The following is a 42,978-nucleotide window of genomic DNA, read 5'->3' on the forward strand; positions in this document are numbered from 1 at the left end:
ACCACCTGATCCCATCCCGAACTCAGCAGTGAAACGATGCATCGCCGATGGTAGTGTGGGGTTTCCCCATGTGAGAGTAGGTCATCGTCAAGATTGAATTCCCAGAACCCCTGTCTGCTGATGCAGACAGGGGTTTTGTCGTTTTGGGCCGGTAATCGGATCGCCCCTCATGATTGCTATAGACACACGGCAAACCCTGTGGCCATTGCTATGCTGTGATAGTCGGGGCATCTGAAAAATGGCCCGCGACGTCACTGGTCATGGGGATTCCAATAATGAAAAACCCTTATGCTCCTGGCTTCTGGTGCGCCCTGGCAGCGTTGGTGTTGCTCTCGGCCACTTATTTCTATGGCGTCATGCTGACTCACCAGATCGACAAAGCACTGATCTTCCTCGATAGCGCGGCTGCGCTGATCGGTGTGATATCCATCGCAATCGTGGCCTGGGCATCGCTCCAAGGTCAACGCATCAAAAAAAAGCATCTTGAGCAGGGCAAGACTCTGGTGCTGATCTGGGATACCAAGGTTGCGTTACGCCGGGTCGAAACGGTCTTTGATCGTTACTTCTGGGGCAGTTACTGGCAGCCTGGCCGCACATTCCAGGAAGTCATGGGTGAGCTCACCGGTACTCCATTGGAAAAAAGTCTCGAGGCCTTGAAGACCCAATGTGCGGCATTGGACAAACAGGTCGCCGAAGACGACTGGCACTGGCTGAACAACGCTCGTGAGCTCTGCGACGTCGCTAACGCTATGGCCCGGGAGCGCTATCAACTGGACTTCTGCGATCCTCGCGCGGACTCATCGGGCGCGACGGTGATCAATCGCGATTTCGAAGTGTTGGTGTACACCTGGACGGCACGGCTGAAGACGTTCGACCATCAACTCGACGAGATTGAAGTTCAATATTCGTAGACCCTCTCTCAAGAAAACCCTTCCCCCCTTTAAACATTGGGCCCGATGGCATGCCTGATGGTAATCTCCCTCCACTTCGCGGCGTCGAGCCACACCCTTAGCGGTGTCAGGGAAGACGACGGCTTTTTCAACCATGGATATTGATCGGATCACTCATGAATAAATCAGCAAGCGTACTTCTGGGAATCGTTGTGGTCGTCGGTGCAATCAGCGCGGGTGGCGCCTGGTACACCGGAACGAAACTCGAAGGAGTGCTGCAAACCGCCATTGCCGACAGCAACAAGCAAATGCAAACGGCCCTGGCCGGGTCAAATGGCACGGCTTCGATCGAGCTGGTTTCATTGGACCGTGGGACTTTCAGCAGCACCGCCCATTACCGCCTCAAGGGCGAAGGCGAGATGTTTGGTGATGAACCGGTTGAATTGCTGTTCGTCGACAACATCGAACATGGCCCGCTGCCGTTCTCGCGCCTGATGACGCTCAAATGGGTGCCGGTCATGGCCACCAGCCACACCGAACTTGAGCGCACGCCGCTGACCGAGAAATGGTTCGTCGCTGCCAAGGACAAGTCGCCGCTCAAAGGGGTAGTTAACCTGGGCTACGACCAGTCGACCCACGGGACGTTCGAGTTGCTGCCCCTGGACACCAAGCTGGATGAACAATCCCAGCTCAGTTTCTCCGGTCTGAAGATCGACCTGGCCTCCAGCGCCCAGGCAGAGAAGATCAAGGCTGACGGTTATATGGACAGCTTCAAGCTGACCACCGTCGCTGAGGACCAGACACCGGTGCAAGTCGAGCTTAACGGCCTGACGCTCGCCAGTAACCTGAGCAAGAGCACCTATGGGTATTACATGGGTGATAACGTTCTGATGCTGAGCAACAGCAAGACTACTTTTGGCGAGCAGAAGTCGGTCCTGGGCCTGAAGAATTTCGAGATGAAGAACAACAGTACCGAAAATGGCACCAGCGCTTCGGGGCGTGCTGATTACAAGATCGGAGAGTTGTCCTTCAACGATAAGGCCATCGGTTCTGCGCAGATGGCGGTCAGCCTGAAGAACCTGGACATCCCGGCCACCATGTCGCTCATGCAGGTTTATCAAACCAAGCTGCAACCCTACGAACAAGCGGCGGCTGAAGCGGCGGCAGCCGGCGAGCCAGCGCCAGAGTTGGTTCTGACCGAGGCTGAGGAAGCGCAGGTCAAGGCTGACCTGGAAAAACTCCTGGCCGGCGGTCCGCAAGTGGCACTGGAAAACCTGTCGTTCAATACGGCCAATGGTGAAAGCCGCGCAACGCTGGTGATCGACCTTGCCAAGCCGCAGTCCATGGACCTGCCACCCGATCAACTGGGTCGTCAGTTGCTCGCCTTACTGGATTTCAATTTGAAAGTGTCCAAGCCGATGCTGGTGGACCTTTTGACCGTGCAGGCGCAAATGGAAGGCCAGACCGACGCCAAGTTGATCGCCGATCAGGCCACTGCCACCAGCGATATGTTCAGCGCGATGGCGGTGGGCACACAGCTGGCAACGCTTGAAGGCAACGATGTGGTCACCAAGCTGCACTACGCCAACAATCAGGTTGATTTCAACGGTCAGAAGATGACAGTCGAACAATTCACCGCGTTTGTGATGAACAAGTTGGGTGGCGGCGTCACCATCCAGTAATCGGCTGGAGCAACATCCAAAGCCCGGCCCGTGCATTGCGCACGGGCCGGTTTTTTTTTGCCCGCGAAAATCTGCATCGATTCTGAAGAATTATGGCGTTTTGGAAGACGACCCGCCCGAGAGTGCAAAACTAGGCCCATTAGAGCTTGGCTGGATTCCTTTGATCCGGCTTCCTGTTTGATGGGCAAGGGGGCACTGCGACCCGGCTGGCCATGTAAGGATGCTGACGAATGCCGCGTACTGTGGGTCCCTTTATTCAATGTGGTTTGCGCCCGTTGTTTCGCCTCGCGCTGTGCAGCCAATTGTGCTGGCCGGTGCTGGCGTTTGCCGATACCGCCTATGACCAGATGGTGCATGATGCTCGCGCCGGCCATTACACGCCTGCGTTGACCGCCTTGCGCCAGGTCCCGGTCGATCAGGCGAGCACCGCGCAAATCAGTGACCATCTGCAGATCGCCAGCTGGGCCGGTTTCGATGCCGAGGTGGTGAAAGTCTATGAGGCCCAAGGCCGCTATCGCGACCTGCCAGTTGCGGCGTTGACTGCAACGGCCCGCGCCTATCGCAATCTCAAGCGTTGGGACTCGGCTACCGCGCTCTATCGCCAGGCTTTGATAGTCGAACCTCAGAATCCCGATCTGCAACTGGGTCTGGCCTTGACCCAGGCCGACGCCGGTAAACCCGACGAAGCAGTCAGTCGTGCCAGGACCATGGTCGCAGCCAAACCTGAGGACCCGACGCGTCGGCTGGCCTTGGGTTATGCCCTGACCCGTGCCAACAGTCCACACGAGGCGCTGTTCGAATACGACCAGGCTTTTACCCGCGCCGGCAACAATCTCGAGGTTGCCCGCGAATACATCATTGCGCTGCAACGTGCCCGCTTGCCTGAGCCGGCCTTGCGTCTGGCTCGACTGCAACCCGGGTTGATCGATCAGGGCGTGCAGCGGCGGCTGGAGGGCGATGTTGCGGCTGAACGGGTGCGTCTGGCGGACATGGCCAGCCGCAGCGAGAAGGATCGCTTCGTTATCGCAGACCGCGCCCTGGCCGATTACGACAAGCTGCTCGCCACCTGGACTCCGGTGGCCGAGGCTCATGACGATGTACTGCGCTGGCGCATCGACCGCATCGGCGCCCTGAACGCCCGTGCTCGACGAGCTGAAGTGATTGCCGAATACCAAAAGCTGCTCGCCGAAGGGGTTGTCATTCCCACTTATGCCTTGCGCTGGGTGGCGTCCTCCTATCTGGAGCAACGTGAACCGGAGATTGCCGTTGATCTGTACCGCCGGGTACTGACGGCACCTGACGCCGATCCGGCGGACCGCTTCGAAGACAGCACCGCGCTCTACTACGCACTGCTGGAAAGTGAAAAATCCGAAGAGGCCCGTGCCTTGGCCGAAGACCTGGCCAAGTCCCAGCAACCACGCGTCGAGCTCAAGGGACTGCCCATCGGCAACCCCAATGACCAGTGGATGGACGCTCAACAACTTGCCGCTCAGGCCGGCACTTATGGCGCCGACCTGCCCACCGCCGAGACGCGCCTGGCGACCCTGGTCAATCACGGGCCCGGCAATATCGGGTTGCGTCTGGCCCAGGCTGATCTGTACCAGGCTCGGCAATGGCCGCGACGTTCTGAAAGCCTGCTCAAGGAAGTCGAGACCACGACCCCGCGTAACCGTGAGCTGGAAGTCGCCCAGGCCCGCGCCGCCATGGATTTGCAGGAGTGGCGGCAGATGGATGCGCTGACCGACGACGTGGTCGCTCGTTACCCGGAGAACGCCCATGTCAAACGCCTGCAACGCCAGCGCGAAGTGCACGACATGGCTGAACTGCGTATCGAAGCCTACACCGGCAAGAGTTATGGCGGCGGCAACGGCGATGCCGGTGCAGTCACCGGCAGTCGCGACTTCGGCATTGAAACGCTGCTCTACAGCCCTCCCATCAATGAAGACTGGCGGCTATTCGGTGGCGTCGGTTACGCCACCGGTGATTTCGAAGAAGGCACCGGCCACCATCGCTGGCAGCGTCTGGGTGTGGAGCGCCGCACCCGTGACATGACGCTGGAAGCGGAAGTCTCCAACCACTCGTACGGCTCCGGTGACAAGCAGGGGGCACGCGTGGCCGTGGCCCGGGACATCAACGACCACTGGCAGTACGGTGGCAGCCTCGATTACCTCTCGGCCGCGACCCCGCTGCGGGCGCTCAACAGCGGTATCCGCGCCAACGGTGGCAGTGGTTTCGTTCGCTGGCGTGCCCACGAAAGCCGAGAGTGGCAACTGGCGGTCAGCCCATCGCATTTCAGTGACGGTAACAACCGTCTCGAAACCTTGCTCACCGGTCGCGAAGGCATTTACAGCGCTCCGCGGCTGCAAGTGGAGCTGGGGCTGGAAGTGGGTGCCAGTCGCAACAGCGGCTCTGACGAAGTCCCCTACTTCAACCCCAAGTCAGATCTGAGCGTCATGCCGACCGTCAGTGCCAATCATGTGTTGTACCGCCGCTACGAAACGACGTGGAGCCAGCAATTCCAGGCCGGCGCCGGTACCTACAGCCAGCGCGACCACAGCACCGGTGCCATGGGTCTGCTCAGCTACGGCCAGCGTTTTATCTGGAACGACGTGCTTGAGGCCGGCGCCGCACTGAGCTGGCTCAACCGCCCCTATGACGGCGACCGCGAAAGCGATCTGCGCCTGCTTGTCGACCTCACCTACCGCTTCTAGAAGAGTTTGAAGATGCCTGTCATTTCGCGATTCATCCTTCTGCTGGGGGTCTTGCTGATCAGCGCTTGTGCCCAGCAAGCCCCGGCGTTCACACCGCCTTCGCAGCGCCCGCTGGCGGCCAACGACGCCCCGTGGCCGAAAAACCATGTGCTCGGCATCGCCTATCACGACGTGGAAGACCGCGACCCCGACCAGGCGCTCGTGGCCGTGCGGACCGAACGCCTGATCGAGCAATTGGCTTGGTTGCGGGAAAACAACTACCAGCCGGTCACCGTGGACCAGATCATCACCGCTCGCAACGGTGGCCCGGAACTGCCGCCGCGGGCGGTGCTGTTGAGTTTTGACGACGGTTATTCAAGCTTCTACACCCGCGTCATGCCCATTCTCCGCGCTTACAACTGGCCGGCATTATTGGCCCCGGTTGGCAGCTGGATCGACACGCCGCTGAACCAGTCGGTGGACTTCGCTGGGGTACCGCGCAAGCGTTCCGAGTTTTTGACCTGGGAGCAAATTCGCGAGGTCTCGAAATCGGGCCTGGTGGAAATCGCCGCCCACACCGACGCCAATCACAAAGGGGTACTGGCCAACCCGCAAGGCAACCTGCAACCGGCGGCGACGACCCGGCGCTACGATCCCGCCACCGGTCGCTATGAAAGCGAAGCTGATTTCCAGGCTCGCCAGCGCAAGGACGTGGTGGCCATTTCCGAGAAAATCCGCAAGGTCACCGGCTACAGTCCGCGCGTGTGGGTCTGGCCCTACGGTGCCGCCGATGGCACCGCCTTGCAGGTGATCGGCAGCGAAGGCTACCAAATGGCCCTGACTCTGGAAGATGGTCTGGACAGCCTCAACAACCTGATGAGTGGCCCACGTTTTCTGGTGGCCTCCGATCCGGATGGTGCCCACTTCGCCGAGAGTATCGTCGGCGTGCAGACGATGGATCCGTTGCGGGTGGTCCATGTCGATCTGGATTACGTCTACGACCCTGACCCTGTGCAGCAGGAAGCCAATGTCGGCAAGCTGATCCAGCGCATCTACGACCTGGGTGCCAACACCGTTTTCCTGCAAGCCTTTGCCGATCCGAAAGGCGATGGCCTGGTGCATTCGCTGTACTTTCCCAACCGTCATCTGCCGGTACGGGCCGATCTGTTCGATCGGGTCGCGTGGCAACTGAAAACCCGTGCCAACGCCAAGGTATTCGCCTGGATGCCAGTGCTCAGTTTCGGCCTGGATCCGAAGCTGCCCCGTGTACAACGTTGGAACCCGGAAACCGGCCGTACGGGTGTGGACCCGGATCAGTACGTACGTTTGTCGCCCTTCGATCCGAGCGTGCGGCGGGTCATCGGTGAAATCTACGAAGACCTGGCGCGGATGAGTTCGGTGGACGGCGTTCTCTACCATGACGACGCCGTGTTCTCCGACTTCGAGGATGCCGGCCCCGCTGCCCTGAAAGTCTATGCCGCCAACGGTTTGCCGACGTCTATCGCTGCCTTGCGGGACGACCCGGCGGCGATGCAGCGCTGGACCCGTTTCAAGAGCCGCTACCTGATCGACTTCACCCACGAGCTCACTGCCAAGGTCCGCGCGATTCGTGGCCCGCAAGTGCAAACAGCGCGCAATATTTTCGCCGAGCCGATGCTCAATCCCGAAAGCGAAGCCTGGTTCGCCCAGAACCTGGACGACTTCCTTGGCGCCTACAACTGGACGGCCCCGATGGCCATGCCGTTGATGGAAAAGCAGACCCGCGAGCAATCCGGCCCCTGGCTTGAGCGTCTGGTGGAGACCGTCAAGGCCCGCCCCGGTGCGCTCAAGCGCACGGTATTCGAATTGCAGGCCCGTGACTGGCACAGCAAACCGGTCAGCGACATCGACGGCGAACAATTGGCCGAATGGATGGGCCGCCTCAAGCGTTCAGGCGTGACCAGTTTCGGCTACTACCCGGACAACTTCATCGAAGACCAGCCCGCTGTGAAAACCGTGCGGCCGGCGCTCTCCAACAAGTGGAATCCTTGACATGCTCGACAGACTGCTCGCCCTGCTGGTGCTGGCGATCGTCCTTGGGGTGCCCCTGGGCCTGATTTTCCTGGTCACCGGGCAATTCCTGATGGACTTCGTGTTCTTTTACCCGCTATTCATGTCCGGGCTGTGGATCGCCGGCGGCCTGTATTTCTGGCTGCACTGGGAGCGTCACTGGCCGTGGAAGGACGACACCCTGCCGCCGCCGCTGGCCGGGGAACCGCTGATCAGCATTCTGATTCCGTGCTTCAACGAGGGCGACAACGTCGCCGATACCATTCACGCCGCGTTGGGCCAGCATTACCCGAACATCGAGGTCATCGCCATCAACGACGGCTCGAAAGACAACACCGCCCAATTGCTCGACCAACTGGCGGCTGATGATCCGCGCCTGCGCGTGCTGCATCTGGCGGAAAACCAGGGCAAGGCCGTGGCCCTGCGCATGGGCGCCATCGCGGCGCGCAGTGAATACCTGGTGTGCATCGACGGTGATGCGCTGTTGGCGCCCAACACTTGCGCCTACCTGGTGGCACCGATGCTGGACAATGCCCGCCTCGGCGCGGTGACCGGCAACCCGCGTATCCGTACTCGTTCTACCTTGATCGGTCGGGTGCAGGTTGGCGAGTTCTCCTCGATCATTGGCTTGATCAAGCGTACCCAGCGAGTCTTCGGGCGGATCTTCACCGTCTCCGGCGTGATCGTCGCCTTCCGTCGCACGGCCCTGCACCGGGTCGGCTACTGGAGCCCGGACATGATCACCGAAGACATCGACATCAGCTGGAAGCTGCAACTGGACCACTGGAGCATCTTCTACGAGCCCCGTGCCCTGTGCTGGATCCTCATGCCCGAAACCCTGCGCGGCCTGTGGCGGCAGCGCCTGCGCTGGGCCCAGGGCGGAGCCGAAGTGCTGTTCAAGAACATCCGCGGCATCTGGCAATACCGCCACCGCTACCTGTGGCCGCTGCTGTTCGAATATTGCCTGTCCACCGGTTGGGCGTTCACGTTCCTGCTGTCGGTGATCTTCTGGGGCGCCGGTAAATTCGTCGAAATGCCAGCGGCCATCGCAGTCGATCACCTCATGCCGCCGGCCTTCACCGGGTTGCTGTTGGCGGTGGTGTGCCTGATGCAGTTCGCGGTGAGCATCCTGATCGATCGCCGCTACGAAAAAGGCTTGTGGCACATCATGTTCTGGGTGGTGTGGTACCCGCTGGTGTTCTGGCTGATCAGCCTGTTCACCACCCTGGTGAGTTTTCCGAAAGTGCTGTTCGGGCAGCATCAGAAGCGTGCGCGCTGGGTCAGCCCGGATCGCGGCATCAAACCGTTCGATGATGAAGAAGAGGAAGTGATCCGATGAAAATTATCAGGACCCGACAAAGACCTTTTCTGGTGGTCATCGATGCGCTCTTTACCGTGCTGGCGTGGCTGGGGCTGTTGTATCTGCTGGTCAACGGGCTCTGGCCGATGTTTGACAGCCAGGCAGGCCCGCGCCTCGGTGGTTCGCTAATGGACACTCTCGGGACGTTGCAGGTATATGGCTGGATCGCCTTGGTCAACGCGGTGATCTTGATTACCTGGGCGCGCTATCAGCAGCGCAAAAGCCGCAGCTTCGCCCAGCGGCGGCTGCCCGCGCCGGTGGTGGACGATCAAGGCTTGAGCGAAAGCTTCAAATTGACCGACGCGCGTCTGGACACGTTGCGCCGGCCCGGCTCCAAGATTATTCACAACAACCAGGACGGTGATATCAGCCATGTCGTGGCGCACTTCCATCTGCTGAGCCCGGAACTGCAACCGCCGCCACTGGCACCGTTGGAGCGACCCCGGGTGATTCACCTGCCGGTCGATCATTCGGTGTAAGCGCTGCCGCAGGCTGTGATTGTTGATCTTGTTGCTTTCCAGCTCCTCGGAGATTTCCTTCAAAACGCCGCGCTCGCTCCCACAGAGAGATTGGGTTGTCGCGGATATTACGGTCAGCACAAATCAAAATGTGGGAGCGAGCCTGCTCGCGATAGCGGTATTTCAGTCAACATGGATGCCAACTGAACTATCGCCATCGCGAGCAGGCTCGCTCCCACAGGGGGACGGGGGTGTTGCTAATCACGGTCAACGCAGATGAAATGTGGCGGATTCGAAGTTCATCGTAATTGTCACTGAAACCCGGCGGGCGCTGCGGCTATAGTTCGCAGGCCGTCCATGGCCTGATCTGCATAAGGTGCCCGGTATGACTCGATCGACTTCCCTGACTCCCTGGCTGGCGGCCATCGCCCTCGTGCTGTGCGCACAAGGGGCGGCCCAGGCCCAGCAACGTTTCACCCTCAGCATTCCAGGTGTGTCGGATAACAGGCTGTTCACCGCGGCCGCCGCCAGTGACGCCAACAACTGCGGAGGCAAGAACATTTCCCCGGCCTTGAGCTGGACAGCGGGCCCGCCTGGCACCCTTAGCTACGCCATTGTCATGCACGACCCGGACGGCCAGAAAGGCCAGGGCGTCGACCACTGGGTTCATTACGGCATCAAGGCCAGCACGCGGCAGATCCCGACGGGTATGGGCACCCAGTCCGCCCTTGAAGGCATAAGCGGCACCAACAGTAAAAACACCCGCGGCTACATTGGCCCTTGTCCGCCCATCGGCGACAGCGCTCATCATTACCTGATCCAGATATACGCCCTCGACCTGCCCCCGCACGCCCTGCCAGCCGGCCTCACACGCCCTCAATTGATGGAAAGAATCAACGGTCACGTCTTGCGCAACAGCAGTGTAGTGCGTCGCTACCACCGCTAACCCAAGCAACAGATTCCTGTGGCCAGGGAGCTTGCTCCCGCTGGGTTGCGCAGCAACCTCCAACCACAAAATTGGCATCACGCGCCAAAAGCGAGCACTATCGAGCCCCTGTTCATTCATACCGGAGGATGGCGATGACGCAGAAACCCGACGGCATCGCCCGCCTCAAGAACTGCCCCACCAAAGGCGACGAAATACGCCGGGCCATCGCCCAGAGCCGCAAGGATTTCTTGCCTGCTGAAGAGGCCGAAGACGCTGAGCCAGACCAACCACCGGCACAGCCCATGGACGACGGCCAAGACGCCTGAACCGTCCTTCTCAAAAACTTTTCTTGTTTAAATCTGCCCATGACTGCCACCACTCATCTGCCAGACGCCCGATTCAGCCGATCCGACTACAAAACCTTGGGCCTCGCCGCCCTGGGTGGTGCGCTGGAAATCTACGACTTCATCATTTTCGTCTTCTTCGCCCTGACCCTCAGCCAGCTGTTCTTTCCCCCGGAAATGCCCGAGTGGCTGCGCTTGCTGCAAAGCTTCGGGATTTTCGCCACTGGCTACCTGGCACGGCCCCTGGGCGGCATCCTCATGGCGCACTTCGCCGATCGCCTGGGGCGCAAGCGAGTGTTCAGCCTGAGCATCCTGATGATGGCCTTGCCCTGCCTGCTCATCGGCGTGATGCCGACTTACGCGCAAATCGGCTATTTCGCCCCGTTGTTGCTGCTGGCGCTGCGCATCCTGCAAGGCGCGGCGGTGGGCGGCGAAGTGCCGAGCGCCTGGGTGTTCGTGGCCGAACATGCACCGCTGCAGCATCGCGGCTACGCGCTGGGTTTCCTCCAGGCCGGTCTGACCTTCGGCTACTTGCTGGGCGCCCTGACCGCCACGGCGCTGGCGCAGATATTCACTGCAGCAGAAATTCTCGATTACGCCTGGCGCTTGCCGTTCCTGCTGGGTGGGGTCTTCGGTGTAATCGGCGTCTGGCTGCGCCGCTGGCTGAGCGAAACGCCGATCTTCATGGCCCTGCAAGCCAAGCGTGAAGGCGCGACGGAACTGCCGCTGCGCACCGTCCTGCGGGACCATCGCCATGCCTTGTTGCCCGCCGCCATCCTCACCTGCGTACTGACGTCCGCCGTGGTGGTGTTCGTGGTCATCACCCCGACCGTGATGCAAAAAAGCTTCGGCATGACCCCCAGTCACACGTTCGCCCTGAGCAGCCTGGGCATCGTCTTCCTGAACATCGGCTGCGTCCTGGCCGGCCTCATCGTCGACCGCATCGGCGCCTGGCGCACTGTCATGCTCTACAGCCTGCTGTTGCCGATGGGCATCGCCGTGCTCTACGCCAGCCTGATCAGCGGCAGCGCCTGGCTGGGCCTGGCCTACGCTGTGGCGGGCCTGGGTTGCGGCGTGGTTGGTGCGGTGCCATCGGTGATGGTCAGCCTGTTTCCGCCGAAAATCCGCGTGTCCGGCATCTCGTTCACCTACAACATTGCCTATGCCTTGTGGGCCAGCGTGACGCCGTTGGTGCTGATCGCACTGGTGCCGTGGAGCCCATGGGTGTGCGTGGGGTATTGCGTGGTGATGGGCGCGGTGGGTGTGGGCGCGGCGGCGTATTTTCCCGCCCGACACTCGAAGACCGCGCAGCCCTCGTTGGCTTGTGAATCGTAGGGACTCAGCCCCAGGTGCACGACTACACTCATGAATGACCCCGTTTCCAACTCGAGGAGGACGGCCATCATGAAGGCGCACAAGCACGACCTGCTGGAACAAGTCCTGATTGCCCACGGCGGTCTCGAGCGCTGGAACACTTTCAACACTGTCCAGGTCACTCTTGTGACCGGCGGCTCGTTGTGGGCCATGAAGGGCTTAACGCAAGACAGTGCTCCACGGCAGATGACCGTCTGGCTGCATGAGCAGCGCGCCTCGGTCATGCCGTTCGGTGCACTGAACCAGCGTACCGCGTTCACGCCGGATCGCATCGCCATCGAAACCATCGAGGGCAAAGTGATCGCTGAGCGTTCGGACCCTAGGGCTTCGTTCTTCAAGCACGAGCCAACCACTCCCTGGGATCCGCTTCACCGTGCCTACTTCAATGGCTATGCGCTCTGGTCCTACCTGACCATGCCGTTCCTGTTTACTTTTCCGGGCGTCACCACCCAGGAACTGGAACCGTGGAAGGAAGGCGGACAGGTCTGGCGCCGCTTGCGGGTGAGCTTCCCGGACACCCTCGCCACTCACTGCCCGGTCCAGGACTTCTACTTTGGCGACGACTATCTGCTGCGCCGGCATGATTACACCGTGGACGTGAGCGGTGGCCTGCCGGCGGCCCAGTATGTGGAGGACTACATCAAGGCCGATGGGCTGCTCGTACCCAGCAAGCGCCGGGCGTATCGGCGCGATGCCGATGATCAGGCGGTGGAGGGGGAGTTGCTGGTGGCGATTGATATCAGTCAGGTTCGTTACGCCTGACCGGCAGCTCTAAGGCGCTCGCGCAGAAAATCCACAAAGGCGCGAGTTCTTGCCGAGCGGCGTCGGTCTTGGCTGAACACGGCGCTGATGGGCAGCGCTACGGGTTGATAAGCATCCAGCAGGCTGGACACGGTTCCCTGGCGAACATCCGCGGCGAATAACCACTGCGGTGAAAGCGAAATGCCCAGCCCGCTAAGAACCATCTCGCGGATTGCCTCGCTGCTGTTGCTGGTGACATTGCCCTTGATCGTCACGCGGTGCTGCTTGTCCTGCTGGTCGAAACGCCAAACGTCGTAGTGCTCCAGCAGCGTGAAGCCCAAGCAATTGTGGCGGGCAAGATCCGCCGGCTCCAGCGGTGTGCCGTGTTGTTGCAGGTAGGCGGGTGCGGCGTACACCCGGCGCGGGCTAGCGCCGAGGGAAACCGCGACCAGCCCTTCGTTTTTCACCACGCCGATACGAATGGCGACGTCGATGTTTTCTTTCAGCACATCTTCATTTTGGTCGTTCAGTTTCAGGTCGATTTGAACCTGAGGATGGCGCGCCAAAAACTCCCCGATCAAGGGCGCAATGCACAGCCGCCCGAAACTCACCGGTGCGGCCACACGCAAAGGACCGGCGATCTGCTCCTGGCCATGGGTGAAGCTGAGCCGTGCCGTGTCGAGGCTGGCGAGTATTTCCTTGCTGTGGCTATAGAAACGCTGTCCTTGGTCGGTCAGCGCAAGATGGCGAGTGCTGCGGGCAAACAACGCACCGCCAAGGTGTTGTTCCAGCCCGCGGATCTGCTTGCTGACTGCTGGTTGGCCCAGGTTCATCTCCCGGGCGACCGCCGAGAACGAACCGCGCTCTACCACTCGCACGAACATCTGCATCGCGTCGAATAGATCCATCGGGATTTGGCCTCTGGTTGGAATAAATCCTATCCATAGTTGCTTACTTATCGGAATGCGTCGACGGCCGCAACATGTACTCACCCACTCATTGGAGGTTTACTGTCATGAACAACACCATGTTCGCCGCCATTGCCCAAACCGCTCAGGCTCCGCTGGTCGTTCGCCACATCCCCCGGCCTATTCCCGGCAAAGGACAGGTATTGATCAAGGTTCACGCCGCAGGGATCAATCCTCTGGATACCAAGATCGCGGCAGGTGGTGGCGCTCATGCCCGCCAGCCGCTGCCCGCCGTACTGGGCATCGATTTGGCCGGAACAGTCGTTGAGCTGGGAGAGGGCGTGCACGATTTCGCACCCGGCGATGACGTGTTCGGCATGGCCGGCGGGATCGGTGGCGCCCAAGGTGCGCTGGCCGAATACATTGCCGTCGATGCTCACCTGATTGCGCTCAAGCCCGGTTCATTGAGCATGCGCGAAGCGGCAGCCTTGCCATTGGTCTTCATCACCGCCTGGGAAGGGTTGGTAGACCGGGCCAATGTTCGGGCCGGCCAACAAGTGCTGATCCACGGCGGCGCGGGCGGCGTCGGTCAAATGGCCGTGCAAATTGCCAAGGCCCGCGGCGCCGAGGTCTATGCCACCGGCTCGGCCACCAGCCTGGACTTCATCCGCGAATTGGGCGCGACGCCCATCGACTACCGGACGCAGGACACCGACAGTTACGTGGGCCTGCACACGGATGGCGAAGGTTTCGACATCGTCTACGACACCGTCGGCGGCTCGACGTTGGATGCGTCCTTCAACGCAGTGAAAACCTATACCGGCCACGTACTCAGCTGTCTCGGCTGGGGACAACACAGCCTGGCACCGTTGTCGTTCAAGGGGGCGAGTTACTCCGGGGTGTTTACCTTAATGCCGCTGCTGACCGGCAAGGGGCGCGAGCATCATGGGCGGATATTGCGCGAAGCGGCGGCTTTGGTTGAGGCCGGGGTGCTGCGGATCAAGGTAGACCCGCATCGGTTTGGCCTGGGAGACGTGAATGAGGCGTTTGCGCAAGTAGCCCAGGCGCGTGGGCAAGGGAAGACGGTGGTAGAGATGGCGGGGGAGTGACGCTGGTCTGTAACTGTTATCCGCAAGCCGCCCCCATAAAATCGCCCCGGTCTGTAACGGCCGGGGTTTTGTCGCCATCCGCTGCCGCCAAAACTTGAGAAGCCGTCCAAACGCCGTAGAATGCTGCTGCCACTATGCCGCTACCTTTCAAGGACGAATTCAGACATGCGAATTTTTGCCCTATTCCTGGCCCTCTGCCTTATGGCGGGCTGTGCCTCCAAACCCGATTACTACGTTTCCGCCACTCCGGTAACGATCCCCAAAACCGCCACCTTCTGGATCGACACCTTCGACGTTGAAGTCGTAGGCAAGAACGATCGCTTTTTGCCTGATGAAAAGGTCCGTGAGCAATTGCACACCGACCTGATCGGCCGCCTGCTCGAGGACAATCGTTATGCCTCCAGCAAGGAAGCCGCCGACTATCTTCTGGACGTCAACAGCGTCTACGCGCGACGTATTCAAGACACCCAAGGTGGCTTCATGAGCAAAATCGTTGCCGATGGCACGTTCCTCGCCAGTGTCGATTTCAGCTATCAGGTCAAGGTGAAGAAGGCCGGTGCCGAGGTATTGCACTTTGCCCAGGCTCGCGAGGGGCTGATGCCGGGCGGCGCGGTCGGGCAATTTCAGAACATGAGAAGCATGATGGGTGCTCTGACCAACAGCGGTAACTCCGCTGTCGAAGGCTTTTACACCGGCCACTTGAGCAGCTTTATTGCCGACGACCTGCGGGCCATTCCGTCCCGCTAGTCCTGCCCGCGTATTAAAAAATCTCGTGGTCGTTAACCCGAACCACGAGTGCCTCGCGTCTGACCCTGTGAACGGATCATTCATTCACGAGGTTCAGCCCATGTCCCGTCCTCCTTCATTCCTACGTCCTTCTGCCCAGGGCTTTGCCGTGACCTTGCTGGTGGCATTGGCCGGTTGTGGGTTGTCTTCGTCCCGGGAGGCTGCCAAGCCGGCCGAACCGCCGTCTGCGTCCCCGTCCCCGGTGCGGCAAAGCGAAGTCGCTTACGTGCACGAGCCTTTGGTCAAGCGCATGGCCGCCCCGGCTTCGATGCCTTCGCCAAGGGTGCGCAACGATGCTATCGCGGGGGATTACCGCGCCGAGCCCCGCGAGCAGTATGAAAAACTGCCGGACAACCCCATTCATAGCGTTGCCCAAACGCCGGTATCGACCTTCAGCGTCGATGTCGATACCGGCAGCTACGCCAATGTGCGACGTTTGCTCAATCAAGGTAGCCTGCCGCCCGAAGGCGCTGTGCGACTGGAGGAAATGGTCAACTATTTCCCTTACGACTATGCCTTGCCCACCGACGGTTCTCCCTTCGGCGTGACCACTGAAGTGGCCCCGTCGCCGTGGAACCCTCACACCCGCCTGTTGCGCATTGGCATCAAGGCGAGCGATCGCGCCGTGGCGGATCTGGCGCCGGCCAACCTGGTATTTCTGGTGGACGTTTCCGGTTCCATGGACCGGCGCGAAGGCCTGCCATTGGTCAAAAGCACCCTGAAACTGCTGGTGGATCAATTGCGCGAGCAGGATCGGGTGTCTCTGGTGGTGTACGCCGGCGAATCCCGGGTGGTGCTCAAACCGACCTCGGGCCGCGACAAGGTCAAGATCCGCAACGCCATCGATCAGTTGGACGCCGGCGGTTCCACCGCCGGTGCGTCGGGTATCGAGCTGGCCTATCAGATGGCTCAGGAAAGCTTTATCGACAAAGGCATCAATCGCATCCTGCTGGCCACCGATGGCGACTTCAACGTGGGTATCAGTGACTTCGAAAGTCTCAAGCAAATGGCGGTGGACCGGCGTAAAAGCGGCGTATCCCTGACCACGCTGGGCTTCGGTGTGGATAACTACAACGAACACCTGATGGAGCAACTGGCCGACGCCGGTGACGGCAACTACGCCTACATCGACAACTTGCTTGAAGCGCGCAAGGTCTTGGTGGACCAGCTCAGTTCAACCCTGGCAGTGGTGGCGCGGGATGTGAAACTGCAGGTGGAATTCAACCCCGCCCAGGTCAGTGAGTATCGGCTGTTGGGTTATGAGAACCGCGCGCTCAAGCGTGAAGATTTCAACAACGACAAGGTGGATGCGGGCGAAATCGGTGCGGGGCACACGGTGACCGCCTTGTATGAAATTGTTCCAAAGGGCGAGCAGGGCTGGTTGGAACCGTTGCGTTATGCGAGCACACCCAAGCTGGACGGCAAGACAGGGGAGTTGGCGATGCTGCGCGTGCGCTATAAGCCCGTTGAAGGCGGGAGCAGCCGTTTGATCGAGCATCCTATTGCCAGCACGCAAAAAAATGACAAGGCCAGCGATGACTTGCGCTTCTCGGCCGCTGTGGCCGCCTTCGCCCAACAGCTCAAGGAGGATGGCCGCTACACTGGGACCATGAGCTTGAAGGACACCGCGCAATTGGCCCGTTCCGCCCGGGGTGATGATCCGTTTGGGCTGCGCGCCGAATTTGTCCAGTTGGTGGAGCTTGCGCAGAGCCTTGAACGCTGATCCTGACCTCGACGAGGATCAAATGTGGGAGCGGGCCTGCTCGCGATAGCGGTGGAACGATCACCATCATCATTGATTGATCCGCCGCCATCGCGAGCAGGCTCGTTCCCACAGTATTCTCTTGTCGGCTGCCAGAACTGTGTTGACCGCAAAGGAGTTCGCCACCCACATGCCCGCGCCGCTTGATTGCCCCAGCGACGAATCGCTGCTGGCCCGCTACCGCGATGGCGACGGGGCTTGTTTCGAAGCCCTGTACGCCCGCCATCGTCAAGGGCTTTACCGTTTTCTCGTGTCCTTGAGCAATAAAACTGAACTGGCCGAGGAAATTTTTCAGGACACCTGGCTCAGCCTGATCCGCAGCACTACCCAGCCACAAGGGCGGGCGAGTTTTCGTACCTGGTTGTTTCAGATTGCCCGCAACCGCTTGATCGATCACTGGCGCAAACACGGTGTCCGCAACCCGCTGCACGACAGTTACGACGAACAGGTTCATGTCCAACCCGACGACACCAGCAACCCCGAACAGCAGTTGAGTCTGAGTCGCGATCAGGCCCGCCTGGACGCCGCGTTGCAAGCCTTGCCCGAAGACCAGCGGGAAGTCTTCCTGCTGCGCCTGCACGGTGATTTGGAGCTGCCGCAGATCGCCGCCCTGACCGGCGCCCCGCTGGAAACGGTTAAAAGCCGCTTGCGTTACGCCCAGCAGAAACTGCATCGACTGCTGGCCGAGGAGGTACCCGCATGATTGATTCCAAACAGACCCCGGATTCCGACGAGGAAATGCTCCTCGAGCATTTTCGCCAACACGCCAGCGGCGAGCCGCCCGCCTCCCTGGACGCCTTCATCCTGGCCGCCGCCCGTCGCGAAGCCCCGACGCCCGCGCCGAGTTTGTGGAAACGCTGGCTGCAGGCCTGCCAACGGCCACGCTGGCAGATGGCATTCGCCACGGTCGCCGGTGTCGCGTTGATGATCGGTCTGGTGGTGCGTTCGCCAGTGCCCCAGAGCGATCTGACCTCACCGGCCTCAATGGAGTTTTCCGCCAATCGGCAGGAGCCCGCCGTCGCCGCTGCACCGCCGCCCTCCATGTCTGCTCCCGCGCCGATAGCCCGGATGGCGCCCCAGGGCGAAAGGGCCCGAGCCGAGGCAAACACTGACCAGGTCCTTGCCGATAAGCCCGCGGCGAGAATGAGCAAAAGCGCGCCCGTTGCCCTGCCGTCGCTGGAGCAGGAACTGCTGGAAATCCTGCGCTTGCGTCAGACCGGTGAGAGCAAGGCGGCTGATGAGAAGCTGCTTGCGCTGCATAAGCGCTTTCCCGAGGAGGATTTGCCGGCGCGGTTAGAGGTGTTGCAAAAGCGTTGAGTAAAAAACCAGATTCGCCCCTTCGATGTTTGACCACTCGCCTGGACGGTGTCTGGAAAATCGGGGCGATTCACAACCGCCTTAACCACACCTGCGCCCTGCAAGCATTCGATAACACCCGCCACGGCAGTCGAGTGGACCCGATCACCTGCGGCTCTGAATGTGTCATGGCGTGCCATAGCGATCAGGGTACGAAGTTCCTTGATCATGACAATTGATAAATTTTTCTTTTGCTCATGATCAGAACATATAGTTTTTTATGAATCTTGTTGCTGGATACGATGATCCCACCCACCAATGATCCAGCGCCGTACCGGCGAACGCGGTAGATGGGCATGGCGTGGCGGACCGCCACTTCATCAACAATCTGTTTGCCAGGTAGGCGCGAAAGGAGCGAACTCATGCAAACACTCAAGGTTGCCATCGCTGGTTTCGGCGGCGTGGGACGTGCCACAGCCGACCTGCTGCTGTCCCGGCGCGAGCGCTATCGCCAGGTTTACGGCGTGGACGTTCGCCTGGTGGCGGTGTGCGGATCACGTGCAGGCCTGGCTGACGCGAACGGCCTGCAAGCGAACCAGTTGGATGCCCTGCAGGCTGGTCTGTCAGGACCGGATTTCGTGATGGCGAGCGGCGCAGATGTTCTTATCGAGGCCGGGCCGAGCGATTTTCGCAGTGGCGAGCCGGGTCTTGCTTACCTTCTTACGGCGCTGGCGGCCGGCCAGGACTGCATCGTGATATCGAAGGGCGCCCTGGTCCACAGCGGGCGACAATTGCGCGAACTCGCGCAGGCCTCGGGGGCAATGCTCAAACTCAGTGGTGCGGCGGCCGCCGCCCTGCCGACACTCGACCTGCTCGACCATAGCTTGGCCGGCTGCAAGGTGCTCGCCATCGAGGGCATCCTCAACGCCACCACCAACTACCTGCTTGACGCCATGAGCACGCAGGGCCTTGGCTTCGATGCGGCGTTGCGTGAAGCGCAGGCAGGAGGCTTCGCCGAAGCTGACCCGCGCAACGACACGCAAGGCTGGGATACCGCCTGCAAACTTCTGCTGCTGGCCAACTTCGGTCTTGGTGCCGACCTGACGATGGACGACCTGGTGGTCGAAGGCATTCAATCGGTCACGGCAGAGCGCATCGAGGCCTGGCGCGCGAAGGGGCTCGTGCCCAAGCTGGTCGGCAGCCTCACCCGCGCCGACGGTGCGATCCGCGCCAGTGTCGGCATCAAGACCTATCCGCTGTCCGACCCGTTCGCCCTCGTAAGCGGGAAGAACAAGGCGATCCGTATCAGCAGCGACGCGATGGGTGAGACGCTGGCGATCGGCTGCGGTGTGGAGCCGATCGCCACCGCAGCGGCCGCCCTGAAGGACCTCGAACACATTCTCATGGCCAGGGCCGCGCGGTCCTCCTCTGTTTCGGAGTACTCATCATGACCCTGCGCACCTTGCAAGCCATCCGCCATGTCGGTTTCGAAGACCTTGGCAGCTTTGAGGCGCCCCTGCGCAAAGCCGGCTACACCATCGAGTACGTCGAAGCGGCAGAGCGCGACCTCGGCCTGCTCGACCCGCTTGATGCCGACCTTCTGGTGGTCCTTGGCGGCCCGATTGGCGTCTACGATCACGCCAGCTATCCGCTCCTCAGCGACGAGTTAGAGCTATTGCGAGCACGTCTGGCGGCTGACCGACCGACGCTCGGTATCTGCCTCGGTGCGCAGTTGATGGCGGCAGCTCTCGGGGCGCGCGTCTATCCTGGGCCGGCCAAGGAGATCGGCTGGTCGGCCCTAGACCTGACGCCGGCCCTTGAACATCAGCCCCTCGCCGCGCTGCGCAACGTGCCCGTTCTGCACTGGCATGGCGACACCTTCGACCTGCCGCAAGGCTGTAGCCTGCTTGCGTCCACCCCGCTCTGTCGCACTCAGGCTTTCTCCCGCGGGCCAAACGTTCTCGGTCTGCAGTTTCATCCTGAAGTCAGCGGCGCACGATTCGAGCATTGGTTACTGGGGCATGCCAGTGAGCTGGCCACGTCAGGCATCGACCCCGTCGCCTTGCGTCGCGATGCAAAGCGCTATGCAAATGATCTCGAGAAAGCCTGCGCCTTCTTGCTGGACCAATGGTTGGCGGGCATAGATCAATAGTGGCCGACGCACGTGAATGCTGACCCTCCCTGCCAAAAGCAATCCATTGACCGCATAAATGTTCCAGAACCGTAACCCTGTCCAATTTTCAGGCGACCACTCTGGAGATAGTAGCGATGCCTTTCAGAAGGATTGAGGGACTGAGGGCCTACTCAAAACGGGCCTCTCTCTAGACGTCGCCATGCTTGCAGCCCTGTGCTTAAGCCATGGCGATCATCAGCATTCACGCGCGAACACACATCAGGTGATCGAAATGACCAATCCAAAACTCGAAGTGCTGACACCCAGCAATTGCCAGGTGATTTTCATCGATCAACAGCCGCAAATGGCATTTGGTGTACAAAGCATTGATCGGCAGACATTGAAGAACAACACCGTGGGTCTGGCCAAGGCCGCAAAGATTTTCTCGATTCCAACCATCATCACCACTGTCGAAACAGAGAGCTTTTCGGGCCATACCTATCCGGAATTACTGGCTGTTTTCCCTGAAGCACCGATCCTTGAGCGTACCTCGATGAACTCCTGGGACGACCAGAAAGTACGCGATGCGCTGAAAAAAAATGGCCGTAACAAAGTGATCGTCTCGGGCTTGTGGACCGAAGTCTGCAATACCACCTTCGCGCTGTCAGCGATGCATGATGCCGGCTATGAAATTTATATGGTGGCCGACGCCTCGGGTGGCACCAGCCAAGCTGCGCATGATTACTCCATGCAACGCATGATTCAGGCTGGCGTTGTCCCCGTTACCTGGCAGCAAGTGCTGCTGGAGTGGCAGCGTGACTGGAAGAACCGCGACACCTACGACGCCGTTATGTCATTGGTCAAAGAGCATTCTGGCGCATATGGAATGGGCGTCGACTACGCCTACACCATGGTGCACAAGGCGCCAGAGCGCGTCACACACGGACCGACGCTGGAGCCTGTCGCGGCGAAGATCTGACTTCTGCCGGGTCGACCCAGCAGGTCGACCCGACTGCAAATCAATGGACTCCGGTAGCGGGTACACCCTGGGTATACGCCGTTTTTGCGCTGCGCAGTACTGCCATTGGCCCCCTGCTAAACCCTGCTTGATCCCTCGCTTACACAGCAGCAGTGCCGTCCCAAAACCACACATTCATACAATTTCCGCCCCGAGTCCTGCGCAAACATAACCCGCAACGTGGTCTCCCAGGTTCCTGCCGTACGCGGCATTACCTGGCTAGCCAGTTATCCCGTCAGTGCGGTGGTGGACACGCTGAGTATCGTGCTGCTGGTGGTTTATTTGTTCATGCCAATGATGACCCGGTGATTAGCTGCCTGGCTCAACCCACAACGTCGCGAGGAATGATTATGAGTGAGGATCCGTCAGACAAAAGCCGTCGCCAGTTTCTGGCTACCAGCTCAGTTCTCGGGGCAGCGGGAGCACTCTGGTCTGCCCTGCCTTTTGTCGGCTCCGCCGGCACCTCTTTCGCCAACTCCCCGGGAGGCTCCATGAAAGCCGATTTGATCCTTTATAACGGTCGTCTGCACACCGTGGATCGGGAAAAGCCACACGCTACAGCTGTCGCCATCAAGGACGGAAAATTCATTGCCGTGGGCAGCGACGTAGAGGTCATGGCGGTCCGCGCAGATGCGACACAGGTTATAGATCTGCAAAAGCGCACGGTGATACCAGGTCTCAATGACTCGCACCTGCACCTGATTCGTGGTGGTCTGAACTACAACCTGGAACTGCGCTGGGAGGGTGTTCCATCTCTCGCCGACGCGTTACGGATGCTCAAAGATCAGGCCGATCGCACACCTGCTCCGCAATGGGTGCGGGTGGTGGGCGGCTGGAATGAATTCCAGTTCGCCGAGCGCCGCCTACCAACCCTGGAGGAATTGAACAAGGCCGCACCCGATACGCCGGTATTCGTCCTGCACCTTTATGACCGCGCCCTCCTCAATCGGGCGGCACTGCGCGTTGTCGGCTATACCCGCGACACGCCGAACCCGCCGGGCGGAGAGATTGTCCGCGACAGCAATGGCGAACCCACCGGCATGCTGGTGGCAAAACCCAACGCGATGATTCTCTACTCGACCCTGGCCAAGGGACCAACGCTGCCGCTGGAATACCAGGTCAACTCGACACGCCAGTTTATGCGCGAACTCAACCGCCTCGGCGTGACCAGTGCCATCGATGCTGGCGGTGGTTTCCAGAACTATCCGGACGACTACGAGGTGGTCCGCGAGCTGGCCAAGCACAACCAGTTGAGTGTGCGCATCGCCTACAACCTGTTCACCCAGAAACCCAAGGAAGAGCTGATCGACTTCAAGAACTGGAGCGGCATGGTCAAGCCTGGCGATGGCGATGACTTCTTCCGGCACAACGGGGCCGGCGAAATGCTGGTGTTCTCTGCCGCAGATTTCGAAGACTTCCTCGAGCCTCGCCCAGACCTTGCGCCGACTATGGAGCAGGACCTGGAGCCCGTGGTCCGTCACTTGGTGGAGCAGCGCTGGCCGTTCCGGCTGCACGCGACCTACGACGAATCCATTTCGCGCATGCTCGATGTCTTCGAGCGGGTCGATCGCGACATTCCCTTCAACGGCCTGCCATGGTTCTTCGATCACGCGGAGACCATCAGTGCGAAGAACATCGAGCGGGTACGCGCCCTTGGCGGTGGCATTGCCATTCAGGACCGCATGGCCTTCCAAGGCGAGTATTTCGTCGACCGTTACGGCAGCAAGGCCGCCGAGCAGACCCCGCCCATTCAACGCATGCTGGCCGAAGGCGTACCCGTGGGTGCGGGAACTGATGCAACCCGCGTCTCCAGCTACAACCCCTGGACGTCGCTTTATTGGCTGGTCAGCGGCCGAACCGTTGGCGGGCTGGAGCTTTACCCCAACGGTCTTTCACGTGACACCGCACTGCAGCTCTTTACCCATGGCAGTGCCTGGTTCTCGTCAGAGCAAGGCAAGAAGGGCCAGATCAAGGTCGGGCAACTGGCCGATCTCACGGCCCTGTCGGCGGACTTCTTCAGTGTCGAGGAAGAGGCGATCAAGTGGATCGAATCCGTGCTGACCATCGTCGACGGCAAAGTGGTCTATGGGGCCGCGGAGTTCGACCAGCTGTCGCCCCCCAGCCTTCCGGTCATGCCGGACTGGTCACCGGTTGCCAAGGTACCCGGCCACTGGCGTCCCGCTTCACCGCTGCTGACTCAGGTGCATCAATGCTCAGGCCCTTGCGCGGTGCATGCGCACAGCCATGACAAGGTGCGCCGGTCATCCGTACCCATCAGTGACTACCAAGGCTTCTGGGGCGCCTTCGGCTGCTCCTGCTTCGCTTTCTGATCATGGAGACGGCTATCGAAAAGCGCTCCCCCTGGAGCGCGCTGCGCCATAGCACTTTCCGCTGGCTATGGCTGGCCAGCATCGCCTCCAACATCGGCACCTGGATGCACGAGGTAGGGGCCGGCTGGTTGATGACGACGCTGTCAGCCAGCCCCATGCACGTTGCCTTGGTGCAGGTTGCAGGCTCCGCGCCGATGTTCTTTCTTGCTCTTCCCGCCGGTGCCATGGCCGACATCGTCGACAAGCGTCGCTACCTGCTCAAGGTGCAAGTGTGGATGGCCGTGGTGGCGATGCTCCTGGCTCTGCTCACGTTCAACGGCATGATGACCGTCTCGCTGCTGCTGCTCCTCACCCTGGGCATGGGCGCGGGGACGGCGCTGATGATGCCGGCCTGGTCAGCGTTGACGCCCGAACTGGTCGACAAGCGAGACCTTGGTTCGGCCATCGCCCTGTCCAGCCTCGGCATCAACGTCGCCCGGGCCATCGGGCCGGCGGTTGCCGGGGTGCTGGTCAGTCTCACCGGCCCCTGGGCCACCTTCGCGCTGAACGCCGTGTCGTTCTTCGCGGTGATGGCGGTGCTGTACACCTGGAAACGCGAACAGGCACCTGCGCTGTTCCCGGCGGAACGGCTGCTCGGGGCCATGCGCGCAGGCTGGCGTTACAGCCGCAGCTCCCAGCCATTGCAAGCGGTGTTGGTGCGGTCGGCGGCATTCTTCGTCGGCGCCAGTGCTGGCATGTCGCTGCTGCCGTTGATCGTGCGCGGTGAGCTGAACGGCAGCGCCAGCGATTTCGGCCTGCTGCTCGGCAGCGTCGGCATCGGTGCAGTGCTCGGCGCGACTTTACTGCCGCGCATCCGTGATGCGGTGAAACCCGATCACCTGGTAGCTGGCTCCAGCCTGCTCTACGCCTTGGTGCTTGCCGCCCTGGCCGGGGTGCGCAACTTGTACTGGCTGATACCGGTGATGATGATCAGTGGCGCGGCCTGGATCGCCGTGCTGTCGAGCCTGCAAATGGCGGCACAAACCTGCGTACCCAACTGGGTCCGGGCGCGGGCGTTGTCGGTATACATCCTGGTGTTCTTTGGCAGCATGGCGGCCGGTGGCGCGCTTTGGGGCTTGGTCGCCAGTCACCTGTCGATCAGCCTCACCCTGCTGATCGCCGGCGGGCTCCTGCTGATGGGCATCGTGCTGACGCTGCGCTTCCACCTGCCGGTGACCGAAGCCGAAGACTTGGCACCGTCGCTGCACTGGCCTGCTCCCATTCTGAGCGACGAACAGGATCAGGAGCGCGGACCGGTCATGGTCACCCTTGAGTACCAGATCGATCCGCCGCAGACAGAACAGTTTCTCGTTGCCATGAAAGATGTACGCCGCATGCGAATGCGCAATGGTGCCTTTTCCTGGGGACTGGTCCAGGACAGTGAGCATCCGCAACGTTGGCTGGAATTCTTCTTTGATGAGTCCTGGCTCGAACATATGCGCCACCACGGCCGGGTGACCCGCGCCGAACAACGCACCGAGGCTGCGGCTCGCCAGTTCCAGGTTGCCGGGGTGGCCATACGTATTCAGCACTACCTGGCACCCACTAAGCCCCACATTTGAGCGCATGGGATCAGGGATGAATACAACCGTACTGTTCATACATGGCGAATGGCTGTCTGCCGCCGCCTGGGATAATTTCTCCAGCCGCTATCGGGCATGTGGCTACACCTGCGTTGCACCCTCCTGGCCCTTATCGGAGGGGTCGCCAGAGAGTCTGCGCGAGGCGCCACATACCGACTTCCCAAGGCTTGGGATCACACAAATAATTGAGCACTATGCAGCGCTGATTCGGCGCATGCCTCAGCCCCCTTTGCTGATTGGCCACTCGCTGGGTGGCCTGCTCGTACAGATACTTTTGGATCGTGGTCTTGGCTGTGCCGGGATATCGATTACAGCGATGCCCCCTCGTGGGTTAATGCCTCACTTGAGCATCCTCTACAAGGCGATCCCCATGCGCATGGCTTGGGGCAGTTGGAAGCGAGTCATGTATTTTCCGCTACGAGAATCTGCCCAACAATTGACTCGGGTTTTGGCGATCCAGGATTTTTCGCTGATACAGGCAAGCCATATCGTGCCAGCACCGGGGCGGATTTTCTTTGAAGCGGCTTTCGGTATTGGCACACATGTCGACTTTGCCAATGACCACAGAGCACCGTTGCTGTTGATCGCCGCCGAGAACGATCACAGCATACGGCCATGCCTGGTGACGTCGAACTATCGGCAATACAATCGCTCGGCGGCCAGTACCTCGCTCAAGTGCTTTGCCGGGCACAGCCACTGGCTCATCGCCGAACCCGGTTGGGAGCAAATAGCTGACTACACAATTGAATGGGCGCAAACTCAACTGGGTCGCTTTTGATTAATTTCAGGTTCGCGCGGTGATCAGCGTATTGGGCTTTTCCCCAGCCAAACAGCAGAAGCCCACCCCAGGAAGTCGCTGGCGCACCTGCACGGCGCTGGCAATCTATATGCTGTTGGTTGGCCTGCCATGGTTTAGTCCGGCCGTCACGGCCGCCGACTACTTACTGGACAAGCTGGAGCACCACCGCTGGACCGTCGCTGATGAAGGCCCCAATCAGGTCGGGGCCTTGGCTCAGACCCGAGACGGTTATCTCTGGCTTGGAACCAATGATTCGCTCTATCGCTTTGATGGCCTGGACTTCGCGCGATACACGCCGCCGGACGGCAATCCGCTGGGTATCATTTCCGTACTCAAGGCGGAGGATGAAGGCTTGTGGGCGGGTCTGCGTGCAGGCGGCATTAGCCTGATCACCGACACAGGCATCACCCGTTACCCCGTCAGTGCTGGATTGCCTGGCGGGGTGATCTATAGCATCGCCAAGGATCGCAGTGGCGCAGTCTGGATCGCCGCCAACGATGGTTTGGCGCGTTTTGACGGTAACGCGTGGCAACGTATCGGTACCGAGTGGAACTTTCCGGGGCGAAATGCCCGTGCTGTGCTCGTCGACCGTGATGGCACGCTATGGGCAGCCAATGAAGATCGCCTTTTCTACCTGCCGTCAGGTGCCAAAGCGTTTATCGATGCAGGCATTGCGGTGGGGTGGGTGAGTCATATGGCTCAGGCTCCGGATGGGGCCATCTGGATGGCAGAGCGGTATGGCGGTTCGCTGCGCCGAATCGTGCCAAACGAAGGGGATGCGGCTACCCAGGTGACCGTCATCGATGGTGCCAATGGTTTGTTATTCGACAGCACGGGGGCGCTATGGGTGGGCACCAGCGGTAAAGGCGTTCGCTATGTACACGCCTCTGCCAGCCTCAGTGCTCTATCGATAACTGACGTACGCAGTCACCAAGAAGCGTTCATGGCCAAGGATGGCTTGAGTGCAGATATCGTTCTCCCATTACTCGAAGATGTCGACGGCAATATTTGGGTGGGCACCAGTGCCGGGCTAGACCGTTTTCGGCCAAGCGCTATGGTCTCGGCCGCATTTCCACACAACGCCCAGAATTTGGCATTGGTTGCCGGTGCGGCAGGCAGTGTCTGGGCAGGTACCAGCAACCAACCGGCAATGCGCCTGAGCAGTACTGGATTGGCCACTCTGGATATACCGGCACCGATTAGTAATGCCTTCAGTGATGTTAACGGTGATATCTGGATGGCTGGCAGCAAGGGTATCTGGCGTGCGCAAGGCGACAAAATCGAGCGAGTCGCGTCATTGCCAACCCAGGATGGGCTTGACTCAGCCGTCCGCGCGATGACGCTCGATCAGGCGGGCAACCTTTGGGTTTCGATCAACCGCAAGGGGCTGTTCGTTCTTCGAAGCGGGCGTTGGTCAATGGTTGCGCCGCCGAATGCTGATCCAAGCCAGTTAATGCCTGTCACCGCTACCACCGATCCTCTTGGCAGACTCTGGTTCGGCTACCGCAATAATCTGATTGTGACCCACGACGACAGGGACCAACGACACTGGGGGGCAGACGAAGGCTTAAAGGTGGGTCATGTCACGGCGATGCTGCATCAGGGCCGCCTCACCTGGGTGGGTGGCCAGCGTGGAGTGGCCTTCTTCGATGGTGAGCGCTTCCACAGCCTTCACCTACCGGACAATGGGCTGTTCGACAATATCTACGCGATTCTAGCCGTACCTCCCAGAGAACCAGAAGGTGATGGGAGCTATGATCTCTGGCTCCATGGCAAAGCCGGGGTTTATCAGTTGACCGCTCGTGAGGTAAAGCGCGCCATCGCTGACCCGCAATACCCGATACGTTACCGCAGCTATGAGGTGATTGGTGGCCTGGCCAATGACCCGCACCAAGTGCTCCCATTACCCACTGCAGTGCGTAGCACGGATGGACGTCTATGGTTCAGCACCAGTAAGGGCGTGACCTGGATTGATCCGACTCGCTATGTGCAGAGTAAAGCGGCCCCCAAGGTAGTCATCCAATCACTCAATGTCGATGGTAAGGAGCCCCGGCCAAGTGAGTTGTCACAACTGGGCGCAGAGCCAAAGAGAATCGAAATCTCTTATGCCGCGCTGAGTCTCTCAGGCATGCAAGGTTTGCACTTTCGCTATCTGTTAGAGGGGTTCGACACCGACTGGCAGCAGGCGGGTTCAAAACGTAGTGCCATCTATACGGGGCTCGGCCCCGGGGATTATCGGTTCCGCGTATTAGCGTCCAATCAGGATGGAATACTGAGTACCGAGGAGGCCGTGCTCAGCTTCAGTATTCGACCCGTTTTCTACCGCACCCCACTCTTTATAATGTTGAGCGGTCTAGCAGTGGCGAGTATTTTGTGGATGCTGCATCGGTTCAATGTTCGCCGTTCAGCCCAGCATCTGCGTGACCGACTTGAGGAACGCCATGCCGAGCGCGAGCGAATCGCCCGTGAGCTGCATGACACCCTACTCCAGGGTGTGCAGGGTCTTATGTTGAGTTTCCAGGCGGCCACTGAGCAAATCCCCAGCACTCATCCAGCACGATGCAAAATGGAGAGGGCGCTAGACCGCGCAGATCAGGTTTTGGTGGAGGCACGAGAGCGGGTGAGTAACCTGCGTGATCTGAACGAGCCTGCTCTGAATCTGATCGATGCATTTGCCGCTGTCACGAGTGAGCTGCAGCTAGAAGGCAGTACGCGCTTTACCCTGAACAGCCACGGCACGCCACTGCCACTGCACCCTATAGTCGGAGAAGAAAGCTACCGGATAGGCTGTGAAGCGATCATGAACGCCTTTCGACATGCCAATGCGCAGAACGTGGAAATCCGGATCGTCTACACCCGGCACGCATTTCAGCTAAGCGTTGGCGATAATGGTAGCGGCATCGACCCACAGTATCTGCCGCCCAATATACGCCCCGATCACTGGGGCTTATACGGCATGCTGGAGCGGGCACAAAAAATAGGCGGCCGGCTGTCTATTCAAAGAGGAGTCCACAGTGGCACTGAAATTCAACTGACTGTACCCGCATCAACGGCCTATCGACGTATCCCGCGACGTCGCAGCCAGTGGCTACGTGCATTGACTCAATTGAGGCCCTAAGCGTGCATCCGGAGAATGAACAGATACGCGTGCTGGTCGTCGACGACCACCCTCTGCTGCGCGAGGGTATAGCGGCGGTCCTTGAAGCCCAATCAGACATAGTGCTGGTCGGCGAGGCAACCAATGGCTGCGAAGCGCTTCAGCTATTTCGCTCGCTGCGCCCGGACGTCACCCTGATGGATCTACAAATGCCTGAGATGGATGGCATCGAGGCGATTCATGCCATTCGCGCCGAGTTTCCTGGCGCGCGCATTGCCATCCTGACCACCTATCGGGGTGATGTACGGGCATTGCATGCAATCAAGGCGGGAGCGCTCGGCTACTTATTGAAAAGTAGTCTGCGCAAGGAACTGCTGGATGCCATCCGCTCCATTGCTGCCGGCAAGCGCCATATCCCGGCAGAGATTGCTGTTGAGCTGGCTGATCACTTAAGCCGCGACTCCCTGACCGCTCGAGAAATCCAGGTCCTGCAATGTGTCGCCATGGGTAAACCCAACAAGCAAATCGCGACGGAACTCATGATCGCGGAGGACACCATCAAGGGGCATTTAAGAAGCATCATGGACAAGTTGGGGGCCAGCAATCGCACCCATGCGGTCACCCTCGGCATTCAGCGCGGCATCATCACTGTGTAATACCCCACTTTTGAGGGGGGCGCGCGCCCCCCATTGTTGTCTTATGTGCGATCAGTGCACGGCCTAGCATGGCGTCGGACACAAAAGATCCACAGTGGAGCACCGCCATGCGTGCCACCTTGCATGCCGTTACCCCGGCAACCGCAGTAGACAGCCAGACTCAGCGCTGTATTTCCGACGAAACGTATGATGGCGTCATGCAATTGCTTAGCGAGGCTCAAGCGCACCTGAGCATCGATCGTGACTCAGCCTGTCTATGCCTGACCCGTGCCCTGGTCATGATGCAAAAGAGCGATAGCCCGTTAAAAAGCCGCCACGGCTGCCTATCCAGTTGGCAAACTAAACGGCTGATTGACTACATCGACACTAACCTCGACTCATCAATACGCACAAATCAGATGGCTGCTGTGCTAAGCCTGAGTGTCAGCTACTTCTCGCATGCTTTCAAAAATACCTTTGGTGTAACGCCACTGGTTTACGTCGCACGTCGGCGCATCGAATCTGCTCGACAGATCATGCTCACGACCGACTCCTCGCTGACCGACATCGCCCATAGTCACGGATTCTGTGACCAATCCCATTTCATCCGTACCTTCCGCCGCCAGATCGGGGTTACACCTCAGGCCTGGCGACGGTTATGCGATGCAGGGTTATGGTCCACTGGAACCGGGTATATGGACTCTCTCCACAAGCAGTGAGCAAAGTTTTACTGCATTGAGAGCCTCATACGTTCAGACGCCCAGTAAGGTAAGGGCAGTGCTCATTCCGAGTGCCAACTTGGATGGGCACAGAATGGACACATTTTGGACACATGAAAAACAAAAAGGGCCTAGGTTTTCACCTAAGCCCTTGTTTTATGTGGTGCACCAGGCGGGATTCGAACCCACGACCCCTGCCTTCGGAGGGCAGTACTCTATCCAGCTGAGCTACTGGTGCGACGCGGGCGCCATGATACTCATATGCAATGCGGGCGTCCATGCTGCTGATTTGCCGGTCTTTTCGTAAGCATAGGCGGGCATCGGCTACGCTGATCAGAAAAAGCAGGCAAATTTGGCTTTTTCGTTCTTTTTTTCGAACAGCCTATTGTCCTTCCCCCCTATCCGCCCTAGGATTCGTTTGAGATTTCAAACGCTCTTGTCTGGGTGCTGAACCGCACGTCTGTGCTTATGTGCGTTATTTCTGTGCTTCAGCCCGGTGGATGATTTCCCTGACGGCAGCCCCTGAGGCGCCTTTCTACACATCTAATTCGCTCCGCGTGCGCGCGGTGCTGTTAAGGAAAGCCGACATGCAGCTTAAAGACACCCAGTTGTTCCGCCAGCAAGCCTTTATCGATGGCGCTTGGGTCGATGCGGACAATGGTCAGACGATCAAGGTCACCAACCCTGCAACGGGCGAAGTGCTGGGCACCGTGCCGAAAATGGGCGCTGCCGAAACCCGCCGGGCGATTGAAGCCGCCGACAAGGCGTTGCCGGCCTGGCGCGCCCTCACTGCCAAAGAACGCGCCAACAAGCTGCGCCGCTGGTACGAATTGCTGATCGAAAACCAGGATGACCTCGGTCGCCTGATGACCCTGGAACAGGGCAAGCCGCTGGCCGAAGCCAAGGGCGAAATTGTTTACGCCGCCTCGTTTATCGAATGGTTCGCCGAAGAAGCCAAGCGCATCTACGGTGACGTGATTCCTGGCCACCAGCCCGACAAGCGTCTGATCGTGATCAAGCAGCCGATCGGTGTGACTGCGGCGATTACCCCGTGGAACTTCCCGGCTGCGATGATCACCCGCAAGGCCGGTCCGGCCTTGGCCGCTGGCTGCACCATGGTCATCAAGCCGGCTTCGCAAACCCCGTTCTCGGCGCTGGCGCTGGTTGAGTTGGCCCACCGTGCCGGCATCCCGCAAGGCGTGCTGAGCGTGGTCACCGGCAGTGCCGGCGACATCGGCGGCGAGCTGACCAGCAACCCGATCGTGCGCAAGCTGTCGTTCACCGGCTCGACCGAAATCGGTCGTCAGTTGATGGCCGAATGTGCCAAGGACATTAAGAAAGTCTCCCTGGAACTGGGCGGCAACGCGCCGTTCATCGTGTTCGACGACGCGGACCTGGATAAGGCCGTCGAAGGCGCGATCATTTCCAAATACCGCAACAACGGTCAGACCTGCGTCTGCGCCAACCGTCTGTACATCCAGGATTCGGTGTACGACGCCTTCGCTGAAAAACTCAAAGTGGCAGTCGCCAAGCTCAAGATCGGCAATGGTCTGGAAGATGGCACTACTACCGGTCCATTGATCGACGAGAAAGCGGTTGCCAAGGTGCAAGAGCACATTGCCGATGCAATCAGCAAAGGCGCGACTGTGCTGGCCGGTGGCAAGGCGATGGAAGGTAACTTCTTCGAGCCGACGATCCTGACCAACGTACCGAAAAACGCTGCCGTGGCGAAGGAAGAAACCTTCGGCCCGTTGGCGCCGCTGTTCCGCTTCAAAGACGAAGCTGAAGTGATCGCGATGTCCAACGACACTGAGTTCGGCCTGGCCTCGTACTTCTATGCCCGTGACCTGGGCCGTGTGTTCCGCGTGGCCGAGGCCTTGGAGTACGGCATGGTTGGCGTCAACACCGGTTTGATCTCCAACGAAGTCGCGCCGTTCGGCGGTATCAAGGCCTCGGGCCTGGGCCGTGAAGGCTCCAAGTACGGCATCGAGGATTACCTGGAAATCAAATACCTCTGCCTCGGTATCTGATCTGCTGCAAGCGCAAAGGGCACGAGAGCGCTGTCCCTTTGCGCGTTTCACCTGTTCTGTTTCTTGTGGCCGGAACGCTGTGACAGTCGATCATCGCATGCTGTCGCAGTTGTCTCCCGTCCATGTACGCCTTGGCCCACGCCGCCCTGAGCTGCGAATGAGGACATATTTGATGAGCAATAAGACCAACGCTTCCCTGATGAAACGCCGCGAAGCCGCTGTACCGCGCGGTGTTGGCCAGATTCACCCGATTTTCGCCGAGTCGGCGAAGAACGCCACCGTTACCGACGTTGAAGGCCGTGAGTTCATCGACTTCGCTGGCGGCATCGCGGTGCTGAACACCGGCCACGTGCATCCGAAAATTATCGCCGCGGTGACCGAACAGCTGAACAAGCTGACCCACACCTGCTTCCAGGTTCTGGCTTACGAACCGTATGTGGAACTGTGCGAAAAAATCAACGCCAAGGTGCCGGGTGATTTCGCCAAGAAAACCCTGCTGGTGACCACCGGTTCCGAAGCGGTGGAGAACGCGGTAAAAATCGCTCGCGCCGCCACGGGTCGCGCAGGTGTGATCGCTTTTACCGGCGCGTACCACGGCCGCACCATGATGACCCTGGGCCTGACCGGTAAAGTCGTGCCGTATTCGGCCGGCATGGGCCTGATGCCCGGCGGCATCTTCCGCGCGTTGTACCCGAACGAACTGCACGGCGTGAGCATCGACGATTCCATCGCCAGCATCGAGCGCATCTTCAAGAACGACGCCGAACCCCGTGACATCGCGGCAATCATCATCGAGCCGGTACAGGGCGAGGGTGGTTTCTACGTGGCGCCCAAGGAATTCATGAAGCGCCTGCGCGCCCTCTGTGATCAGCACGGCATTCTGCTGATCGCTGACGAAGTACAGACCGGGGCCGGTCGTACCGGCACCTTCTTCGCCATGGAGCAAATGGGCGTTGCCGCCGACCTGACTACGTTCGCCAAATCCATCGCCGGCGGTTTCCCGTTGGCCGGTGTCTGCGGCAAGGCCGAGTACATGGACGCTATTGCCCCCGGTGGCCTGGGTGGCACCTACGCCGGCAGCCCGATTGCCTGCGCTGCTGCGCTGGCGGTGATGGAGGTGTTTGAGGAAGAGCACCTGCTGGATCGCTGCAAGGCGGTGGGCGAGCGTCTGGTGACTGGCCTCAAGGCCATCCAGAAGAAATACCCGGTCATCGGCGAAGTCCGTGCCCTGGGTGCGATGATCGCCGTGGAGTTGTTCGAAAATGGCGATACCCACAAGCCGAACGCGGCGGCCGTGGCTCAGGTTGTGGCCAAGGCCCGCGACAAGGGCTTGATCCTGCTGTCCTGCGGCACCTACGGCAACGTCCTGCGGGTGCTGGTACCGCTGACTTCGCCAGACGAGCAATTGGACAAAGGCTTGGCAATCATCGAAGAGTGCTTCTCCGAGCTCTGAGTTCCGGTTGTGCACTGATCCACAAAAAAACCCGCTTCGGCGGGTTTTTTCATGTCCACGAGCATATCCCTCGGGTTTTTGAACTGTCTGGAACGGCCGCCAAGGTCTAAGGTGCAAGTATGGCAAGGGAGTGTGCTGCATGACCGCTGTGGCGTTACCGGCTGTACCGCGTGTATTGATCGCCGAGGCTGATCCGGCGTCCCGTGAGCTGCTTGAACAGGTGTTGTCGGGTGTGCGCTGTGATGCCCGGGTGGATACCTGTGGCGAGGGCAAACAGGCGTTGGAGCTGCTGGCGAACAATCCCTATGACCTGGTGATCGCCGACTGGGAGTTGCCGGGTGTCGATGGCCTGACGATCTTGCGCGGCCTTCGCCAGCAGCATCGCACCCCGCCATTGCCGTTCATCCTGATGAGTCGACGCAATGACAGCGCCAGTGTGCGTGAAGTCCTGCCTCTGGCGCCGACGGCCTACCTGACCAAACCCTTGAACCGGGAAGACTTGACCCAGCGCTTGCAGGGCTTGCTGGTGGGTGGCGAAGAAACCTCCAGTGAAGGGCCGGTCCTGGGGGCGGGATTGACCCTGGCAGCCTTTCTGGAGCGGCGGCGTGATATGTCCGAAGGTGCGCCGCTGATGACCGACGTGCAGGTGGCGGTCAAGCGCAGCCTCAACCCCGCTGGCCTGGACTTGAAGCTATTTGAAGAGGAGCTGCGCACCGACCCGCAGATCACCGCAGTGCTGATAGCGGCAGCCAACAGTGCCGCCCAGCAGCAAGGGGGTGTTCCGGTGCAGACCGTGGCCCGAGCGCTGCATCAGCTCGGTACCGGGCAGAGCATGAACCTGGTCCTCGGCCTGACCCTCAAGCGCTGCGCCCGGCTTAGCGTCCCGTGCCTGGCGGACTATGCCCAGCGTTACTGGGAATTGTCGCTGCACACCGCCGAGTACGCGCGAATATTGGCGCGGTTACTGGACCTGGAACCGGAGCGCTGTTATTGCGCCGGGTTGTTGCATCGACTAGGGGACCTGGCGCTGCTGCGTTGCCTGGAAGAATGGACGCAGGCGGGTGGCGAGCTGGATGAACTGGAGGAAGTCGGGAATTCGTTGGACAAGTACGGCGCCGGTTTCGGTTCGGCGCTGCGCACTCGCTGGCGCCTGCCGCTGGAGCTGCGCGAGCTGATCGCGGCGGCCTATAGCCTGGGTGGTGGGGTTTATTCCCGTGAGGCACTGGTGATGAGCATGGCGGCGCAAATGGCTCATCTGACCGAGCATGAAGGGCTTGAAGAGCTGGCCCGTGGGCGCACGGCGCGTTTGCTGAAGATCGGATTGCCAGAGTTGATGCGCATACGCAGAAAGTAAGACCGCCGAATGACCCTTGTGGGAGCGGGCTTGCTCGCGAAAACGGTGGTTCAGCTTGCATCTCTCCTGAACATGACGCCCTCTTCGCGAGCAAGCCCGCTCCCACACTTGATCTCAGGTAAGGTCATTCACGCGGCAATAATGCGGTTCTTGCCCTGGCGCTTGGCTTCGTACATGGCCGCATCGGCGCGGGAGAACAGGGTGTCGAGGCTCTGATCTTCGGCGGTAAGGCTGGTCAAGCCTTGGCTGACGGTGATGCCGAAGCTGTTCTCCCCACTGCGGAAAGCCAGGCGCTGAATCTCGCGCTGCAGACGCTCGGCGACTTGCAGGGCCATGTCCGGGGCACAGCCAGGGAACACCGCGGCGAACTCTTCACCACCGATTCGTCCAAACAGATCACCGCGCCTGAGCACGGAGCGTCCGCTTTCGGCGATTTTCTGCAGCACATTATCGCCTTCCTGATGACCGTAGGTGTCGTTGATCACTTTGAAATCATCGATGTCCAGCAACAGGAACGCCATGGGTGTTCCCTGCAGTCGTGCCTGCTCGAATTCACGGTGAGCGCATTCGAAGAAGTGGCGGCGATTACTGCTCTGAGTCAGCACGTCGGTGGTTGCCAGTCGTTGCAGTTCGCTTTCCAGCAGTTTCTTTTCGGTGATGTCTTCGGCAATGCCTACCACGATCACCGGTTGCCCCGACTCAGCCTTACGGTTGATGAAGCACTTGTCGCTCAGCCAGCGGATCTGGCCATTGGCAGCGATGATGCGGTACTCACGATCTTCCACGGCACCTTTGACCAGCACTTCGGCCAGGCTGCGCTCCGCGTATTCGAGGTCGTCGGGGTAGATTGCGTCGCGCCATTCGTTGAAATCAGCCAGCACCAGACCTGCCGGCCGACCGAAGATTCGTTCATAGGCGGGGCTGACATACAGGACTTGTCGGGTTTCCCAGTTAAACGCCCAGAGCACCGCGTTGACGCTGACCAGCAATGAGCTGAATAGCTGCTCACGCTCGCTCAGGCGCGCGACTTCGCCCTGGGCGTGCATCAGCGCCATGAGCGTCTGGGCCGCTTCGGGCCAATGAGGGTGGGACGAATCCTGTAGGTTCTTGTCGACCATCGGCACAAATCTCAAAGAACGTGCACTGCTGTGGATTGGCACGCGCTTGCTCCAAAGCCCGCCAGTATGGCGAAGTGCTCTTTGAGATAAGGGATTCGGGGCGAAGTTCCTTTTCAGGCGACGAAGGGCGCGGTGCAGTGTCGGAGTTGCCGAAGACTGCGATCTTTCGCTCACGACTTAATTGTCGAGGGGAAATCGCAGCCTCGTTGCACTCGGCAGCTCCAGCGCTGCTTTCAGCGCCGGCACGCTTGTCCAGCGCCCCGGATGGTTTACCCGCTAACGCGGATCTACGTTATCCAGCGCCCGGTTCGCCAGCAACGAACTCAGTTCAATCAACTGCTGAATGCCAAGGGCAAAGTGACGGCGCGAGCCTTCCAGCTCGAAGGCCAGATCGCTGACCATCGCATCCGCCGAAGCCAGGGTTTCGCTGAGGTTGGCCAACAGAGACTCGTTGTCGATGTCTTTTACGACGGTGAATAGCTGGCCCGGTTTGGTCGCGTCTTCGGGATTTGCCGGCTTTGGCGATAGATAGAAATCCAGAGCGCGATTGGCGGCTTCGTCGAGCTTTTTGGTTTTGGATTTGGTGCACGGGGGAGCTTGGTCCGCCTCTGGCGGATTCGGGGTAGGCTTGAACATCTGCTGATTACTCCATGGTTAAGCTGCAACCTCTTCTCTACTAAAAGAAGGGTGGCGGCTGTACGCAGGTTAGTAGACCGGGGAGATCAGCATTGCCGGCGCGCCGAAGCGCCCTGCGCACAGCCACCATCAAGAGCAAGGTAGAAATCTGCCTGGATGGAGAGCTCGTACATCTTACTGACACAACCCCGGGCTACTAAACCCGACCACTGATGGGCAGTGGCAGGAAAACGATAGAGCCCGCAGACAAGGCGCACAAGCGGGCGGATTCTGGCGTAGTTGTAGGCAAAGGCGCAAGGATGCGTAGCTTGGCGCAAGCGCGGCAGTCGGGCTGTAGGCGCGGTCTGAAGGATGCCTGCAATTTGTGGCGAGAGGCTTTGACGATCGGGCTCATGTGCCGTGCGCTGAGTGCTGCACCTGTTAGTTCTTACAGGTGACGGCCCGTCATGCAGATTGTTAAATCAAGGTCTCGAAGGGCGCTCACGTTGCGTACCCTGTTACCTGATCGAGGACTCTAGAAATGGACACCAAAAGGTCGTGCTACCTGGTAGGTTTGCTCTTTGCGTTTTACCTGCCAGTCACCAGCGCCGATACGGCAACAGCCCCTTCGCTCTCATCTGAGGGCGAAGCGCCAGCGGCCGGTGCGGTCGTGGATGCACCACCTGCGATCAAGACCACGGCGCAGGTTTTGAACAGAAGTAAGGGCGCCATTGTGGTCAGTCAACCAGGTCGAGCGCAGCAAACGCTTGAGCAAACCCAGAGTTATCAAAGCCAGAACTACCCGCAAGTGCCTATCAATATCCTGATTCCCACCAATAGCACGATCAAGTTCATCACCGTAACGGGGCAGAGTGGCGCTTGTACCGTGCCCGTTTGCATCTTTGTTCAATAGATCAATTCACCCGTAACGAACATCGACGGATGCATCATTCCTCAAGGGAATGCAGCGCATAAAGGCAATGAATTTTTCTTATCGCGACGCGTGACGTAGCTTGGTTGGCGGACAGGAGAACCGCCTTGAAATCGTCCCCTCACACCTCAGTTGATAAATTCGATGCTTCTTGCGCCAATGAGTACGGCCGACAGAGCCGTATCGCGCTGGCCGGGTGCGCCACCTGCCAGGATCTGGCGGCGTGCATGCTGGCGGCGAGCCTTGGGGATCAACGCTCAGCGAACATACTGGCCAGCGCGGGTGACGTTATCCAGCCTGCGGTTCTTCTGCTGGCGGGTCAGGGCATGCTCATCAAGGCCATTCTCAGACGCTTGATCAGTTTCGGGGTCTTGAGACAATCGGCCGGGCGTTTGTTACCCAGGGCGGGCACGGTCTGCTCCAGCCACCAGAACCCTTCCTTGAGCCCCCTTTTTCCGTAGAGCACCACTGCCATGTCGAGGTTGTCATTCATGGCCTTGGCCAGCGCGCGGGCGTTGTCGTCGAGGTAGTCCTCTTCGTACAGCCGCACGAAACGTTGCCAATCGGCATCGCCGACGTATTCGTCTTCCAGTCCCATTTTTAAAACCCTGCAAAGGAAATCAAGTTGCTGCCGGTCGGGTTTCGCGCCGACGGTGCCAGGATCCCATCATAACCATTGGCCTTGGCCCAGGCGCCGATTTGATGAGTCTGGGTGTACTTGTTGCCGGTAATGCTCTTTAGCGAAACCCCCAGTTGTTTACGCACATCAGCCCGGGTGAGATCCAGGACGTTGTTGAGCTGCACTTTCTTGCTTACCAATACCCGAGTGGACAGGTCCACACCCCAGTGGTTGACTTCGCCCATGGCGGTCTTGCGTGAATTGGCGCCATAGACACCACCCAGTCCGGGGGCGGTGTAACGGTGTCTGGATGCAACGTTCCACTTGTGCGCCGTCCAGGTCGTGCTGATCCGTCCTGGCTCTTCAAAACGATAAACCGTCCGGTTGACCTTGCGGCCCTTAGGTGGTGTCGAGCACTTCATCAAACCCGAGGGGTCGATCCAGCTCACCGGGTTTGGCGCGTACTGGTAGAGGTTCAGCCCACCGGCCAAACCGATGGGGTCTGGTGTGGTAAAGCGACCGATGTCCGGGTCGTAGAAGCGCAGGATGTTGTAGTGCAGCCCGGTTTCCCTGTCCAGATATTGGCCCTGGAACCGCAGGTTCTGCTCTTCGATGAAATACGGTTCGCGTAGCTCTTCTACGGTGTTGCCCCACACTTGGTAACGGGCCCGCCAAAGCGTGTGCCCGTCGGCTTCCGAGAGCTGTTCGGGCAGGCCGTTGAAGTCGTTGTGGTAGTAACGGATTCTCTGGTGTTCACCCAGGCCGTCGACCCTCGCCAACGGTTCGTGGCTGTCGTCGGCATAGATGTACAGGCTGGTCTGGTCGTCGCGGTGTTCCTGTAACAGTTGCAGCGCATCCCAGGTGAAACGGGTGCGGCTTAGCAGGGTGGCATGGCGGTCGTATTCGGCTTTTTCGATACGCCGACCCAGCGGGTCATAGGTCATTTTCACGACCGAGCCATTATCGTTGCTAACCTCCACCAAACGCTGTTCGGCGTCGTAGCGCATCCGCTGGACGCCATGCCGGGCGCTGCGCTTTTCCACCATGCGGCCGAAGCCGTCATAGCGGTAGCGCTTGTCCTGATAGGTCAGCAACCGGTTATGAGCGACCCGTCCAGTGCCCAGGCTATCGAGCAAGTTGGCGGCCGGATCATAGGCGAAGCCTTCACGCTGGCCCTGGAGGTTGTCCTGGCTGGCGAGAATGCGTGCGGTGGCGTCGTAGTGCAGCAGTTGGCGATGAGAGGCATCAGGCTGGCTGTCGAAGCGTTCTACCAGTTGATCGCTGCTGTCATAGCCAAACAGCGATTGCGCCGCCGGCGGCAACAGTGCGGACTGACCCTGCTGCCGACGTTGGCGTGCGCGCAGGCGACCGCTGCGGTCGTATTCGCTACGGGTGCTGAGGCGCCCTTGGGTGCGCAGCACTTCACGGTGCAGGCGGTCGCGTTCGAAGTCGCTGATGACCTGGCCGTCGAGGTTGATCTGGTGCAGGTGGCCGCTGCCGTAATGCAAGCGGTTCAGCCAGCGGCCGTCGGGGAGCTGGGTTTGGGTCAGGTTGCCGAGCTCGTCATAGCGATGTTCAAGGCTTCCGGCCCAGCTCTGCTCGGTAATCAGTTGTCCCAGGGCGTCATAGCTGAAGCCCAGGCTTTGTTGTTCGCCGCTCTGGTGGGTGAAGGTGATGGCGTTGACTTGGTCGAGCGCGTCATAACGGTACTCGGTGCGGCCGTCTTGGGTGATCTTGGCCACCAGCCGGCCCATCGCATCGCGTTCCAGTTCGTGGACGATTGGTGCTTGCGGCGAGAGGTCCAGGTCGGTGCTGCCGGGCACCGCGAGCGCTTCCACGCGGGTGACGTTGTCCAGCGGGTCGTAGGCATAGCGTTTCAGGCTGCCGTCCAGGCTGTGCTGGGCAGTCAAGCGGTCGCCAGCGTCCCAGGCAAACCGGTAGCACTCACCGTTTTCGTTGGTCAGCGCCAGCAGCCGACCGTAGTTGTCGTAGCTCAGCTCTACCCGGCGACCATGAGCATCGGTACGCACGCGCAGTTGCCCGTTCAGGGTGTGCTGAAAATGCGTGGTGTGCCCGGCGGGGTCGCTGTAGCCGATCAACTGGCCGCTCGCATCGCGCTGGTATTGCTCGCTACGTCCGTCCGGTAATTGCTTGGTCAGCAGCCTGCCTTGGTCGTCATAGCTGAAACGCGTCCGTTCCCCCAAAGCGTCGGTGCTGCTGAGCAACAACCCGCGTTCGCAATAACTGAACCGCGTGGTGTAGCCGGAACAATCAGTGTGTTCGCTGAGCTGGCCAAGGGGCGTCCAACGCATGGTTTTGCGTTTGCCGGTGGCGTCGACAACTTCCACCACCTGACCGTGGGCGTCATGACGATAGCGGGTGACGTTGCCCAACGGATCGGTTTCGCGAATGCGGTTGCCACGCGAGTCATAGCGGTACTGCCAGGTATTGCCCGCGGCATCGGTTTCAGTCAGGGGCAGCGCCCAGTGTTCGAGCCACAGTGTTGACTCGCTACGTCCGAGGGGGTCAGACGTCTGGCAAAGGTTACCCGCCTCGTCATAACTGAATTGATGCTGTCCGCCGTTGGGGGCGGTCGCCGCCACCAACTGGCTTTCGTCGTTCCACTCGAAGACCCAGGTACGGTCCAGGGCGTCGGTGGCTTCGGTGATCTGATACCGACTATCCCAGCGACGGGTGCTGACACGATTCAAACCGTCGGTGATACGCGTAGTCCCGGCAGTCAGGTCGTAGTCAAAGGTGTAAGTGTCGCCCGCCTCGGTCCAGTGGCGAACAACCCGCCATTCTCGCTTTTCGATCAGGGCCCATTCGTAAAAGCAGCGCAGCCCGGTGGGCAGTTGGTGTTCAACCATGCGCCGTCCAGCATTGTAGGCGTAGCGGCGTTTCACGTGGCCGTTGGATTGACGGACCTGGGCCAAATCACCCTGAGCGTCGTAATCGTAGTGCATCAGCACTTCACGACGTTGATCCGCGTAAAGCCGGTCTATCCGGCTGACCCGTTGCGGCCAGCGTTTGTGGTACGCCAGCGCGATGCTGGTCAGGTCGAAGGTGTCTCGTAGCTGCACCAACCGACCTGTGTCGTCGTAGTCGAGGTAGATGCGGTTGTCATTGCGGTCGCCCAACTGACTCAAGCGCAGCAGCGATGCACGGCCCGGGGTGGGTTCGAACAGCCGGTAAAGGCCGTCCGAGCTGTCGATCAGCAATTGGCCATTGGCATGCCGTCGTACGCTGAGCCCTTCACCGGCACTGAACACGGCGCCGCCCAGAGGGATGGAGCCCATGTCGATACGCCGGCCCTGCTCATCGGTGTAGACCAGCGTCTCACCGCCCTCGGGGTGAGGCAAGATATCGACGCGCACCTCGTAAGCCACGCTCCAGCCCGCACCGAACACACCATCGTGACGCTCGTCGCGGCTGTTGTAAAAGCGCTGCCAGTCGATCGGCAAGATGCCGGGCAGGACGAAGTCCATCTCCTCGACATCGCCCAGAACTTTGGCGCCGGTGGCGACGTGCACCGGATTCGACGAGCCCATGGTGGCGTTGGCCGCGGCGCCCATCGCGCTGCTGACCGCCATCGACGCTGCGCCGCTCACCAGCATGCACGGCAGGTTACTCAAGAACTTGCCTTTGCCGCCCTTGAGCATCAGCAGCGCGGTGACTGCCAGACCGACGCCTGGGGTCTTGCCGCTGCGGATTTCGCGCACCACCACCGAGCCGCCGCCAATGGTGACGTCGGGTGAAATCAGCCCGGATGACACGACCTTGGCATCGCAGGTGCTGCGGTCGCCGCTGCGCACGGCGGGCTGGCCGTTGATGGTGACTTTGTCCGAGCCTTCGGCCATGAACTGCGGCGGCATCGGTGGGTGCTTGGTGCAGATCACCAGGTCTTCCGGTCGGGTCTCTGTGCCGGGGGCGGGCGAGGCGACGGTGGGGCGCCACATCTGCGAGAAGAAGTTGCCGGCCATGTCCAGGTAGCTGGGCTCGGCTTCTTCTTCCGGCTCGGACATGTCCAATTCGGTGCCGGCCGGCGCGACCTGGGAAACAACCGCCCCGGCGGCGCGGGCCGAGGGGATGTTGTTGGTAAAGGTGTCCTTGGAGCCGGTGAGGATGTTGGCCTGCACCGTGGGCGG

Annotated in this window: 35 protein-coding genes, 1 tRNA gene, 1 rRNA gene and 2 pseudogenes; 31 read left to right on the forward strand and 8 right to left on the reverse strand. The window is 60.1% G+C overall.

Annotation, left to right across the window (positions count from 1 at the left end; translation table 11 throughout):
• The 11 genes from rrf to BMY45_RS26405 form a co-directional block, all read left to right on the forward strand.
• Positions 1–93 (forward strand): 5S ribosomal RNA (gene rrf, locus BMY45_RS26360); the annotation flags it as partial.
• 182 nt (positions 94–275) lie between these two features.
• Entirely contained in the window at positions 276–911 is a 636-nt protein-coding gene (locus BMY45_RS26365; protein WP_047230327.1) for a hypothetical protein, read from the forward strand.
• Between the two features lie 155 nt (positions 912–1,066).
• Positions 1,067–2,572: a YdgA family protein gene (locus BMY45_RS26370; protein WP_092403243.1), complete on the forward strand. Its 1,506-nt coding sequence runs from the start codon at positions 1,067–1,069 to the stop codon at positions 2,570–2,572.
• A 230-nt stretch (positions 2,573–2,802) separates the two neighbouring features.
• Positions 2,803–5,283, forward strand: coding sequence for a poly-beta-1,6 N-acetyl-D-glucosamine export porin PgaA (pgaA, locus tag BMY45_RS26375; protein WP_092403245.1), 2,481 nt, complete (start codon positions 2,803–2,805; stop codon positions 5,281–5,283).
• A gap of 12 nt (positions 5,284–5,295) precedes the next feature.
• Positions 5,296–7,293 (forward strand): poly-beta-1,6-N-acetyl-D-glucosamine N-deacetylase PgaB, encoded by a 1,998-nt coding sequence (gene pgaB / locus BMY45_RS26380; protein WP_092403247.1) that lies wholly within the window; start codon positions 5,296–5,298, stop codon positions 7,291–7,293.
• A gap of 1 nt (position 7,294) precedes the next feature.
• Positions 7,295–8,650 carry a poly-beta-1,6-N-acetyl-D-glucosamine synthase gene (pgaC, locus tag BMY45_RS26385; RefSeq protein ID WP_092403249.1) on the forward strand — a complete coding sequence of 452 codons (1,356 nt, stop codon included), beginning with the start codon at positions 7,295–7,297 and terminating at the stop codon, positions 8,648–8,650.
• Positions 8,647–9,150 carry a poly-beta-1,6-N-acetyl-D-glucosamine biosynthesis protein PgaD gene (pgaD, locus tag BMY45_RS26390; RefSeq protein ID WP_092403251.1) on the forward strand — a complete coding sequence of 168 codons (504 nt, stop codon included), beginning with the start codon at positions 8,647–8,649 and terminating at the stop codon, positions 9,148–9,150. The genes pgaC and pgaD overlap by 4 nt, the downstream gene beginning before the upstream one ends.
• A 364-nt stretch (positions 9,151–9,514) precedes the next feature.
• Positions 9,515–10,075, forward strand: a complete 561-nt coding sequence (locus BMY45_RS26395; protein ID WP_092403253.1) for a YbhB/YbcL family Raf kinase inhibitor-like protein — start codon at positions 9,515–9,517, stop codon at positions 10,073–10,075.
• 134 nt (positions 10,076–10,209) lie between these two features.
• A complete protein-coding gene (locus BMY45_RS28245) occupies positions 10,210–10,383 on the forward strand; it encodes a hypothetical protein (protein ID WP_171061296.1) in 174 nt (57 codons plus the stop codon).
• 39 nt (positions 10,384–10,422) lie between these two features.
• Positions 10,423–11,736, forward strand: a complete 1,314-nt coding sequence (locus tag BMY45_RS26400) for an MFS transporter (RefSeq protein ID WP_092403255.1) — start codon at positions 10,423–10,425, stop codon at positions 11,734–11,736.
• Between the two features lie 69 nt (positions 11,737–11,805).
• Complete coding sequence (locus tag BMY45_RS26405; protein ID WP_092403257.1) at positions 11,806–12,537, forward strand: hypothetical protein; 732 nt, start codon at positions 11,806–11,808, stop codon at positions 12,535–12,537.
• Here BMY45_RS26405 and BMY45_RS26410 read toward each other — a convergent pair.
• On the reverse strand, positions 12,528–13,424 hold the full coding sequence (locus BMY45_RS26410; RefSeq protein ID WP_092403259.1) for a LysR family transcriptional regulator: 897 nt from the start codon (positions 13,422–13,424) through the stop codon (positions 12,528–12,530). The genes BMY45_RS26405 and BMY45_RS26410 overlap by 10 nt on opposite strands.
• A 107-nt stretch (positions 13,425–13,531) precedes the next feature.
• On the opposite strand from BMY45_RS26410, the gene BMY45_RS26415 reads away from it, so the two are divergent.
• The 5 genes from BMY45_RS26415 to BMY45_RS26435 all read left to right on the forward strand — a co-directional run bounded on the left by BMY45_RS26415 (position 13,532) and on the right by BMY45_RS26435 (position 18,398).
• Positions 13,532–14,533: a zinc-dependent alcohol dehydrogenase family protein gene (locus BMY45_RS26415; protein WP_092403261.1), complete on the forward strand. Its 1,002-nt coding sequence runs from the start codon at positions 13,532–13,534 to the stop codon at positions 14,531–14,533.
• Positions 14,534–14,698: 165 nt separating this feature from the next.
• The gene (locus BMY45_RS26420; protein ID WP_092403263.1) at positions 14,699–15,280 is read left to right on the forward strand and encodes a hypothetical protein; all 582 of its coding nucleotides are present in this window, start codon (positions 14,699–14,701) and stop codon (positions 15,278–15,280) included.
• Positions 15,281–15,380: 100 nt separating this feature from the next.
• Positions 15,381–17,042 carry a vWA domain-containing protein gene (locus tag BMY45_RS26425; RefSeq protein WP_092403265.1) on the forward strand — a complete coding sequence of 554 codons (1,662 nt, stop codon included), beginning with the start codon at positions 15,381–15,383 and terminating at the stop codon, positions 17,040–17,042.
• Between the two features lie 169 nt (positions 17,043–17,211).
• Positions 17,212–17,784 (forward strand): RNA polymerase sigma factor, encoded by a 573-nt coding sequence (locus tag BMY45_RS26430; RefSeq protein WP_092403267.1) that lies wholly within the window; start codon positions 17,212–17,214, stop codon positions 17,782–17,784.
• Entirely contained in the window at positions 17,781–18,398 is a 618-nt protein-coding gene (locus BMY45_RS26435) for a hypothetical protein (protein WP_092403269.1), read from the forward strand. The genes BMY45_RS26430 and BMY45_RS26435 overlap by 4 nt, the downstream gene beginning before the upstream one ends.
• A 119-nt stretch (positions 18,399–18,517) precedes the next feature.
• Here BMY45_RS26435 and BMY45_RS28730 read toward each other — a convergent pair.
• A pseudogene (locus BMY45_RS28730) lies at positions 18,518–18,607 on the reverse strand (LysR family transcriptional regulator); the annotation flags it as partial.
• The gene (locus BMY45_RS26440) at positions 18,604–18,801 is read right to left on the reverse strand and encodes a hypothetical protein (RefSeq protein ID WP_092403271.1); all 198 of its coding nucleotides are present in this window, start codon (positions 18,799–18,801) and stop codon (positions 18,604–18,606) included. The gene BMY45_RS26440 and the pseudogene BMY45_RS28730, both read right to left, overlap by 4 nt.
• Here BMY45_RS26440 and BMY45_RS26445 point away from each other — a divergent pair.
• The 10 genes from BMY45_RS26445 (at position 18,800) to BMY45_RS26485 (ending at position 30,710) form a co-directional block, all read left to right on the forward strand.
• Entirely contained in the window at positions 18,800–19,828 is a 1,029-nt protein-coding gene (locus tag BMY45_RS26445) for a homoserine dehydrogenase (RefSeq protein ID WP_092403273.1), read from the forward strand. The two genes, BMY45_RS26440 and BMY45_RS26445, sit on opposite strands and share 2 nt — an antisense overlap.
• Complete coding sequence (locus BMY45_RS26450) at positions 19,825–20,529, forward strand: glutamine amidotransferase (RefSeq protein ID WP_092403275.1); 705 nt, start codon at positions 19,825–19,827, stop codon at positions 20,527–20,529. Before BMY45_RS26445 ends, BMY45_RS26450 begins: the two co-directional genes overlap by 4 nt.
• 253 nt (positions 20,530–20,782) lie before the next feature.
• Positions 20,783–21,469, forward strand: a complete 687-nt coding sequence (locus tag BMY45_RS26455) for a hydrolase (RefSeq protein WP_092403277.1) — start codon at positions 20,783–20,785, stop codon at positions 21,467–21,469.
• 219 nt (positions 21,470–21,688) lie between these two features.
• Positions 21,689–21,817: a hypothetical protein gene (locus BMY45_RS28505; RefSeq protein ID WP_256573682.1), complete on the forward strand. Its 129-nt coding sequence runs from the start codon at positions 21,689–21,691 to the stop codon at positions 21,815–21,817.
• A 182-nt stretch (positions 21,818–21,999) separates the two neighbouring features.
• Positions 22,000–23,838 (forward strand): amidohydrolase, encoded by a 1,839-nt coding sequence (locus tag BMY45_RS26460; protein ID WP_177193398.1) that lies wholly within the window; start codon positions 22,000–22,002, stop codon positions 23,836–23,838.
• A gap of 2 nt (positions 23,839–23,840) precedes the next feature.
• On the forward strand, positions 23,841–25,439 hold the full coding sequence (locus BMY45_RS26465) for an MFS transporter (RefSeq protein WP_092403281.1): 1,599 nt from the start codon (positions 23,841–23,843) through the stop codon (positions 25,437–25,439).
• A 16-nt stretch (positions 25,440–25,455) separates the two neighbouring features.
• Positions 25,456–26,238: an alpha/beta hydrolase gene (locus tag BMY45_RS26470; protein ID WP_092403283.1), complete on the forward strand. Its 783-nt coding sequence runs from the start codon at positions 25,456–25,458 to the stop codon at positions 26,236–26,238.
• Between the two features lie 19 nt (positions 26,239–26,257).
• The gene (locus BMY45_RS26475; RefSeq protein ID WP_143071707.1) at positions 26,258–29,377 is read left to right on the forward strand and encodes a sensor histidine kinase; all 3,120 of its coding nucleotides are present in this window, start codon (positions 26,258–26,260) and stop codon (positions 29,375–29,377) included.
• 23 nt (positions 29,378–29,400) lie between these two features.
• Entirely contained in the window at positions 29,401–30,012 is a 612-nt protein-coding gene (locus tag BMY45_RS26480) for a response regulator (RefSeq protein ID WP_218157831.1), read from the forward strand.
• Positions 30,013–30,119: 107 nt separating this feature from the next.
• On the forward strand, positions 30,120–30,710 hold the full coding sequence (locus BMY45_RS26485) for a helix-turn-helix transcriptional regulator (protein ID WP_177193399.1): 591 nt from the start codon (positions 30,120–30,122) through the stop codon (positions 30,708–30,710).
• Positions 30,711–30,871: 161 nt separating this feature from the next.
• Here BMY45_RS26485 and BMY45_RS26490 read toward each other — a convergent pair.
• A tRNA-Arg gene (locus BMY45_RS26490) sits at positions 30,872–30,948 on the reverse strand.
• A 349-nt stretch (positions 30,949–31,297) separates the two neighbouring features.
• Between BMY45_RS26490 and gabD the strand changes: the two genes are divergently transcribed.
• The 3 genes from gabD (at position 31,298) to BMY45_RS26505 (ending at position 35,547) form a co-directional block, all read left to right on the forward strand.
• Positions 31,298–32,740 carry an NADP-dependent succinate-semialdehyde dehydrogenase gene (gene gabD, locus BMY45_RS26495; protein WP_092403291.1) on the forward strand — a complete coding sequence of 481 codons (1,443 nt, stop codon included), beginning with the start codon at positions 31,298–31,300 and terminating at the stop codon, positions 32,738–32,740.
• Positions 32,741–32,912: 172 nt separating this feature from the next.
• The gene (gene gabT / locus BMY45_RS26500; protein WP_047226758.1) at positions 32,913–34,193 is read left to right on the forward strand and encodes a 4-aminobutyrate--2-oxoglutarate transaminase; all 1,281 of its coding nucleotides are present in this window, start codon (positions 32,913–32,915) and stop codon (positions 34,191–34,193) included.
• Between the two features lie 139 nt (positions 34,194–34,332).
• Positions 34,333–35,547 (forward strand): HDOD domain-containing protein, encoded by a 1,215-nt coding sequence (locus BMY45_RS26505; RefSeq protein ID WP_092403293.1) that lies wholly within the window; start codon positions 34,333–34,335, stop codon positions 35,545–35,547.
• A 128-nt stretch (positions 35,548–35,675) separates the two neighbouring features.
• Here the strand turns inward: BMY45_RS26505 and BMY45_RS26510 are convergent, their stop codons facing one another.
• Positions 35,676–36,665, reverse strand: a complete 990-nt coding sequence (locus BMY45_RS26510) for a GGDEF domain-containing protein (protein ID WP_092403295.1) — start codon at positions 36,663–36,665, stop codon at positions 35,676–35,678.
• Positions 36,666–36,941: 276 nt separating this feature from the next.
• Positions 36,942–37,301: a DUF6124 family protein gene (locus BMY45_RS26515; RefSeq protein WP_092403297.1), complete on the reverse strand. Its 360-nt coding sequence runs from the start codon at positions 37,299–37,301 to the stop codon at positions 36,942–36,944.
• 520 nt (positions 37,302–37,821) lie between these two features.
• On the opposite strand from BMY45_RS26515, the gene BMY45_RS26520 reads away from it, so the two are divergent.
• Positions 37,822–38,193: a hypothetical protein gene (locus BMY45_RS26520; RefSeq protein WP_092403299.1), complete on the forward strand. Its 372-nt coding sequence runs from the start codon at positions 37,822–37,824 to the stop codon at positions 38,191–38,193.
• 125 nt (positions 38,194–38,318) lie between these two features.
• Positions 38,319–38,522: pseudogene (locus BMY45_RS28510) on the forward strand (SAM-dependent methyltransferase); the annotation flags it as partial.
• A gap of 8 nt (positions 38,523–38,530) precedes the next feature.
• Here the strand turns inward: BMY45_RS28510 and BMY45_RS26530 are convergent.
• Both BMY45_RS26530 and BMY45_RS26535 read right to left on the reverse strand, forming a co-directional pair.
• Positions 38,531–38,809 (reverse strand): hypothetical protein, encoded by a 279-nt coding sequence (locus BMY45_RS26530; RefSeq protein WP_092403301.1) that lies wholly within the window; start codon positions 38,807–38,809, stop codon positions 38,531–38,533.
• A gap of 2 nt (positions 38,810–38,811) precedes the next feature.
• A partial coding sequence (locus BMY45_RS26535; protein WP_092403303.1) for an RHS repeat-associated core domain-containing protein occupies positions 38,812–42,978 on the reverse strand: 4,167 nt, incomplete at its 5' end.

It is taken from the genome of Pseudomonas sp. NFACC39-1, from assembly GCF_900110355.1.
In the GTDB taxonomy this organism is placed as follows: Bacteria; Pseudomonadota; Gammaproteobacteria; order Pseudomonadales; family Pseudomonadaceae; genus Aquipseudomonas; species Aquipseudomonas tehranensis.

Excerpts from the sequence above, each read along its gene's own strand:
- gabD (WP_092403291.1), top strand. The coding sequence starts at position 31,298 with ATGCAGCTTAAAGACACCCAGTTGTTCCGCCAGCAAGCCTTTATCGAT.
- pgaC (WP_092403249.1), top strand. The coding sequence starts at position 7,295 with ATGCTCGACAGACTGCTCGCCCTGCTGGTGCTGGCGATCGTCCTTGGG.
- BMY45_RS26460 (WP_177193398.1), top strand. The coding sequence starts at position 22,000 with ATGAAAGCCGATTTGATCCTTTATAACGGTCGTCTGCACACCGTGGAT.
- BMY45_RS26485 (WP_177193399.1), top strand. The coding sequence starts at position 30,120 with ATGCGTGCCACCTTGCATGCCGTTACCCCGGCAACCGCAGTAGACAGC.
- BMY45_RS26395 (WP_092403253.1), top strand. The coding sequence starts at position 9,515 with ATGACTCGATCGACTTCCCTGACTCCCTGGCTGGCGGCCATCGCCCTC.
- BMY45_RS26365 (WP_047230327.1), top strand. The coding sequence starts at position 276 with ATGAAAAACCCTTATGCTCCTGGCTTCTGGTGCGCCCTGGCAGCGTTG.
- BMY45_RS26440 (WP_092403271.1), bottom strand. The coding sequence starts at position 18,801 with ATGAGTTCGCTCCTTTCGCGCCTACCTGGCAAACAGATTGTTGATGAA.
- BMY45_RS26420 (WP_092403263.1), top strand. The coding sequence starts at position 14,699 with ATGCGAATTTTTGCCCTATTCCTGGCCCTCTGCCTTATGGCGGGCTGT.
- BMY45_RS26515 (WP_092403297.1), bottom strand. The coding sequence starts at position 37,301 with ATGTTCAAGCCTACCCCGAATCCGCCAGAGGCGGACCAAGCTCCCCCG.
- BMY45_RS26530 (WP_092403301.1), bottom strand. The coding sequence starts at position 38,809 with ATGGGACTGGAAGACGAATACGTCGGCGATGCCGATTGGCAACGTTTC.
- BMY45_RS26405 (WP_092403257.1), top strand. The coding sequence starts at position 11,806 with ATGAAGGCGCACAAGCACGACCTGCTGGAACAAGTCCTGATTGCCCAC.
- BMY45_RS26520 (WP_092403299.1), top strand. The coding sequence starts at position 37,822 with ATGGACACCAAAAGGTCGTGCTACCTGGTAGGTTTGCTCTTTGCGTTT.
- BMY45_RS26415 (WP_092403261.1), top strand. The coding sequence starts at position 13,532 with ATGAACAACACCATGTTCGCCGCCATTGCCCAAACCGCTCAGGCTCCG.
- BMY45_RS26435 (WP_092403269.1), top strand. The coding sequence starts at position 17,781 with ATGATTGATTCCAAACAGACCCCGGATTCCGACGAGGAAATGCTCCTC.
- BMY45_RS26445 (WP_092403273.1), top strand. The coding sequence starts at position 18,800 with ATGCAAACACTCAAGGTTGCCATCGCTGGTTTCGGCGGCGTGGGACGT.
- pgaB (WP_092403247.1), top strand. The coding sequence starts at position 5,296 with ATGCCTGTCATTTCGCGATTCATCCTTCTGCTGGGGGTCTTGCTGATC.
- gabT (WP_047226758.1), top strand. The coding sequence starts at position 32,913 with ATGAGCAATAAGACCAACGCTTCCCTGATGAAACGCCGCGAAGCCGCT.
- BMY45_RS26465 (WP_092403281.1), top strand. The coding sequence starts at position 23,841 with ATGGAGACGGCTATCGAAAAGCGCTCCCCCTGGAGCGCGCTGCGCCAT.
- BMY45_RS26450 (WP_092403275.1), top strand. The coding sequence starts at position 19,825 with ATGACCCTGCGCACCTTGCAAGCCATCCGCCATGTCGGTTTCGAAGAC.
- BMY45_RS26400 (WP_092403255.1), top strand. The coding sequence starts at position 10,423 with ATGACTGCCACCACTCATCTGCCAGACGCCCGATTCAGCCGATCCGAC.
- BMY45_RS26425 (WP_092403265.1), top strand. The coding sequence starts at position 15,381 with ATGTCCCGTCCTCCTTCATTCCTACGTCCTTCTGCCCAGGGCTTTGCC.
- pgaA (WP_092403245.1), top strand. The coding sequence starts at position 2,803 with ATGCCGCGTACTGTGGGTCCCTTTATTCAATGTGGTTTGCGCCCGTTG.
- BMY45_RS26505 (WP_092403293.1), top strand. The coding sequence starts at position 34,333 with ATGACCGCTGTGGCGTTACCGGCTGTACCGCGTGTATTGATCGCCGAG.
- BMY45_RS26410 (WP_092403259.1), bottom strand. The coding sequence starts at position 13,424 with ATGGATCTATTCGACGCGATGCAGATGTTCGTGCGAGTGGTAGAGCGC.
- BMY45_RS26430 (WP_092403267.1), top strand. The coding sequence starts at position 17,212 with ATGCCCGCGCCGCTTGATTGCCCCAGCGACGAATCGCTGCTGGCCCGC.
- BMY45_RS26470 (WP_092403283.1), top strand. The coding sequence starts at position 25,456 with ATGAATACAACCGTACTGTTCATACATGGCGAATGGCTGTCTGCCGCC.
- BMY45_RS28245 (WP_171061296.1), top strand. The coding sequence starts at position 10,210 with ATGACGCAGAAACCCGACGGCATCGCCCGCCTCAAGAACTGCCCCACC.
- BMY45_RS26510 (WP_092403295.1), bottom strand. The coding sequence starts at position 36,665 with ATGGTCGACAAGAACCTACAGGATTCGTCCCACCCTCATTGGCCCGAA.
- BMY45_RS26455 (WP_092403277.1), top strand. The coding sequence starts at position 20,783 with ATGACCAATCCAAAACTCGAAGTGCTGACACCCAGCAATTGCCAGGTG.
- pgaD (WP_092403251.1), top strand. The coding sequence starts at position 8,647 with ATGAAAATTATCAGGACCCGACAAAGACCTTTTCTGGTGGTCATCGAT.
- BMY45_RS26370 (WP_092403243.1), top strand. The coding sequence starts at position 1,067 with ATGAATAAATCAGCAAGCGTACTTCTGGGAATCGTTGTGGTCGTCGGT.